We start from the raw sequence: 57,671 nt of genomic DNA on the forward strand, positions 1-57,671 counted from the left end.
CGACTACCCGACTCCCAACGGCCTGGCAACGTACATGCGGGCCGAACTTGTTGGTCCCGGGCAGCAAGGCGCTCCGACCGCGGCACTCGGGGAAGCCGAAATACGGCGAGTGGTGGCGTCCATTCCGGTCAAGCGTCTTCGGCAGGCGGGAGTGTTGAATTTGTTGCTCGGGTTGGCCAATTACACCAGTGGCAACGGGCAGGTCGCGGTAGGCGAGCAGACCACGGAAAAAGACATTGCGGATATGGACCTCGATGACCTGGTCAACGCCGCATTCACGAACGACGACGATTAAGGCGCAGGCAGTGAGGATCGTGGTCACCGGAGCAACCGGAGTACTTGGCCGTGGCATCGCAGCTAGACTACTCAGTCAGGGCCACGATGTCGTCGGAATAGCCCGTCATCGGTCTGAAAGCTGGCCGAATGCAGCAGATTTCGTTGCAGCAGACATCCGGGATACTACTGCGGTCCGCCGCGCTGTCATGGGCGCGGAGGTCGTCGTGCACTGCGCCTGGGTGCGGTGCCCACAGAACCAGGTCAATATCGAGGGTGCACGTAACATCCTGGACGCGATGGCCAAGACAGGCGTCAGACGCATCGTTTTTGCTTCCTCTGCGCACGTTTACGGTGCGGCAACGGTGCCGGCAACCGAGGACGACGCGATGACGTCGGTCAGTACTGACGGCCTTCACAAGGCCCGTGTCGAGGAAATGCTGGCGGCCTCCGGCGCGCAGTGGGTCGCGATCCGCTCAGCGCTTATCGTCGGCAGGGGCGTCGACAACTGGGTACGCCGGGCACTGGCATCGCTGGCGTTTCCCGACATCGACGCCGACCACACACTACAAGTTATCCATACCGACGACGCGCTTAGGTTGTTCGTTTGCGCGATTTCAGCCACCGAAGTCGCTAGCGGACCAGTTAATCTCGCAGCACCGGGCGAGATTACATTTCGTCGGATCGCCACTAGATTCGGACGCCCGATCGTGCCGCTAGGCTCGTGCTTGGCGATGCTACAACGCCTCAGCTCTTTGGCTGAACTGAAATTCCTGCAGAGCGCGTCATTGATGGATACCTCACGGCTTTGCGATGAATGGGGATTTGTGCCGGCCTGGAACGCCGATGAATGCATCGACGACTTCGCACTCGCCGTCCGTGGCCGGGTTTCGTTGGGTGAGCGGTTGGTGTCAGTGCCCTGGCGACTGGCCAATGTCCAAAACCTGCCTGCTGTCGATGTGCCGTCTGAAGACGGAGTAGTGCCCAGATTTGCTGGCCCAGAAGGAGGTAACGGCGAATTCGACACTCCAATCGACCCGCGTTTCCCTACCTTCCTGGCTACCAATTTATCGGAGGCACTACCCGGCCCGTTCTCACCATCATCGTCATCAGTGACTGTGCGAGGCCTACGCGCCGGCGGTGTGAGCATCGCCGAGCGATTGCGGCCCGGCGGGGCGGTTCAGCGCGAAATCGCCATGCGCACCGTCGCGGTGTTCGCTCACCGATTGTATGGTGGTATCACGTCAGGGTATTTCATGGCCGAAACCGTTCCATTCGCGAAACCCGCAAATATCTTCAGCGACAGTGGATTCTTTGGGCCCAGTATGAGCTCCCTGCCGATCTTTGGTGAGCAGCGACCACCGTCGGAATCTACCCGCGTCCATAGGCTACTGCGTATCCTCCGTAACATTGGAGTGTTCAGCGTCAACCTTGTTGGCTTGAGCGCTGGTTCACCCCGAGACACCCGCTCCTATATAGATGATGTCGATCGTCTGGAATATCTTGCCGGTGTTGATGCCACCCAACTCGACGATCGCCGGCTGCTGAGTCTGATCTTGTTGGCGCGTGACCATGTCGTACACGGCTGGGTGTTGGCGTCGGGATCATTCATGTTGTGCGCCGCGTTCAACGTGTTATTGCGCGGCCTGTGTGGGCGAGAGGCCGTACCACTGGCTGGACCGAAACTGGTCAGCGCGCGTGCGGTGGAGGCGGTGCAACGACTGGTCCGCGCGGCGCGGCTCGACCCGAACGTAACACGTCTGCTGGCTGAACCGGGGGAGCGCCTTGACAAGCTGGCAATCGAGACACCGGAGTTTTATTCGGCCGTGCGAGCCGAACTAGCACTGATCGGGCATCGAGGTCCAGCAGAAGTCGAGATGCTATCAACCAGCTATGCTGACAATCCTGAGCTGCTGGTCAGCATGGTTACCAAAGCGCTGAACGTTACTTTTGCATCGCCGCCCCAACATCTGCGGGTTCAGTGGTGGGCCAGGCCCATTGCGCTACTAGCCGCCCGCCAACTACGTGACCGCGAAGTCCGCCGCGATAGAATGGTGCGTGCCATCTGGCTGCTACGCGGTCTACTGCGTGAGTATGGGCGCCGGTTGACCGACGCCAGTGTTTTCGACACCGCCGACGACGTGTTCTACCTGTTGGTCGACGAGCTCGATGAACTTGACCGACTCCCGGCGGACGTTTCGGGACTGGTAGCCCGACGCCGAGCCGAACAACAAAGGTTGGCAGCCATCGTTCCGCCGACAGTCTTCAGCGGCAGTTGGCAGCCGGCGACTACGTCTTCAATGGCACTGGGCACCGGAGACACTCTGCGCGGTGTCGGAGTTTGCGGCGGACAGGTCCGCGGCCGGGTGCGGATTGTGCAGCCCGACACCATCGACGATCTGCAACCCGGCGAGGTTCTTGTCGCGGAGGTCACCGATGTCGGCTATACTGCGGCCTTTTGCTACGCCGCAGCTGTAGTAACTGAGCTCGGTGGTCCAATGTCACACGCTGCTGTGGTGGCCCGCGAGTTCGGGTTCCCGTGCGTGGTTGATGTCCAGGGTGCCACTCATCGTCTCCCACCCGGTGCGCTTGTCGAAGTCGACGGCAGCGTGGGGGAGGTCCACATACTCGACATAGCTGCTGAAGACATTTTGTCACTTCCGGCCAGTGATCAGGGTTGGCGGGTCAACCGCCCATGAACATCGCGGTGTTGCCGAGTGGGGGAGTAGTTCACGCAGAACAGTCCGGATTCATTTGGTGCGGCAACGCTAGTCATAGGATGATTTCGTCGTGGCGCCGCCCCGACCTGCAAATTCGTTCCGTTGAAGTCGATCCGACCGGCTTTCCCGTCGCTGTCGGTTGTTTCGGGGGGCTGCGGATCCGATCAAGCCTATTGTGTGCCGCTCATCGTGGACAACAACCCCGAAGGGCCGGTTATTTGCCAGGTTTCTCAAGATATTGCCAATGAACGAAGCGGCGATCGATCAAGTTGCTCGTCGACACAGAACCGGCTGCGCATAAACGTATTAACACTTCCTACCCAGGCTACCCGGAGCGATCGGCCTGCATCCAGTTGCGAGCTATTGGCTGTATTCGATATCTATTGCACCGGGTTCGGTGTGTTGCTCACAGCAGTCACCGATTGCCACCGTAAGCTACAGGCCAGAAACGAGGTGCAACGACACTGGCGGTGCTCTAGCCGCACTAAGGTCTTCGGCGGCGACTAGCCCGCTTATACCCCCACCGACCGTACCGTCATGGTGTTCCACCACAGGTGCCGCGTTGAGCTTGATTTGCACTCACACCGGCGGATGGCATAGGAAGACTGCTTATTGGCACACTGGCCCCCATGTACCCATCGTGGTGATAAGCATCTCCGGATCAAGCAAGTGGATGGTCGGCGTGATGTTCGCGCAACGGATGCGGGGGCCTTTCCTGGACGCTGTAATACCCTGCGCCCGCCAGCCAACATCGCCAAAAGATAACCGCCGGCGAACCGCTCAACGACGACGATCGCTGTCCCTGACTGAAGGAGGATCGGTGAATGGCTGGCCAGCCGTTGCGACGACGTAGTAGTGAGTTGTTCGGCGCTCAAACGCACGTATTGCGGCCACCTGCGTACGCACTGCCCGCATATGAATCCTTTCCTGGCAGGCTCGGCGTGGAGGACTCCTTAAGCAGCGTAAAGATGTACGAAGACGTGGTTACGTTAATGGCCATGTTGCACTTCGTCTTCTTCGGTTACGTCATTATCGGCAGCTCCGTCACGGTGCACTGGTGGCGCACGATCTGGCTGTACGTGCCGGTAGTGATTGGGGGCATCGGCATCGCCACCAATTACGTTGACTTCCTGTTGATTTGGTTGGAGCGTTGGGCTCGGGTGGGGGTTACAATGGCGCTGCGCTACCGCAGGACGGATTCATTGCCCACTACATAACCGGGGTGATCCATCCGGTGAGTTAGCTGAACCGCGTGCAGATCGGCATCTTCGTGGTGGTCGCAATCTCCTAGGCGGTGTTTCGTCTCGATATTCAGAAGGCTCCGGCACAGCAGACCAAGTCGCTAGCTATAAGCCAATTGGCGATTATAAACGGTAATTTTGACGAGCACTGCTGACTCGTTAACCAAAACGGTCTAGCACAGTGTAGACTGGCTAACTTCGGTGCCGGTGGTCCAGCACCGTTGAAGACACCGCTTCCGAGATCCGCTCGACTGCCTGGCGGTCACGCCAACTTGCGGTATCAGTGGACGCGATCATCAATCTGCTCAAAAGGCTAAAGTCGGCCAGAAACTCCCTGCGCTGCTGCGCTTTCCGCGTTGGGTCGGATTTATTCCAGAACGTATGCACTCCCAGGTTGGCCGGTAACGCGATGCATGCCAGCGCGGCAGAGGCGAGCCGGGGCAGCTGGCCGATGGTAAGCAGCAGGCCGCCTTCGATTCTGAACAGCCGCATTGATTTGCGCGAACGTCTTGACGTCTCCGGGAACACTGATGCCAACGTAATCCGGCACTGTAAAATAAATGTTTCATGGCGATTTCCACGGTGGCTTGCATTGTCGACTTGGGGTTGAATAGCGATTCGATGTCATGGCCGATGAACACCGCCGACAACAAAGGCCGCGCAAATTTGCGGGTCAACATGGTCGGTGGGTTAGCCGGCTGACCGGTAAGCAAACCGCGCGCTATGTCGTCGCATTCAGTAACGACAATTTGTTGCGACGGTGGATAAGGTGGACTGGGTGCTAGCCGTTGATCACTGTTGACGTGCAGAACGATTTCTACACGAGTGACTCGGTGCCACTGGTCAGCGCGGATACGCTATCCGACGCGATCAGCGCTTACCTTGCCCGACATCCCAGCTATCAGCACATCGTGGCCACTAAGGATTAGCCACTTCAACCCTAGGAACATTTCTTTGACACAAAGGACTATGTGTCGTCCTGACCACCGCACTGCATGGTGGGCAACGTCGGCGCCGATTTTCACCCTGATCTCGGCACGAGCCTGGTAGAAGCGGTCTTCCGCAAGGGCGCTGACAGTGGTTTTGAGGGCGTCGACGAGACGGAGGGCACCGCTGCTAGAATGAGTTGCTGTTGCACGCAGATTGACGTGGATGGCGTCACCACCAAATTTTTTGCGTGTGCAAAACCACTCAAGATACAGCTAGGGCGAGCTTTGCGACATGGGTATTGCTAGGCCTGTCGGTGGGGTTCCGTGAGTCGTTGACCATGGAGACGCTCGACGAGATGTGCACTACTTGCGTGACCGTGGTCTTGAGCTCTTGATAGCGGCACCGAACCGCAACGAATTCCTGGCCGTGGTGGAACAGTATCCGTAGGCGGCTCCCTCGTATGATCGTGCTGGCTGGGCCTGGACGTATTCACCAGCGATGGCCGAATCCAAGATCCTGTGCGTGTGAGCTCGTAGCCGCATTTAAGACACGAGTATGCCAGTCATTTTTATCGTGCCACTCCATATCATATTCCATCGATATTCCATCGCGATTTGGATATCGTTGTTGGCCTGGTCGTCGTGCGCGATCTTGAACTTGAGATGACGACGTCTTAGGCCATGACGATGTACGTTCTTGCACTGCTACCCTCACGAGGGTAACGGCGAGTAGCGGATTACTGTGCGGCGGTTCTACTGGGAGCTGCCGGCGACGATGCTGTGGTTCTTGCTAGCAGTCTCGCTCACGTTGCAACTGTCCCGAGGGGGTAGTGGACAACTAGAGGTTGGGCGGTACCACAGGGGGCCATGAGGGGCTTTCGCAGGGCCGGCACACGCCACAAGAAGCTAGGTGGTGACCTTCTTGCACTCGGCTACATAACATGACAAGTCTGCAACCGGTGATAAGTCGTAACATACTGTCGCAATACCTTTGGGTGACAACTATCCCCTTAACGTTGTTGAACTCGTCGAGCAGCTTAACAGGGCTAGCTGAACCAAGATGAACAGCGCGGGATCTGCTGTTGAGATCTCGCTGGCCGTTCACGAGCCTGGCATAATGTTCGCCGACGTTTCCCGGTAAGGTAATGAGATCAAGCGGATTCGATATTTTCCGGGCTGACACAGTTTGTTTGAGTGGCACAACCATCAGCGCCAGTGCCACGGCTGACGGCGACAAGTAACCGCCCAGAAAAACGATATCGAATTTTCTAAGTGTCTTGTTAGTAGGACTCATCGGCGTGCTGCGCACCGGTAAGCCAGTGTAATCAAACTATAGTGGAGTTCGTGAGTACCGCGCGTGTTGACCTGGTCTGTGAAGGCGGTGGGGTCCGGGGGATTGGCCTGGTCGGAGCGGTGGACGCACTGGCTGCGGCCGGCTACCGCTTTCCCCGTGTGGCGGGGACCAGCGCGGGCGCAGTTGTTGCGTCGATGATCGCCGCCCTGCAGACCTCTGGTGAACCGCTGGCTCGGCTTGCGGAAGTGATGCGCGCTATAGACTATCGGAAATTCCTTGACCGCAATCTGATTGGGCGAGTTCCTATAATCGGAGGCGGGCTGTCGCTGCTGGTGTCAGGTGCGATCTACCAGGGAGCCTACCTCGAAGAACTGCTCACCGGCTTGCTCGGTGACTTGGGCGTGCATACCTTCGGTGACTTGCGCACCGGCGAAGAGCACGAACAATTTGCTTGGTCACTGGTTGTGACTGCTAGTGACTTGTCGCGACGTCGATTGGTTCGTATCCCGTGGGACCTCGACTCCTACGGCATCGACCCGGACGAGTTTTCGGTGGCACGGGCAGTGTACGCCTCGTCGGCGATTCCGTATGTGTTCAGACCGGTTCGAGTAGGTGGCGCGACCTGGGTCGACGGTGGATTGTTGTCAACTTTTCCGGTTGAGTTATTTGACCGGTCAGATGGTGATGCACGATGGCCGACATTCGGGATTCGGCTGTCGGCGCGTCCCGGCATTCCGCCTACCTATTCGGTACATGGACCGGTGTCTTTGGGAATCGCTGCGATAGAGACCCTGGTGAGTAACCAAGATAACGCATATACTGATGATCCATGTACCGTGCGACGCACAATCTTCGTGCCCACAGACGAGGTGAGTTCGATCGACTTCGAAGTCACTGCCGAACAGCGAGAAGCACTCTACCAACGTGGACTGCAGGCTGGTCAACAGTTTTTGGAGAGGTGGAATTACGCAGACTATCTGACGGCCTGTGGCGGCCCAGTTACGCAGTCGGCTGACCTGTACACAAGTCCCCCCAAAGACTAGCGGCGGTTCTGTGCGGAGCGCTGTCTCGACACAAAAATGCTTGCTTGCAAGGTTTCCTAGTATTGCCGGGTGGCTGGTCACTGTGGGACTCGCGTGCTTGCTGGGACTCGACATAGGTACCGCGCTGACCGGGGCCTGACCGTCGAAGAGGTCGCGACTGGCTATATCGGCGTTGTGATCCGAATCGGATATAGTCACGTCGACCTCGAAGGTCGGCATGGGTACGCCTATGGCTTTCTGTTGGAGGGCCGGAAAGCGTTTAGCGCGCTCACGCCAGTCAGATATATGTGGAGGGTCACCAAGACGCCGAACTCATCACATACACGTAAGTGTAGGGCGATGCTCTTCGGATCGAAGGCATTATTGTTGAATATCTCGGTGGCGTAGACGACCTAGTCAGTGTCGTGGCAGGATTCTGGCCCGGTTCGGGTCGCCGGTTTGATGGTCTCGTCGACCATCTAGTGGAGGGGTCGAAGGAAGCGTGGATCGTCGATGCGGTACACCGGAGACCAGGCGGCCCTGGCACCTTGATCGTCGGTCGCCTATATGTCAACATCTAGCAGGCTGTGAAGCCGCAGCGACTAGGCCTGGTGGCCTAGTCCAACGTGCCGTCACATATTGAATGGAAGCACGGCACGTGTCAGGACCTGGGCTGGCCGCACCATGACCAGGCAGACATCGCCAGCGCTTAGCGACAGATTCGTTCATGCGTGCGTGATTGGAACGATCTGGAGCCGGCACTGATCAGCCGGGTTAAAGAGCTTATCAACCTTGTTACACAGCCGATCTAACAGCCGGCTAAGAGGCTTCCCTAAGCATCACGATCGGGTTATCGGATTGTGTTGTAGGCACAAGCTGAAGGGCCTCTATCTGCGTGGTTGAGGACTAAAACCTCACGACGATGAATAGGTCAACTTATATCCTTGCTCATGGTGGAAAAGAACTAAATATTTGCTACTGTGACATGTCACAGCATTGTTGTTCTCGATCTTCATGATGGTAATGCACTACCTTAATAGTAACACTGTTTAGGTTTTCGATTTAGTTACCATGCTTCGGCTGCTGCACGTGACTGTGTCCGACGGCATGATTCCCACCTCGAACTAGCAATACCACGACATTTCCGCGACATAGGCTGAACTTATTGCTGTCCGCTATGTCGATAACGACGCATGGTAGGTACATCCCGACGTCGACGCTCTCACACTGTTACAAAACTCCCGATTCCTCGGGTAGCAGGATGTTTAATTCCTATTAGCTCAAAAGACAAAGAAAAACAAGCATAAAGTTAGTTATCACCGCTGCGGTGGCAATGAAGCAGAACTGTCTGGTGGCGGCCAACACTTTAAGTTAAGCCAAAGTTGTGATCGCTTTTGCCTAGGCATTATGTGGCTGACCTGGGTGATTGATACCGCAGCTGTATGATTGGCGCATATCCTATTGTTGGGTGCCAGACCTGTGTGCATTCATGTATCGAGTTGCGCTGGCGTCAACACCTGCTTGTTCGAGTGTCTGACGCATGCTTCTAACTGGGTGTGGGGGTCGGGGTCGACAGAAGTCGCATGGTAGACATCGTGTGACATTATGCCACCTAACACATTCGTATACGCCTGCCTGGAGTAGCGTGTGACAGTACGAACGCCACCGCAGCTTCTCTCATTGGAAATCCTCAGCTGCCCTTCTGGAAGGGCCGGCACGCATCTAACGGCTCGGTATTTGCCACGTCGACCTCCATCCGCGACGCCGCAATCCAGCCATATCTTGGCCGTGAGTATTCCGGCATTGCCGGAAGGACACATCGCCGACATATTCATCGCGGGGCGATAGAAACTGTATTCTTGCATCAGCAGCGACACCGGAGTGTAGGGCATCAGAGCGAAGTAGTCATGGACTCGCCGCTGCCCACCATCCTCGTAGTAGAAGAGACACCATGTCTCGCGCTCAGACACGACAACCGCCTGCACCACGCCCACCTGTCGGCCCGGATTTCCATCCGCGCTCCAACGCTAATCCTAGCCAACCACACGTCCTCGTGACGGTTCTGCCCCATATCCTTCGAGCAAGGTGGCGGCTGGTTTACCGCTCAACACACCTTCTCACAGATATTTTATGCCTCAGCCATGCCCGGTTACTGCTCCAATCCCGGTCATCGCCATAGCCGGCGCACGCATGCTCTGTTTCCCTTCGCGTTGCTGTTTTGTCATCTTGTGAAGATCCAAATAACACCCCACGTTGGCTACACTGCCCAATTTCGCTCGGCTCACGCACAAGAAGGACACCTAAATGAGGAGTGAAGAAGACCTGCGGTACCGCTGTCAGATCTGATTCAAAACTGCCTACGAGGCTGGTTAGTGCTACTGCGATGCACTAACTTGGCCAAAAGAAACAATGCCTTATACAATAGGAAGAATCAAGTTTGGAGACGGTGCGCAGCGTCATGATCCAGTCGACTGCCGACAACGAACATTGCCACCATGACCTTGTCGCGCAGCAGTATCAGCGGTTTGTCGACCACAGCCTCAACATGACCTGCGTGCACGAGAACGGCCGGGTGACCTATCTCAATCCGGCTGGGGTTAAGTGGATGGCCGCAGAGTCGCCCGAGCAGATCATCGGCCACCCGCTCACCGAGTTCGTCCACCCCGATTCCGTTCCGGCAATGATGTCCCGCATTGCGACCCTGCGCGAGGTTGGCGACGCGTCTCAGCCATCGGAGGCGGTGCTACTGCGCCTTGACGGCACTACGCTTGACGTTGAAGCGGTATCAGTGCTCGTTATATGGGAAGGAAAACCTGCCTACCAGGTCATCTTTCGAGACTTGACTACCCAGAAAGCCGCGGAAGAAACGCTGCGCTTCCAAGCGGCTTTGGTAAACCATGTCAGTGACGCCATCATCGCCACCACGTCGACCGGCATTGTAACCAGTTGGAACCCGGCCGCGGAGGCCATTTACCGTCGCTCCGCAGCAGACGCCCTAGGCATGTCGATTGGTGAAGCTGTTGGCGCACCGCTAGATCCGCCCGCCATTATAGCTGAGGGTGGGGTGCTATGCACTACCCAATACGCCTCGGATGGCTTGGCGCTGGCCGTGCGGGTATCTGCCGCTGCGATGGATAGCGGCTTCGTGCTGGTGTGCAGCGATCACACCGCATTGCTCCGCGTCGAGCGCCGCTTCCAAACTGTCGTTGCGTCATTGGAGGAAGGAGTCATCGTTCTGGGCGGCGACGGCTACGTCGAATCAGTGAATCCTGCAGCCCTGCGCATCCTTGGCGTCAGTGATCGAAGCGTTCTTGACGACCCCGTCCGACGCGCAGCAATGCTTCCGCTGTATGATGCCGAAGGCCAACCGATTGACAGCAATCGGGGGCCTGTCCGCGAGTTCTTGCGGACCGGTACACCCCAAACTGGCTTCATCGTCGGTATCAATCGTCCCAGCGACGGGACACGAATTTGGTTGTCGGCCAATAGCATACCGCTCAATCCCGTAGATCCCGAAGACGCGGCTTTGCTGATTTCCTTCACCGACGTCACAGCAGACCGTCAAGCCAGCCAATACCTAGCCCATCAAGCGGCCCACGACACGCTGACCGGACTGCCTAACCGGGCATCTATTCTTGCCCGCATCGATAAACAGCGTCGCTGTGGCACCCCTGACCAGTTGCTGGCAGCGGTGCTATTTATTGACCTGGATAATTTCAAGGCTATCAACGATTCACTGGGGCACGACATCGGCGACGTGGTGCTGCAGACTGCGGCGCAACGGTTACGGGCGGGACTGCGGCCGCGTGACGTGGTGGGTCGATTCGGAGGTGACGAGTTCGTCGCTCTGATCCTGGGGACGATCACCCATGCTGAATTGAGCAAAGTCGCAAATAGGATGCACGCAGCACTATCTGAATCAACCTGTGTCGCTGATGCCGTGCTCCATCTCCGCGCAAGTATCGGCATCGTTGTGATCGAAGGCGACGACCCGCGCGACATAGGTCAGATCCTACGCGACGCCGACACAGCGATGTATCGAGCGAAGCTCTCTGGTGAAGGGACCAGCTACTACACCGACGTGCTTCGTCAGTGACCTAGCTGAACGGCATCCGAAGACCGGCACTGTTGTTTGCAAGTTCCGAAGCCATTTTTCTGGGCTTGGTTAATTATGATCGACTATCGCACCGTGGTGTCGCAAATAGGGGCGAGGCTCTGGGAGTGGGGCGGAGCTTCCTGCAAAAGCAAATAGATGAGGAGAGTAAAGGGTGGTCGACTGCAGCCCGTCCGTACCGACTAACCAGGATGGGCTGCTTAAGCTTTCACCTAACGCAAACCATTCATTAAGCACGACAGATGCAGCGTTGGATTCCGTGCTTAGCTATCTAGTAGTGGCCCTGTTGGACGGCGCTTGAATCGGTCTATTGCTAAGAAACACAGGTACTTTCATCAATTCTGGTAATGCCGTCCTGCTAGTCGCATTGCTCTGCAACCGAGCAAAAACTCTCCGGTTTGACGGTGTACAAATATAAAGAAATAGGGTGTATTTGTTGGTGTACATGGCTTTTACGCCCGGCGAACTGACCTCGCCATGAATCGCACCCTGATGATAACGTGTCCATATGGAAGCGGAACATGTAGCATGAAAGCCGGGTTAATTCCTCAACCATGTCTGTGACCGCCCGGAGCCTGGCTGACTATCAACTCAACGCGTTGTATCAATAACCCTCTTTTTGTAGTGTGACCACAAGTAAATTCGTCATAGTGACGTATCTCTATGGGTAACTTTAATAAGGCGCCAAAGAAGGCGGATGAGCGGCTGATTGCCGGCTATAAGCTAGCGTACTGGGACATTCTCAAGGTTTCACGTAACATCTGAACCATTTATTAAGTGATTAAACTGTATAACAACCTCACCGTATTGATAACCGACACGAACAGTCCATTCGAAGAGTGGGTACCTGAAATCGGCGATGTAACATGCTCAAACTGACTAATCATCAATGTTGGCAAACTCTTTCAGTCGATACAACTTACATTTCTCCTCTACCGATAACCTATATTATGTCAGGTAACCTACTCTGCTTTCACCTTGACCAGGTCAATGGCTCGGAGTTCTCGATAAAGGACGGACATCTAGGCTTGTGGATTAGCAACGGCGACTAGTGACCTGGAACGGTGCCCAAAATCATTACATCTGCGGGCATGTTCTGCACACTGCTCAGGAACAGACTACGCTCGTCTGGCCTGAGCCGTTCACCGAACAGAACAAGGTCGATCTTCGGTTTGTTTTGGTTCCCAGCGGCACTGACTCTCACATCTTCCACTTCTATTTGTGGAGATCGAAGCAGAACAGGACGTTTAAGAACCTGAGCCCCTCCTGCAAGGAACTCTTTGTACCATGCATCTCCCACACGGCTAGACCAACTGAGCAGCACCATCGGAGCGCAGTCATTATGACTCGTTCAATGCGATCTGCACTAAGAGACCGGGCGCATCTCTAAATACCACAGGCATTGCAATTCAAGATCTGCATACTTCGCAAACAACATCTGCAGCACCAATACACTCACCAAATCCCCATCCGCAGCATATTCATGAGCCTAAAAGTGTTGCCGAACAGCTAACGTTACCATTTGTCACCTTACAACACCGACACAATCTAGAGTCACCGCGCCCGTATCTGAATTCCGCTGTACTTTTACCTCGTGGAGGTCGAGTTCGCATGAAGTTACGTGTCGATAGTCAGCAGCCACCTGTGCTAGGAAAAGCTGTGATGTCACCACCAGCTTTAGCTTGCTCTTAAGTCGGGGTGCCGGATGGCAGGAGTGGACGTGAACATGAGAAACGATCGACCCGGCCTACCTGACCGCCCCAGGTTAGGAATGCAGCTGACACGCCACAAACCATTTCCGATTTCCCGTGGACCACGCGTCGAAGGCACAGGCCCGACGATGCTGGCACGCAATCTACGCACCGCATTATCGAGTATACGCGGTTTCCATTTCGGAGTCATTAGATCGCTAGTTATAGCAGCTATCACAACAGTCAGCTCAGTCAAACCCGTTCTCAAAAAGTCGGGTTGATCCAGATCGCTTTGATCCAACTTCTTACTTAAGGATTTTGCTGCAACGCGTAAGACAAGTACATGCTCACACAAGCCCATCCGCGCGCATCATTGTTGGATAACGTATGTATAAACTACCTGGCGAGATCTTGATTACCTGGTTGGTTGCCAGAACATGGGCGTCGGAAAAGTCGTCCCCATGCAGAGCCTAGAGCACCTGCTGACCAGGTTCACATCTCAAATCGCGTCAAGTGAAGCTTGTTCGTTGGGCTGCGTATAGACGATCCATTTGTTCTGCGGCTTAACGACTTCACCGCCGGCCGAATTGGCCCTCTAGTGCTTTCTTCAGCTTTGTCAGCGTCCAGACCGTTATTTCGAACACCGGTCGGTCGATATATTAGGCTGTGTTAGCAACTCCGTTATGGCGGTCACTTCGTTCCTGGTGAACGTAAATATCGTCGCTGTAATATCCGCCACGACAACATCGTAAACTCATGAGACACGCGGGTAAGCATTTGCCAGTATGCGATCGCCGAAAATTCACTCGGGGATCTTGGCGAGCAGTTAAAGTGCCTTGTGACATAAACTGCATACGCTTGAGTACTAGTGCCCTGTTGATACAGTTCGGCGAGTGGCCTCACCTGAGCATTGTGAGTGCACTGCATGCACGCAGAAAACCGAGATAAGTCAGCGCCTTGTCTGGTGTTGTCACGTGACGCTGCGATCCCCCAGCTTCGATGTATACTTCCTGCTCCAGGCGCTGCGACGCAAGTGAAGGGTTATCGTCAAAAGCTACTATGCTTCACTGAGTTTGGCATAGATCAACGGAATCTCCAAAGCTATGGCTTTGCAAGGTCGACGTGATCGCCATGTTGTCGGTGTTGTTGGCAATGATGCCCTTACCAGTGGAGTGGCTTGGGAGGGCCTGAACAATCTAGGTGGCTCCGGTAGCCCGGCTATCATTGTGCTCAACGATAATGGCCGTTCCTATGACCTCGTGACCGGTGCTGTTGCTACTTATCTACGAGGAGTTCCGCCGTAGCGTTAGCACCGGACCTAATCTATTAGAGGTTTTGAGTTTTCCTATATCAACCCAATAGAAGGACACGACATCGAGTTGACCTGTTCAGCGTTGCAGTGAACAGCCGCGCTAATTAGACCGGTAGTTGTCCATGTTGTTACTGCCAAGGTGTGCGGATATCCGCCGGCCGAGGCCGATGAAGATGACCGCATGCATACCTGCGACGTGATCAACATAGCGGCCAGCCGTCCGACCAAAACCAGTCCGCTAGGCTGAATCGACATTTTCGAGCAAGATGTTGTCGGCATGACCGCGACGATGCCCTTGCCAGTAAGCGTTAGCATTCTATTATATAAATATCGCGATCAGCTATTCGACTCACGTATTGCCAGTATTGCCGCACAATACTTATTAGCCTGTGGCACAGGTCTGGCGAACGAGGGGGCGCATTCGGTAGTTGCACTGTATTACAATTGAGTGCTCCATGAGGGTGAGTCGCCCACTGACCTGAAATACGGTGAAGACCTGGACGAGGTCGTTAGCGAGTTGTTTCACGCTATAGGCACTCATCGGCTTCTGGCCCGACTTGCCGTGTCCGCGGGATCGTAACGAATCACCCGGACGGTTCCGGCCTAGCGCCGCAACAAGTAATCGATTTAGTGCGTCCACGACGTTTGACTTACACAAAGCCCATGTAAGAAAACGGCGGTGTGACCAGCGTATCGGAAGCCACGGTTGTGCACGCTGAGCTGCACACCATCGCACGTTGTGAGCTCTAATTTATCTTGACGCTAATCGCGCTCGATTAGACTGCGACCAGCTGGCCAATGCTTGCCGATGACTGAAGGCTGGTCATGCAAAGTAGCAGTAGCGCAACACTTCTCACACATGTGACCCCTGGTTCAGATGTACTGGATCGTTAGTAACACTGCTGGTATCGACGGTGGTGGCAACGGTCCACGTGTGCGCCGTACGGCACTCCTTTTCCCGAAATCTCGCGATGATCGCGGTTATCCGTCAATGGTCGCGTGGGTTGACTCGTCGGGATCAGTCAGATAGCTCAATGACCTGTTACCCAGTGTCGAAGGCGTCTAGACCATCATGCGATTCAGCACGGTTGGTGGCCCTCAAGTTCGGGGACAACCATGTGTGCAAGCTTCTTCACCAAGCAGGCGATTTCGGAAACCGAGTGGTGACTGACGAGACCACCAAAGGTCGCAAGCCAGGTCAGACTCGATGGGATCCACGAACATGAGGCCTTTTCGAGCTCAAGGTGTGCTGTGTACATCCTGGTTAATCGTGTCTGGATTGCTTCAGCCTCTTTTCCGGTTACTGTGCCGAATAGCAATTTTGGAGGAAGGCCAGCGTTGTGGGGGCTACTCTGACGGATATGTCCATCAAGTCCACCATGCTCGCCCTCGGCACTCCAGCACCCTCGTTTATGCTGCTCGAGCCGGCGTCCGGCACTATGATCAGCCTTGACGAGCTCACGGGTCCAGCGCTTGTCGTCACGTTTCTCTGTAACCATTGCCCATACGTCCAGCACGTCGCGGCCGGACTCGCCACACTCGGTCGGGACCTTGCCGAGCAAGGTGCCGCGATGGTCGGTATATCCAGCAATGACGTGATTGCTTACCCGCAGGACGGACCCGATCAGATGGTCCTGGAGGCCGATCACCACGGCTGGACGTTTCCGTATCTCTTCGACGAGACCCAGGACGTGGCTCGCGCCTTTTCCGCGGCCTGTACGCCTGATACGTTCGTCTTCGATGGCGAACGTCGGCTTGTCTATCGGGGTCAGCTCGACGATTCCCGCCCGGGAAACGACCTCCCGGTGACAGCAGCCGATGTCCGGGCGGCGGTCGATGCTGTGCTCGTCGGGCGGCCGGTGAACCCCGACCAGCGGCCGTCGATAGGGTGTGGTATCAAATGGCGTTGAGCAGGCACCCTGGTTAGGTGTCGGCGCCGAATAGGTTTGTGCGACGGTCTCTTTGCCTGTCGCTTTCACCCCAGCCCCCTCGCGTGGTAACCGAATGGTATCGCTCGATCAGCTCCTGACGATGGAACAGTTGTGGTCCTGAAGCTCCTCGGCTGCGATGGGTCGGTCTTTAGTTCCCTCGGCCACTAGCAACAAGAATTGGTCCGGTGCAATGTTTGCAATCGCAACCGACGCGTGATCTATCGTATTGCCGTCAGTGGTTACCTTCGCGTAGACGTCTTGGAACAGATTCCTGGACTCGAACGTATTCCTGTTAACCTCTCGTGCTTGGTAAGTGTGATCCTGTAGATTGGCAGGAAGTGACTTCCAGTCAACATACTCAACCAAATTAACATGCTTAAGGCTCTCCGCTGTTGCCGGTGACGCACACGATATGTGGATGTGCAGTTGCTCCTGAGTACGTGCGTTCTTTGGGTTAACTGCAAGTAATATTCCGGGCTCGGGCAGTGAGTTATTTAGGCGCGAGCTGACGAAAGCTCTAGCAGCCCACGCGTCGTAAAGGTAGTTGGGGCTGGCGGGCTCCTGCAAGGCCGGGTCTTCAATTCCCGTGACACGAGCAAGCGGGACTAAAAGGTACTGGTTCGGATCGTAGCTTGCTTTAAATAAAGCCGTTCCAGCCTTTTCATCGACCAGTGTGCAAGGAGCATAAGCACCAGTACGTTGATAGCCGAGTTCGCAACGTTCGTGCACAATTTTCCACAATGCATCGCGGCTGGCTGCAAGCGGATTATTGGGCGGCATCGGCTCGGCCGTAGCAGTTGATGCACCAGTCAACGTGGCGATGGCAACGCATGTTAAGATGTTTTGACATAACAGTCGACCGCTATTCTCCAGTTTGGTGCCGAAAGCGCTCAGCGCTAACCAACGGGGGCCGAATGTAGTGCGAGTCGTTTGTTTCACTATGTCGTGTCGCTCCATTCGCAGTAACGCCGCTAAGCTGCCTGGGCAAAATCAGTTGTCTGCCTTGGCCATCTTGTATAACGACGCTACCCTTGCCGATCCTCACGAACGAGGACACGGGGCGGCTCGTGGACCGATAGAAGGGCTGCATCCCCCATGGCGGTCAACGCGCTTACCCACCACGTCGCCGCGAAGCTGAGTGAAGTCATCGCATGTGGCAAGACTCCCATTCGCCATCTACGGTGTAATTCCTATCGCTGGCGTCCAACTGTGCTATTACACAACGCTGTCTTACATTTGTCAGTCGACGTTGCGTTGCTACTTGAGTATCTGTCACCGGTGCTGGTCGTCGGACAGGTGTGGACTTCCACCCGTAAACGGCTCAAAACGACCACTCTCGTTGGTGCCACATTGCGCGCTCGCAGGTGCGAGTATCGTGCTCAACATCTCCTCCGAAGCCAAGGCTGACATCGTCCACGTGGTGTGGGCACTTGGCGCCACGATACGTGGAGTTTGTTATTTCCTAATTCTCCTACCAGGTGTCAGCTGGCGATGACGATCTCGATTCCTTGACGTTAGACGTCGGCGGATTGGTCATCGGTGCTATTACTGTTGCCCTGCTTGGTATGTGCGGCGTCTTCTCAGTGACTTTTACCACCAACGACACTTTCGCCGCCGACCACACCACATCCCTTGTGGTGCCCTGTCGTGGCATTCGGCATAGTCACCACCGCAAAGGCTAAAGCTTTGAGAAATAGCATAGGCTTTTTATGGAGTAGCTTATCACGCTGACCAACCCTCACTGGCTTGTCAGTCGCGAAATGACCTCCTGGACAGCCCGGATGCGCAGCTCTAGGCGGTTAGCTGGGGTATCAATAAGCTTGTAACCGAATCTGCTGTAACTTTGCTCGTAGATTCGCTCGAACTCCAGTGCGTCGGTCGGCGTCGATATGCTCGAGCTTCGCCGATAAAGCCTTAAAGATCAGCATGCCAAGGTAGACAGTAAATGTATAGGTACATGCCGGCGATTGGTCGAGGACCTGCACACTACCGATGGTTGCGTTGGCGTCGCGCTTGCATTGACACTGTAAGCCGACGATGCCGTGGATGAACGACGCTTGGGTCCACGGCCCTATATCCGCATGCCGGCCTAGCTATGATCTCTAGTCGTCTTCTCACCAGCAATCGTGTAGCCTATTTGCCCTAAACTCCGCAGGATCGACGTCTTGCCCGAACCAGGTTCACGTGTAAAAGTTATACTGTTATGTGTTCTGGGTTCTGGCTGTCGTGAGAAGCTACCTCACTGTGGGGCATTGGTGGGAGTGAGTAGAAGAGTCCTATGGAGGATCCGCGGCGCAGATCGTTCAATCCATCGATCCTGCGTGAAGCGGTGGCCAGGCGGCTTTATCACTGAACCGAACATAAGGCGCTGGCATGGTCCCGACGAAGCCATCTGGTTAACACCGTCGAGATCGACCCCGAAGTTCGCCGACATCATTCGTTTGGAAGCTGAACAATATGCATTGGACGCGCGCGTTATTCAAGATGGCGTCTTTACAGCGATGGAAGGTGTTTGCGACGAGTATCAACTGGATGGTGATGTCTGAGATGATACCGGACTTTCGGAAGGTATCCCAGCTGCGCGGCATCTTTGAACTTGTTGCCGAGTACCGGGCCTCGGTCGGACACTTGGTGCTCCATAACCTTCTTAGCGCGTTACGGATACGCCCTCGAACGCGTTGCCGATGGTTCAGCTCATGAGTACGAGAAAACCAACTTGCCCGGAGGCGCTTAGCCACCTACAGGCTGATTTTGATGTGTGCACTAACGGCCTCAATATGTTCGATGTTGAGCGCGACGAATGTCCGATCAAGTTACGCTAGCGCATCTACCAGAAAACCAACCTACCGCCAGAGCCAAGGCTAGAGCGCCTAGCTGCGGCGCCGGGGTCGTTGAAGTGAACTATCTCCTTGTGGTACCGATTGCCATCGGTTGCATGCCACTGGGAGATCAATGCAAATCATGCCTGCCGGAAATGTACTACAATAGATAGCGCGCGCTAGCTGCAGGGTTGAGCATCAAAATCAGCCGTCGTGTTATTCGGCAAAGGGAAGCCAATAGGTGGTTCCGATTACGAATTTCAGCCCGATCCACAACGACAGGACCACCAAGTTATGCCACGGCACCGATCCTGTCTGCAACCTGGCTGACCCCCACACCTGGGAGGACAATTGACTATAACACCTCCCGAATGCGTACACTCAGCCGGTTCTAGCCAGCTACGATGTTGGCTTCGTGGCAAGCAAGCTCTAGTCTACTCACCGCATGTTGCGTATGGCAGCACTGCAGCAACACTATGTGTCGCTGCGCTCTGTGTCTTGCATGGGCGAGCACTAGTTGGTCAATGCGATGGTAGTTTCATATGTGAACCTCTAGGCGGTTGGTTCCGCTCTTTCTCGCCTGAGGACACCTGTCAATGTCTGAACCGGGCAACTCTTAGGCCAGTGTATTTTCGATCCGGCGCACACCCTGAAGTTTCGGACGGGATCGGTGTCGACACCTCGTGCGACAGCACGCTGCCAGACTAGGGAAGCAAGGATGGTAGCGCATTGCTGCGCTGCGTTGACGTGCATGCTGCTAAGCAAGTGGCACCAGCTGGATACGATTGCAGGAAAAACCGCCGTTGTGCTTGACGCATTCGCTACGATTGTCACACTCCTCCCAGACCAACGAACTTAACTGTAATTGTTGCTACCCACACCACATGGTCTCAGGTTATCGTTAGCCTAAGATGCCTGATAAACTTGTGATAAAATATTTTGTCATGTTTGAGCATTAGCCGTGAATTCAAGATTTACCTGCGCCTCGTTCGCCGGACAACACGGCGTATTCGAGGAGGGAATGCTATCAGTTGGCTATGGAAGATGCGACAGCGCAAGAGATTTCTAGTCGCAAATAGTAGTCACATCTTCGACATCGACATGGTTGAATGCACATACGGTGGACGGTCTAGTCTCAACGGACAAGGAGGACAACCGCACTCCATACCCTACTACCAAGGTGACGTAGATCGGGTTGGGATAACCCGACAAGCAGGCACATAAATGTCGGCAATCGATGGAATCGGTGAGCCGCTATAAAGAGCGATTCCACTTCGATTACGTGTCAGCCGAGGTTTTCGAAATAGGGTGATTCGTTCTTGGACGCTAACTTGAACGACGCATTCTGCAACATGCCGACCATCTTCTTATTCACCATTTTCTTGAGGCCTGGATCGGTGAAGTCGCGCATACGCCACGGCGACTTCGGGTCGTGTGATCACCTCTTATAGCGCGACGACATCAAGGTCATCGAGGTACATCACCAGGCCCTCGGTGAGCACCAGCGCTTTCGCATCGCTGTCCAGCGCTTCGTTGAAGAACTCATCGCGTGCGTACGAGTCGGGCCAGGTCGACCGCAGGCCAGATCACTTGGCATAGCGGTTTCTGGTCGGCAAACAGATGGGCCTTCTCCGTGAGCAACTTCGATAGATCCACCTCGACCCAGGTGAAGCAAGCTGGAAAGCTCAAATTATGCGGTCGTGTATCCAAGCTAGCGGCCAAGTTTAACATTCAGTCACAGTCGTCGGCGATCGTTTCGGCAATGGCGTTATCGATGATCTTCATGCGCGCAACGAGCCACCAGCCGTTGCGACGCATCCGTGTAACTCTGGCGACGATGGCACTTCCCTGTTCACTGGTAAGGCGTTTAGCAAGCGGATCATTGAACAACGCATCTTGACATTCCGAATCGGCTGATCGATACAACGCCGTCCAGCGAACCAATCCAACTCGAGGTCGACGATCCTGTATGCATCGAATGTCAGGAAAGAGCGAATCGCATTCCAACAAAGGCTAATCCAGAAGGAACTTGAATCTCGAGGTGTCAAACATGCGCGTCAACAAAACATATACATATATAAAAACATATACATATATAAAAACATATACATATATAGAAGTAGCCACATATAGAAGTAGCCACCAGATCCAGTGTTATGAATCTACTCAATACCAGTATGTGGTAGATATATTGAAGAGGTTTGTCGGGCGGGCGACACAATTTAGAATTGGTAGAGTCCCAATAACGCCTCAGGCTAAGAAAACGATCAAGTGGTTCAACGATGCAACCGTGCTTGCGTTAGTGGTTGGGTCGCACGCTGGCGTAGGCAGCGTGATTAACACGTAGAGCGACAACACCGCTGTCCAGTGTCATGATCGTGGTCACACAAACGACCGGTCTCGCCACTAAAGTGCCTACTACGGACAACATTATGCTCCCCAGCTGCTATTGGTGAGGCTGAATGCTACACCACGACGATCAATTGCGGTGGGTCACCGTTCAAGGTGCCACGCTCTCGGGTTCAATGTAATGTGTCCTGGGCTGCTATCGTCCTTTGCTTATGCCTAATATAGATCGTCGCTGTATGATGTTGACGACAGGGATCGGTATCCTGGCCGCAGTCACTGTCCCTGTCTCGGAGGCGTGGGCTCGCCCATCCGGACAGGAAACGCCGGCGGGTCGACTCCCCTCGCCAACCGCCCCGTTCGGTCAAACCGGGACCTATCTTTTCCAGGATGAATTCGATGGCCCGGCCGGCTCCGCGCCCAATCCGTCTAAATGGGCCGTTGCGCAAGCCCGCGAGCAAATTAAGGACCCGACGTATTGGGAAAGACCAGAGAACATCGGACAGTACCGCGATGATCGCCGAAACGTGTTCCTCGACGGTAAGTCCAACTTAGTACTCCGTGCTACGAAAGATGGGCCCACGTATTACAGCGGCAAGATTCAAAGTCTTTGGCGGGGTGGCGTCGACCATACTTGGGAAGCTCGGATCAAACTTGATTGCCTGACTGCCGGCAGCTGGCCCGCCTTCTGGCTAGGTAATCAGGATCAGGGCGAAATCGACATACTCGAGTGGTACGGCAACGGTAGCTGGCCCTCCGCCACTACCGTCCACGCAAAAGCAAACGGCAGTGAATGGAAAACTCGCAACATCGCAGTGGACAGCGGCTGGCATACCTGGCGATGCCAGTGGAATGAGGTGGGCATCCACTTCTGGAAAGACTATGTTGACGGCGCACAACCATACTTCGATGTACCAGCGAGCTCCCTACCGAATTGGCCGTTTAGTGCCTCCGGCTATACCACTTTCCCGGTGTTGAATCTTGCGATTGCTGGTTCAGGTGGCGGTGACCCTGGACCGGGAACCTACCCCGCGGACATGCTCGTCGACTGGGTGCATGTCTGGTAATAGCCGCAGCCTACAAGGCCTGAATTGCCATGTACGTGATGGGCTTGTCAACGTGACCCGGTGTCTCTAGCGCAGACCATGTTGACGTCGGTTGCGTCGAGAATGCGGACATTCACTGTGTCGACCTGCACGACGGTCGACGCATCCCGTTCCATTCTGCACAGTCACCGTCAACAGAGCAGAATCGACTGAGACAAGTCATGATCAAGTGCCATCTCGGTCAAGCCGTTGTCAAGCAACCACGTACTGGAAGATAAAGTGGTCGACCTACCTCGGTCTTGTCGTCGCTCAGAGACTCTTAGCAAGGGAATCTTGGCATATTCGAGGTTTGGATGCTAGGCCCTTGTGCGATGGTCGATTTGCGGGCAAGGAGGATACACGATTAGCAAGCTTGGTTTCTGGAGCGTTGTCATGCTTGGCGTCAACTCGATAATCGGGGCAGGTATTTTCTTGACTCCCGGTGCGGTGATCAAACTCGCTGGGCCGTTCGCCCCGATTGCATATATCCTGGCAGGAATTTTTGCGGCCGTGATGGCGATCGTCTTTGCTACAGCGGCCAAGTATGTCAAGACGAACGGCGCTTCCTATGCCTACACCACGGCTGCATTTGGCCACCGAGTTGGCATCTACGTCGGTGTTACTCATGCGATTACCGCCTCTATCGCGTGGGGAGTCCTGGCTTCTCTGTTTGTCTCTACGTTTTTGAGAGTGGCTTTTCCCGAACATGTTTGGGCAGACACCAACGAGCTTATCAGTGTGAAGACGTTAACTTTCCTGATCTTCATCGGATTATTATGGGCTATAAATGTATTTGGTAACCGTGTTATCAGGTGGGCTAACGGAATCTCAACTTTGGGAAAAATTTTCGCGTTATCGGCTTTTATCGTCGGCGGGCTATGGATAGTCGTCACACATCACGTGAACAACTACGCGACATCCTGGTCAGCGTATCAGCCTACAGCGTACTCATTACTCGGTGTTGTCGAAATAGGAAAGAGTACCGCTGCAAGTATGGCACTCGCCACGATCGTCGCGTTGTACGCATTCACTGGTTTCGAATCGATAGCTAATGCCGCCGAAGAGATGGACACACCGAACTGCACCCTTCCTAGAGCCATACCACTAGCAATCCTCACCGTCAGTGCCATCTATATGCTTGCCTTAGTCGTAGCAATGCTGCTGGGATCGGACAAGATTGTCGCGACTAACCACACCGTGAAACTAGCCGCGGCCGTCGAAAACGATATTTTCCGCACTATCATCGTTGTTGGAGCCTTAGTCTCGATGTTCGGCATCAACGTGGCGGCCTCGTTCGGTGCTCCCCGGCTCTGGACTGCGTTGTCGGAAAGGAGAATTCTTCCGATAAGGTTGTCGAGCAAGAACCGATTCGGAGTTCCTATGGTCGCCTTTGGACTCACAGCATTCCTAGCACTCGCCTTCCTACTGTCACTTCGATTTGACAGCCTGAACCTCACCGGTCTGGCAGTGATCGCTCGATTCATCCAATTCATAACTGTACCGATCGCGCTCTTCGTGTTGGCACGTTCTCGGACACCAGAGTATGTGGCTGTAAAGCGAAATACGTTTACCGACAAGGTGTTGCCGATCGCTGCGGTCGTGCTTTCAGTCGGTCTAGCGGTGTCTTTCGACTACCGTTCCATCTTTCTCACGCGTGAAGGCCCCAATTACTTTTCGACTGCTTTGATTGTGATCACCTTTATTGGCATACCGGCAATTGCCTACCTCCACTACTACAGAACCAGTGGTCTGAAGTGGGCCAAGAGTGTATTGGCGCTTCGAAGCGTGGGTAGTCCAAACTCGGGCTCAGATGCTATCGTTAAAAGTGACCCGACGTCGGTCGAGCACCGATGAGCGGAGGTTTTGCTCGGAACCAGGTTCAATTTGAGCGCATCGGTTGGGTCTCGCACTGTGGTTGTTTGCTGACTTCGCCTAGCTTAAACACGGCGTTCGGCTATTACCGATAGCTCTCCCCTAACAACTTGTTTTACCCACCTGATCGCTGAAAGCGCGGATAACCATGCCGGTGTTCGTGTTTGCCAGGCCTCGGTGATCCAATTGCCTGCCGAGCCTGCAGACTACCTGGGTGCCGCTCGGGTGTTCGAGAACGAGTACATCGTCGAGGAAGTCCAAGGTGGGCATTTCATGCATCGGAAGCATTCTGGGACATTCACTAAGCGGCTTTTGGATCGTCTGTGAGAACATTATTTTGGTATTGCACCCCTTCACCGTCAGCCGAAATCACCGTGGACATCGCCACAATGGTGCAGCTGCCCGGGTGTCTCGTGTGACGACCACTAGGCGGGGAACAGCGTAACGACCCACCATGCTGCAATGGCAGGCGCTGCGATCATTTGGATTTGCTACGAATGTTGCAATCGATCCGGAGCACCGAGTCATTCCCGGGTTCTTCACAGATTGCGTACTTTTCCTGTCGGACCTTTCGCATTGGTTCGACTAGAATAGGTTCCATCGTCCAGCCAAGCTGGACCTAAAGTCCTTGACGGTAAATGCGCCACGGTGCAGTTACCATAGGTCCGGTGGCGGTCCCAACACACATTTTGTGTCCACTTACAAGTACCACAGGAGCAGTACACAAATGGAATCCATGTCACACGATCCAGCCGCTGGTGACATTGGCTCACAACTAGTAGACATCGCTGGTCAGGGCCTGGCCTCCGGTGCGTCGGCGTTGCCGTCATTGACATCGCTAATACCCGCCGGCAGTGAGGAAGTTTCGATGCAGGCGGCACTGGCGTTTATGCAAGATGCCACTCAGTTATTGGCCTCCAACAGTTCGGCACAACAAGAGCTTTTGCAAGCCGGCATGGCGTTGATGAATATCTCGCGCACGTATTCGCAGGTTGATGATACTGCTGCGGATACTTTAGGGTTCGGGGCGATCGCCCATGCAGTCTCGAATGAGTTGGCGGGTGGATCAGGCGTAAACACGGGTACGGGAGTGATGCGCACAGAGGCGCTAAGCGTGGCTCGCATGCCACTGATAAGCCAATTCGTCGACAACCCAGTTATCGGAGGGACAACTGCCCCAATGGTCGCCAATGCTGCATCATCGGCGCTTGGCACCGGTGCTGCCCCACTGAGCTCAACAGGCCGAGGCAGGCAAGCCGGCGCTAGCTCCAAACCAGGGCTAGTGTCGTCGGTCGCCCAGGATCAGGACGACTACGACAGCGACGAGACCGAAGAGGAGGAAACCGCTTACGGTCACACGCTGTGATCAAGGCACCAATCCTGCCCGGCGGGTTCTATCCTCTGGTCAGTGCCATATCCTTAACTTGACAGCATAGCGGGGTTCCGACTCGCTACACAATGTCTCTGCTTAAAGAATAATGCCGTAGGTCATTGTTGCTACAGTGACCATTGGTGGCGAGCACTCACTGAGAAATCGTAACCGGTATGCTCATCCCCGGACCTGAACGCGTCTCCTACGCTTGTGCTGTCACTCGAATGGTGAAGGAGGTGCCGTGACCAACCCCGAACTGGCCACCGTGTTGCACAACATGAAGGTCCCAGAGCGTATGACCGGTAGTCGGGCGCTCCGTGCCTTCTTACTCGAGCACGCAGAGGATGCACCAAAGAGCCCGGAAGAACTCCAACAGTTGAACGGGTTGATCCTCGTTTCGCACCTGGAGGTGGTTAATGCCCTCGGCGCGCTGGAGGAACGCTTCGCCTTGGCGCGGTTCCGGAAGCGCAGAAGATGCTTCTAGTGCCGATCGAGAATCCGTCTCGGTTTGTAGCCCGTGCGATACCTGCCAACCGTGAGTTGGCTAACCACTGCGTACTGGCTGGGGGTGCGTATGCGGACGAGCGAGCCTCCCCTATTCGAGATTATCGGTGGCTTAACAACAGCGAACTCGACTATGCGTGGAGTGTAGCCAGCGCTGCTGCACAATCGGCTCCTCGAGGATTTCCGGTACCAGTTGCACGTGTGTGACCTTGCCGTCGGCATCAATTATCACGATGGCCCGTGCCAGGAGACCGGCCATCGGACCATCGGCGATGGTGACGACATAGTCCCCACCAAAACTGTCACAGAATGCCAAAGTCGTTGTGACGTTATTGGTTGTCTCTGCGCGGCAGAATTTTTTTTCTGCACGAACGGTAGATCTTTTGAGATGCGTGCCACGGTCAGACCAGTAGTGACAGCACGCTCGTCGAAGATCCGCACGCTAGTCGCACATACCGGAGGGTGTCCACGGACGGAAAAATGCTCATGATAGCCGGGTTGATGCCAAGTTCATGATTTGCAGGGTGGTTATCGCCGGCGTGCAGTCGCTTGATGTGGTGGAGTCGAATGAAGCGTTTAGCGACGCAACGTTGCCGACCAGAGATGGATATGACGTAGCTATGGCCTCAATGACAGGTAGGCGCATTGCTGTGCCTCCAAGGGACGGTCACACCTGACCAAGGCCATGACCATAGAGTTCGCGCCGCATAAGATCCGGGTCATTCACGTCAGTCCGGGCTATGCTCTCACCGAGCTCGTCGAGCCTTACTACCCAACTTCACCCCTCTGTGAGAACCAAAGGCTCCGATGAGCCGATAGGACCGACCTGAAGAACTCACCGAACTCATACCTCTACTTGGTCAGTGAGGCATCCAGATCATATGACGTTCTTCTACATTGTAATTCACACTGCCTGTGAAACCATCAGGCACAGTTGACGAGCGAGACAAGAATGACTAGAGCGCGTCAGCATAACTAATAGGATGCAGAGCGTACAGTTTCAGCATTACTTATCTTGCCGGTGATCTTACGCTCGATACTGGTTTGTGTAGCGGTTGGCAACACGATAGGACCATCGAGTTCCTTACCGGCTACATCATAACCATTTTGGTGCTTGCAGCACGCAGCAGAGTTCGAAGCCACTCGAAACAGACTCCGAAAAGCGGCAATTCGCTGCTGTCCTTCTCGTGAGAAATCGTTACTGCGTCTGCGTTCTACCTCCACCTCAACGAGGTTGAAAGCTGTCATATAGTTCTCAATGGTGACCCGATACTACATCGCACCTTTGCGGTTAATAGAGCAGGTCTTCTGCTTTTACCATACGCAAGAAGTCCAAACAGAGCCTGGCTTTGTGGAAATCGATCGTGAACTGATCTCACATATAGATTATGAGCGGGAAGTCGAGAAGCTTGGCGACATCGAGTTAATAATCTAACTATCGTGTGTCGGTATGGCGGTACTCGTCCATTTTATCTGAGCGACTGCCACTGCGCGGTTTGATTATTTCTGGCGTACCGGCGCGACGCAGTGGCAGCATCTCGCATTCGTTCCCGATCCCAACCTTGTGGTTCCTCGTCTAGCAGCTTATTTGCGGTCAAGCGCTCTCATAGTAGCGACCCACATCCGCCAGTGGTAGTATCGCAATTAGCAATTTCGTTAACCGGAACAGCAAAACCACATAGCTAGGGCGTTACCTCGGTGATCGCCGTAGTGGACGTTAGCCGCATAGTGCAACGGCCGGCTCGCGGATTGACAATTACATTGGCCGGTGTGAGTTCGTCACAGTGCTGGAACCAACTAGTCACATGCGCGATAGCCGTTGTGCCGCTGACTGGATTCATGCCGGCCAGGCCGAGCGCAATCGATCCGGCATGCGCTAACGGGCTTCTCGGTGCCATGCAGGTAGGTAAGTATCAGCTGACTACTTCAAAGGCTGGTAACAACCAGGACTACGTCATCGCGTGAGGCTATCTGGGGCGGACGATGCGCGCGACGTATGGGGCGACATCCCCCGATCAAGACGCGGACTGCTTGTCAGAGTTCTCATCAATCATACGTTAATAGGTAAAGCGCGTGCTAGTCACTGGGATAGCCAACACTTTCCGTGCCGACACGGATATGTTAGCGTCGCTCGGAATTCATTGGTATCAGTTGATACTCGACGTGGAGTACATCACTCCGTTCGGACCAGGAGCAAACACGCTACCTCCATTCTACAAGATGCATGCCGACCCACACGAGCCAGGAGCGCCCTCTCCATTCATCGTTGATCAAGCGACGATCCCCTGAAGAAGCCCCGCTGTGGACGGTACATAGCTCACGCCCAATTCGCCGCTTAGGTATTGCTCGCCGCAAGCCCAGCTTGCCATTGGTGATGGGTGCAACAGCACCGGGCGGCAGCAGGCGTATGTCAGCGACACACAACCCGTGACGATACACTAGCGTTGCTGCTATGGCCTTGATCACTGGCTGCTAGTCGGCTCTGCCGATGTCCGCCGCGCAATTTGGCAATGATCACCAGTTGTGGACTCGTGTTATCGCTCGTCGCTCGGAGAACTGCGTTGGCTGGTACGGAGAATGCCGTCACATATCCGCGTCGCACCATCGGTGATGCATCCGCAGCAGTCACTTCTACGTCCTGGGGATAATGATTACGGTTACCGATGGTCATCAGGTTCGCGATTGAGCCGGTGACATAGAGTTCGCCGTCGAGATACACGCCAAAGTCTCCGATGCATAGCCATACGCCCTTGACGGCCGAGCTATCAGCGCGGCTTCCTAGTCCAAACCAGGATCGCAGTGTGGTGCCAAAGGTCACCCGATGTTCGTCCGGCCGTTGCCAGTAGCTGGATCCAATGTTGTTACTCTGCAATCATATTTCGCCTAACTCGCCGTCAGATAGTTCCGTTTAAGTTTCAGGGTCTACGGTCACACCCTATTATCTACGAACCATCCGATCGCACGACACCTACGCCACCGCATTAGCGGCATCGGTCGCGATGCGTATTTCCTTGTCAGCTCGATCAACAGCAAGACCGCAGTGGCGGTGAACTTCTTGGATACCGAGGCAATATCAAACACGGTGTCGGTGGTGATCGGGTCGCCGGTTGACATGTTGGCAATGCCGCGTACCCCAGTCCAAACGATTCTTCCTTTAAATCCAACTGCCGCTGAGCACCCTGGTGTACCAACCTTGATAGCACACGTTTGCTGCAAGCCCTGATAGCGGCGTCATTTATGATAGGAGCGGCGGGCTTCTTGCCCGAACTGTCGCAGGCGGTAAGCAACAATACAACCGCGAACAACAACAGTAACTCTTCGCTTCGCCATGCCTGGAATGATTGCATCCGAGTGCAGCTACTGCACGACAGTGACGTTTTGAATTGTAGCTATGCACGTGACGTAGCCTCATTGGGTGCGCACACAATTTCCGGGGTAGAGTACGTGGGAATGCTATTTAGCTTTCTCACCAAGGAATGAGCATGTCGGATCGGCGATTTTCGTTCGAGGTCACCCGGACTAGTAGCGCATCGGCCACAATTTCGTCCCGGTTTGTGACGGATGACGTCAACTGGGCGAAGTGAGTTAAGCCGATCGTTCTTCAATCAAGTTAGGCACGCCTTGGTGATCCGGAGCTGGGCGGCATCGGGGCAGTCCGCAAGATGGGGATGTGGTCTATGCTGGTGCGCGAGGAGACCGCCGAGTACAAGCAGAATCGTCGGCACCTCTACAAGATGATCGAACCCCCGAGCCCAACCAAAGACTACTTTGGTGAAGTGTTTTTAACGCTGAGTGCAGCAGGTGGTATTGACATACGCTGGAGTGGTTGGTTTATCGAAAAAAATTCCTGGAACGGGTCCAGTGATGCGGGCAGCGCTAGAGCGGATGGTTCGGTACTTCGCGGGTCGTTTGGTAAAGGCGGCCGAGCGCGAGTTAGGCAGCGGGCGGTAATGTTTATCTTAGGATTCAAAAATTTTCGTTTTGTTAGTCTTGGTTGGCTTGGTAAGTGGCGCTGTTGTTGAGCGTGATATTTTCACCATTGTTGGGGAGCTACGTAGAGCCGACCTCGTACTGAATATTTATCGGTCATGTGCTCGATGGTCTGTAGCTGCCACTACACTGGGTCATCCCGTACTAGGCTGGCTCGTGCGGCAACGTCGAGCGTCGGTTGAGCTTGGCCCTGAAAGAGAAGTATAATTTCGGCGGCACACAATTCGGCGCAACCTTTAATTGCTGCATGATTGGCCCACCCGTGACCCATCTGCAGCATGCAACCGAATTCACTGGGCTTGTCCCACAACTGCTGCACCTGTGTACGTACCCGTTCCAGGGTGTCAATCACACCGGTGCCCACGTTATTGATGATGTCAATCATTCCGTAGAATTAGTCACTCGACATAATCATCTGTGGGAATGCAGTTACCTTCTGAAAATATCGGAACCACGCCTCGACACCGAATTTCACATCGGCTCGCGCCTGCTCATCCGTCCCGGCAATATAGAAAAGCCCGCCTAGAGACCAGTTCGCGCGGTCAATTTTCGTCCCGAAAGCCGCGACGCGCTCCTCGGCGATGCCTCTACGGTTAGGTGAGTTCGTCGAAACCTTCAATCGTCAGCGCTGCTCCGATGGACAGCAGACCGCGATAGCCGTGTTTGCCCGCCAACCGCGCACCGGTCGGCAAGGCCGACTGCAGTGACCGCCAACGGGATGCCTCCGTCCAGAGTACGGGGCAAGCTGGGGTCTGGCATCGAATAACTGGTGTGTGACGATTTTAGCGATCGCAGTTTCCCGGCCAGTAGACGCACAAAGATGTAGAGATTTGACTTTGAGAAGTCTACACGTGTTAGTGAGAGTTAATCCAATCATTACGGAATTGGTAGACAGCGAAACCTGGCCCGACGCTATCGATGATTCAACCATAAGTGAGATTACCAAGCGGCATCAGCCGGTCGGCGACTCAGAGCGGGTTGTGATACGCGAGCGAGATAGAACCCATTACCACACCGAACCCACTTGTCTGCGTTGCGCAGCGACGGCGGTGAAGATATTCGGCGCGCTAATGGTCTCACTGCCGGCCAAGTGGTGCTCATTCAACCAGACTTCGTCGAACCTAAAGGCGTCAAGGTGTTCAATGAATCCTACATCCCATTGTAGTACGAAAGTAGAATTCGTGCCTGCGCGGTGGAATAGGTCGATGAAATATCCAAACCTGAACTTGACCACTGTGGTCCCCTTACAGTCGAGGTGACCGAGCCATACCCTCAATTGCGGCGCCATGCCAGACGAAGGTGTTGTTAGCGTTGTGGTGCTGTTCGATGCCTTATTGCTGCCACCATCGCATCCCAACCGCTACCACATAGCGTGGCTACGCCGTCGAGAAGTGCGAACGCCGTCCTAGGTTGAGTTCTAATCCAGCCCACTTCCGTTCCGCCCACTTTTTCTAACCCTATATTGGATGAGTAAACGGATTCTCGCTGCTGCAGAAAACAAGTAAGTACTATAGACGCTTTGCAGGTTCGAGTCATCCCCAAAATCATCTGCTTAGCAGCGCTATCACCAGTTTTAATACTCCGTATGCCGCCTAACCCGACCGGCAGGTCAGCAATAATTCTTACCTTTCCTTGGTAATCAACCACCGCAGTGCGACATGATCGGAGGTAAGCAGCTCGGCAATCCGGGGGTGGTTCACCTCGGCGACGATGACCTCGCCCACCTCCTGATAGACTTTGCTGAAGATGCCGTGAGACTTCATCTTGGAAGTTTGATAGAGGTTGTCCTCAGTCGGCGCCACGTAAATCACCGCATCGACCTTGAAGCGGTGTACTAACCAAAGATGGATCAAGGTCATCAGTCGCTTCTGTCGAAGCTTCTCAGCGAAGGTGTTCTGGTCGCGTACCTGAAGGATGCTGCGGCCGTGGCGGTCCTTGATCGGATCGACGATGACGTTGGCCAGCTGCTCGTCACCATTGCCGTAGATCCCAAGTTCAAGCACATCGGAACCGGCACGGCGTGGCCACAGTTGCACACGGAGTTTCTCGTCAAGCTGGTAATGCTCGCTCCACAGTGCCAACCATTCCTCTAGCAGCTTCTTCGGCACTTCGGTTTGTACGAGATGCTGATGTTGGGTCGAGCCTTTGCCCATGGCCTTGGTTGTCGCTGTACGTCCGGAGGAGGCGGCCAGCGCGGCGTCGCTGCGCTGGCCGCCGACCAGGGTCTGCGGTGTACAGTAGGGTGATTCGACCAGACGCATCTTGCGCTGTAACCGAGCCAACGCCAGCATGCCGTCCTGCTGCAACGCAGTAGCGAACTCTTCGGCGGCAACGCCGTCGATCTGATGCCCACCATAGGTAATGAAGTTGAAGACAAAACCCATTTTCCCGAGCTCTTCGGGGAAGCGCCTCATTTCCTCGTCGGTCATGCCGGTGGTATCCCAGTTGAACGACGGCGAGAGATTGTAAGCCAGCATTTTTTCCGGGAACTCGGCGTGAATTGCCTCGGCGAACTGCCGGGCATCGGTTAAATCCGCTGTCTTGGTCTCCATCCAAAGAATGTCGGCGAACGGAGCCGTCGCTAGCGACTTGGCTATCGCATACGGGATACCGCCGCGGATTTGATAGTAGCCTTCCGGAGTCTTCGCGAGCTCGCAGTCCCAGCCGGGGTTCACACCCAACTCTTTAGCCTTTTCGCGTGCGGCGTACAGAGAAGCTGATGCGGCGAATCGTCGCCATTCCTCGGGGCTCATGTCGATCTGCTCACCCTCGCTCTCGCCGAATTCGAGCACCTCCGCTACGGCTTCACCGTAGGTCAGCAGCCCGGCGTCACTAGCCCAATCGGCCACCAACCGCGACTCAACTTGGTCGAAGAGATCGTCGATCGATTGCTTTCCGTTCTCCTGCCACGCACTGACGGCGTCGGAGACTGGGCCGAAAATTCCTTGGCGATCAAGCCACGCGCTCGCGGCGGCGTACTCGCCATCGTCTAGCGCATAGAGGAGGTGGCCATTGAGTTCCTTAACTCCCAGCTCGTAGAAACGCCGCACCAATGCGAGGAAACAAGCCTTGTACGAAGGAATCTTCAGGTTGGTGGCGCCCAGCAGGAACGGCTGGTCGCGCTCGTCGGCACGGCTGTCGATCAGGCTTGCCGCTTCGGCATCTGTGCGCGCGACGATGATGCCGGGCACCCGCATGACGTCAAGCTGGAATCGGGCAGCGTTAAGACGCTTGATTTGTTCGTCCGAAGGCACCAAAACCTTGCCGCCCTGATGACCACACTTCTTGGTACCAGGACGCTGATCTTCGATATGATATCCCGGAACCCCGACCTCAACAAATCGGCGGATCAGGTTGCGCACGTGCGGGTCACCACCGTGCCCCGTGTCGGCGTCGGCGATTATGAATGGGCGGTAGTCATACACCGGAGTGGCGGTGCGCTGCTGTTCAGTCATGTGTAGCCGCAGGTACTGCTGATTACGGTCGGCGGCCAGCAGGGCGCGTACCAGTACCGAGGCATCGTCTGGCACCTGACTCAGGGGGTAGCTGGCAAGGTCAGGCCCGGGATCTTCGGTAGTGGAGCCCTTAGCTGAAGTGGCCCAGCCGCCGATATAGATCGCTTCGATGCCCATCCGCTTAAGACCGACTGCCTGCCCTGGTGAGTACGGGCCGAACGTCGTAATACCCTTGCCGACCGCGAATAGCTCACGCAAGCGAGCGTAGAAAGCGGTTGCGGCGTCTCGTGCCACGGTGTAGTCGGTGGGGATAGTACCGCGCTGTTCCACCACCTGACAGGCTCTATAAAGGCGAATGATCCCAGCAAAGCGTGAGTCGTCAAAGTATTGCTGTGTTGCGGCAACGTCCTGCGCGAACGGTATGTGGACCTCGGTGTCCGTGTCCATGATGGCCATAGGGATTACGCTCCTCCTTAGCCTGGTTCCTCTAACGAATAGAGTGTAGGCGACACGAGCTGATTTCCCGCCGCGTAATGCCGCTGGATGATGGTTGGTGCGATGCGTCCTATCCGTGGATGCAAATAGCGAAGAAGCTGAATGTTGGTCAGCGAGCCCCCGCAAGTCGTAGTTCTCGAACTGTCATGGTCCAGTACGAAATACGTAGTCTACGAGCGATTGTAGATGAAGTTAGACGGCTGCCTAAGGATCGACTTCAAGGGCGCAGGGCGATCACTACGCTAACTCGGCGTAGTCTTCGTGGTTGATTGCCCGCAGTAGATCATCGCGGGCGCGCGCCACTCGGGAACGAATGGTGCCGACCGGACACCCACAGACCCCGGCCGCTTCGGCGTAAGACAGACCCAGCAGCTGGGTGAGAATCAGCGCTTCGCGGCGCTGCGGCCCCAGCCCGTCAAGCAAAATGCGGATTTCCGCAGTGTTCTCGATCCGACCGCCGCGACGATCCCGTCCGAGCGCGTCGTCGAAATCGGCTATGTGCGTGATTCGTGGCCTGCTTGCGTTGTGGCGGATCTGGTCGACGACTACGCGGCGGGCGATTGACAACAGCCACGTCCGGGCCGTCGATCGGCCTGCGAAACGGGGCAGGGCACTGATTGCCCGCAGAAACGTTTCCTGGGTTAGGTCATCGACGCTGTCGGAATCAGCAAGATAGGCGACCATCCGCCACACATCGCGCTGTGTAGCCTTGATGAACTGCGTCAACGCGGCCCGGTCACCCTGTCCGGCAGATTTGGCGAGTTGAGTAATTTGGTCGTCGTCACATATCGGCACGCATAGCGAGCGTAGGCCATGATTCCCGGGAACTTGTGGCCAGGCCGTGACGACCCTATTTCTCCAGAACTGCTTTGCAGGAGGTGAATACAGCCAAATGTCAGTGACGGCCGCTGTGAACGAACAGCCCCCTTTGGCTGTTCCGCGGGTACAACTTGACGTCACTGGGATGTCTTGTGTTACGTGCGCCAAACGGGTGGAAAGGGTGCTCAACAAGCTGCCGGGCGTACAGGCGTCTGTTAATTTCGCTACCCGAGTGGCAACTATCGACGCCAGCCAGGGCACCCAACTCGCTGAGCTATGCGAGGCAGTTCATCGAGCCGGCTATCAGGCCACGCCGCGCGCAGACGGTGGTGCGGCCTCACAGCGCGGGCAAGCCGATACTGACGCCGCTAACGCGCAGTATCTACTGATCCGGTTAGCGGTCGCTGCCGCGCTTTTTGTACCCCTGGCCCACTTGTCGGTGATGTTCGCTGTGCTGCCCAACACCCGCTTCCCTGGCTGGGAGTGGGTGCTGACTATGTTGACCATCCCGGTCGTGACGTGGGCGGCGTGGCCGTTTCATCGAGTCGCGATACGCAACGTGCGCTATCACGGCGCTTCCATGGAGACACTCATCTCGGCCGGAATCACCGCTGCCACAATCTGGTCGTTCTACACCGTATTCGACCACCACCAGTTCGCGAAGCGCAGCGACGTCTGGCAGGCGCTACTTGGCAGCGACACCATCTACTTCGAGGTTGCCGCAGGCGTAACGGTATTCGTGCTGGCAGGCAGGTATTTCGAGGCTCGCGCCAAGTCACATGCGGGCGGCGCGCTGCGGGCCCTGGCCGCGTTGAGCGCCAAGGGTGTCACTGTCTTGCAGCAGGACGGTGCGGAAATGGTCATTCCGGCCGACGAACTTGATGAGCAACAGCGCTTCGTGGTGCGCCCAGGACAGATGATTGCCGCAGACGGGCTCGTCGTCGACGGATCCGCCGCCGTTGACATGAGCCCAATGACCGGCGAAGCTAAGCCGATCCGGGTGGACCCGGGCGCACAAGTCATCGGCGGCACCGTGGTACTGAACGGGAGGCTGATCGTGGAGGCCGCTGCGGTGGGTGACGAGACACAGCTTGCCGGCATGGTCCGCCTGGTCGAGCAGGCGCAGCAACAGAATGCCAACGCTCTACGACTGGCTGACCGCATCGCTTCGATATTTGTACCTTGCGTGTTCACGGTCGCAGCACTGACCGCCGTTGGATGGCTGGTCGCCGGGAGCGGACCCGACCGGGTGTTCTCGGCCACAATTGCCGTTCTCATCATCGCCTGCCCGTGTGCACTAGGATTGGCGATTCCTACCGCCATGATGGTGGCTTCAGGCCGCGGCGCCCAACTGGGGATCTTCCTAAAGGGCCATGAGTCGTTGGAGACCACCCGCGCTGTGGACACTGTCGTATTCGACAAGACCGGCACGCTGACAACGGGCCAATTGAAGGTCAGCGCTGTGACAGCCGCGCCGGGCTGGCAGGCTAGCCAGATCCTCCAAATGGCGGCTACGCTGGAATCAGCGTCCGAGCATGCAGTTGCGCTCGCGATCGCCGCGTCAACGACTCACCGAGAACCGGTCGCCGACTTCCGTGCAGTGCCAGGCCACGGTGTTAGGGGCATAGTGGCCGATCGAGTGGTTCGAGTTGGCAAACCGTCATGGATCGCTTCCCGGTGCGACTCACCCACATTGGTCACGGCTCGCCGCAACGCTGAATCACGCGGTGAAACAGCGGTCTTCGTCGAGATCGACGATGAACCATGCGGCGTCATCGCGGTCGCCGACGCGGTGAAAGCCTCGGCAGCCGACGCGGTGGCCGCACTCCAAGATCGTGGTTTTCGCATCATGCTGCTGACCGGCGACAACCCGGCATCGGCGGCCGCTGTGGCGGCCCGTGTTGGTATCGACGAAGCGATCGCTGACATCCTGCCTGAAGGCAAGGTCGATGTCATCGAACAGCTACGGGACCGCGGTTACGTGGTCGCTATGGTCGGTGATGGGATTAATGACGGGCCTGCACTCGCACGGGCTGACCTCGGTATGGCCATCGGGCGTGGAACCGACGTAGCGATCGGCGCTGCTGACATCATATTGGTCCGCGACGATCTCGCCATTATACCCCTAGCACTCGAACTGGCCACGGCAACAATGCGCACGATTAAGTTTAACATGATGTGGGCGTTCGGGTATAACATCGCCGCTATCCCCATTGCCGCCGCGGGATTGCTCAACCCGCTAGTAGCCAGTGCAGCCATGGCCTTTTCGTCATTTTTTGTCGTCTCCAACAGCCTGCGGTTGCGGAGTTTTGGAGCTAACCGCGGCGATATCGAGTTGCGGCACGACTCGGTATCAGACAGTCAAATAACCACGTTGTCCGTGGCCCATTGAGCTCAGGTCAACTATGTGTAGTTTTGCGGCCAGCTTCCCACCATTGGGCATTGAGGCCCGTCTCACATAAACTTCATCATAAGACGGTTAGGCCGCCGACCCATCAGTAGGCCATAGATGACCGCGTAGTCGTCCACGAGAGGCGTTCGGGGGCAACACGATATCGGGATCGGCACCGACCTCATCATCGAATGTCTGCCTCGGAGCCAAACTGTGTCGCCACGCCGCGATCGCAAGGACCACACCGATTACCACAAGCAGATACGTCAGAATTCGCAGCGTGGTGGTGGCGTCGGCGAGTACATCCACGGCGACATAGGCCACCAACAAACCGACGAACATCGTCAACACAACCGCAAGCCTGGCAGCGGTGCTCGACCACAACGCCGCTGCCACCATGACCACACCAAGTGCCGCTAACCACGCGGTAGACTCACTGAGCAGATGGCTCCCGAAACTCGTAGTATGACCCTTTGTCAGTCCAACGTTTACGCTGAGCCACTGCACTGTTGCCAAGATGATCTGTACGATGCCTATGCAAAGCAACGTCCAGCGTTGCCAAGCCATTAATGGGCGTCTCCGCTGCGCCGCAGCCACGATCCCGAGGGCATCAACAGCTGTGATAACCGACCGAGAGTCGATCAGCTGACGCAGGTCGCGTGCTTGGTCAGCCACCTGATCAAACCATGCACGGCACGCGCTACACTCACCAAGGTGCTCATCGACACGCGCCGACGGTACAGCCTCTCGCTCACCATCGAGTCGAGCCGACAACGCTTCGCGGGCCACCTCGCAATCCATGTCTCTATAGTTGCGCAATGCCGGTAGAATGTCCCGTTAGCACCTATGTCGACGCGCAAGAGCCTGCGACCACTGAGTAAGTAACGTTAGCAACTATAGCTCTTGGCCTTTGTCCATTGGTCGGCAAGTTTGCCGAATTCCTTAGCTTCGTCCAGCAAGTCCATGGCTGCCAATCGTTGAGCGATAAAATCGTCGAATGGGCTTTTATCGGTGGTTTTCGCTGACCAGACCAAACTGGGCCTGATCGCTTGTTGAAGCAGTGGATTGCAGTCTCGTCCTGATGACCAGCGTAACAGGACAGGATCAGGATAGAGTCGCGAATCTCGAACGACGGTGCGATGAAGGATGAAGTTATGTACTGGCACTCAAATTACCCGCCGGGTTTCCGTGTGTTAGATTGCACGCTCTCCGGGCAGACAGTTGTCAGATCGCGCCATAGCGGCAACAATCTGCGGCGCTGATGGGAGCATTTATTAAGACGCAGTTGCTCGAGTAGTCATGTGCATGCCGGGACCACTAGAATTCTTACTTCTGTGATAGCGTAAAACGCCATGCTGCATTGGTTGATAAATCCGACAGTGTCAATAAAAGCCTTATGTAGTCCAGCTACTGTAATCAGTCATGGAAGTTACTACGGTCTACGCAAGAATTTCGATGCGGCGTAGACGTCATGTGACTCCAACATGATCAGAGATGCAAAAAAGCTCCGCCTGGCTTTTCTGCTCAGTGTCATACGACGGGCCATTGAGCACGTGGATAACGGTAGTCGGATCGATATCAGGTACCAGCTCCTGGATCAACAAAATCTCATTAGAGTGCGAACCGCTATATTGCTTGAGTAGCCGGTGCCTAAGTTCGTGCAGAAGGATTTGTTCCATGTAATGGCCCGAAGTGATGTCACCGTAAACGATGATGTCGTCCGCATGTCGGCCGATCCAGACTCCACAAGGCCCCGGGCCGGATAACTCAGAATGAAAGACTAACCGTATCAGTTGGCCACGCGCACACCTTAGCAGCGATTCAGTCGCCAGGATCCCAGTGTGCAGAAACATCCAGTACTCCTGCCAGCTGTTACACTCGCTCTACTCCGATACCCATCCGGTCCTGTAGATGCATCGTGAACCCAACTGCATTATGCACGCTACGCAATCGTCGAAGTTTGTTAGCCGGATTCACGGGAGTTACTCTGATTCACGGGAGTTACTCTATTGGTTACCTTGGTCAATATAGCCCGATCCGCGACATCACACCCTACCCTGCAGCACGAGACGCTTGACGCCAGCGTCACCCGCGGCGGCCAATAGTCGAAGCTGCTTCTCCACATGCTCTGCTTGAGGCGAGATACCCGACGGGCACCCCGAAATAGGCGGTCAACTCACTAAATGATATCTGCATAACACTGGATTGAGCGCTCATGCCTGAGGGCATGGATTTAGCTGCCACTAACCCACTAATGGGGAGACCGATGAGCTAACTCACCGATCTGGCAACGCCGTCGACGGACTGCTCCACGTGATCCCGTGACCGATAAACGTCGAACAACCAGTTAAGTTGGGCCGAAAACGTCACGGCACTGTCACTGCCACCAGTCATCCACCGACCCTTTCGGGTAAGCACGAGTGCCGCGCATCACATACGTCATTACTGGGCTCGGGGAACTTTCTGCGTACTCTTGCCGACCAATATCGGAAGAAGCGGCGGCGTAAGGCGAATGAAGTGCTTTAAGTGCATACAGTCGAGCGCTTTACACCCAGGGAAGGAGATGTAGCCTGACAGTCCCGATATGGATGGCTATTCCTCCGGAGGTGCATTCGGTTCTGTTGAGCGCTGGCCAAGGGGCGGGATCATTGCTTGCTGCCGCCGCGCAGTGGAAGGAGCTGAGCAACCAGTACACTCACGCAGCTGCCGAGTTGAGGCAACTACTGGCCCAGCTTTACGCCACCAGCTGGCAAGGAGTCAGCGCAACGCAGTATGTGGCTGCCCATGGCCACTACGTGGCTTGGCTCGACCAAGCCTCAATCCGTAGTGCAGTCACCGCTGCCAAGCAAGAAACCGTGGCCGCCGCCTACAACAGTGCTGTAGCAACCATGCCCACGCTGACCGAATTGATCTCTAACCACACAACCCATGGTGTCTTGGCCGCCACCAACTTCTTCGGTGTAAATGCCATTCCGATTGCCCACAACGAAGCCGACTACGCCCGGATGTGGGTGCAAGCCGCCGACACTATGGCCGCCTACCAGGCCGTCAGTGAAGCAATGGCAACAACACTACTGCCAACTGAACCGGCACCGCCCATTCTTGCGCCGGGCCGCGCAGCCCAAAACGTCCAGCAGTTCATAACGGGTTGGATTGTTCAACTCTTGACAGGCATCCTGGATTTTCTCGCTGATCCATACACGTATTTTCTAGAATTTTTCCAACGATTCGGATTCAGCCCCGCCGTTGCTGTTGTCCTTGCCGTTATTGCTTTGCAGTTGTATGACTTTCTATGGTACCCTTACTATGCCTCATACGGTCTACTTCTGCTTCCCTTTTTTGCTCCTGCATTGAGTGTGCTGAGCGCCCTGGGTGCGCTGGCAGTTTTGCGGAACGGAGAACCGTCAGCCGGATTGCTTCCCGACCCGGTAAAGTCCGGCCCCAACGATCACGTTGGCTCACACATCCGCGTTGGGGTTGCGCCAGCCGCTTCAGTCACCCCCGGAGAAAGCTCGCAGACCGGCAACCCCGCGCTCAGCACACCGGCTTCAGCTACAGCTAGCAACCCTCCACCTTCACTCAGCATCAGCCACGCCGTGCCCGGCCTGTCACCACCAGGAATCAGCTCTGGACCCAAAGCCGGCGCGGAATCGCCTGACACTGCTAATAACACGATTAGTGCCGCTGTAACAAGCACAAGCTCGCCCTCCGCCCGGATGCACCGTAAACAACGCAACAAGACCAGAACCGGCGCACGCGGTTACCGTGATGAATTCCTTGAAATAACCGGAACCATGGCCGATGCAAACGATGCCCCCGCTAACTCCGCACCCATGTCGAACACCGCAAGTAGCACAGACACCGGCCTCCTCGGCTTTGCCGGCACCGTATCGACAACCGCCAGCGCTCCCGCCGGAATGGCAGCCCATACAAGCAACACCGTCCCTCTGCTCCCCACTAGTTGGACAACTGGCACCAACGAAACGGCGGTGCATGAATAGAGAAGATTTTTTCCCACTTGTCCAACTAACTCACTACTAGCATGGGCCAAATACGACCAAGATTTCATCAAGGAGGTGTGAACTGCCACGGCTAGAGATGCCCGAGGACGTGGACTGAAACAACAAAGAAGTGAATGAGGAGAAGAAAGAGCCGATGACTCTCAATGTGAAGGGCCAGGGACTTGGTGCACAAGTGACAGATATAGATCCCAAAAACCTTGACAATATATCCACCGATGAGATTCGCGAAATAGTTTACACCAATAAACTCGTCGTTTTAAAAAATGTTCATCCGTCTCTCGACGAATTTATAAAACTTGGCAGGATACTCGGAGAAATCGTCCCCTATTATGAACCTATTTATCATCATAAAGATTATCCTGAAATCTTTGTTTCTTCCACTGAAGAAGGACAAGGAGTTCCGAGAACCGGCGCTTTCTGGCACATTGATTACATGTTTATGCCGGAACCGTTTGCATTTTCCATGGTTCTGCCTGTAACGATGCCTAAGTCCGACCGGAGCACCTGTTTTATCGACCTCAGCAAGGTTTGGGAATCGCTGCCCGATACTATGAAAGACTCAGTGCGAGGAACGTACAGTACTCATTCTCCTCGACGCTATATTAAAATCCGTCCAAGCGATGTTTACCGGCCTATCGGAGAGGTCTTAGCCGAGATCGAGAAGATCACTCCTCCACAGAAGTGGCCTACAGTAATTAAGCATCCAAAAACCGGGCAGGACATCCTTTACATTTGCGAGGCAGCCACCATTTCGGTCGAGGACAAAGACGGAAATCTTCTTGACCCGACGGTGCTGCAAGAGCTCCTAACCGCATCGGGACAACTCGATCCCAACTGCAAATCGCCGCTTGTACACAATCAACACTATGAGGTCGGTGACGTCGTCTTGTGGGATAACCGGGTTCTTGTGCATCGAGCGAAACACGGGACGGCCGCAGGCGCCTTAACCACATACCGTCTGACCGTGCTGGATGGCCTCAAAACGCCGGGATACGCCGCGTGAATGCCAACTTGACCTCTTTCTTGCAGAGCGCAGCGGAATCCACAGATGCTTTTCCGATAGCAGAGAACTTACTCGGCAGAGTACTGGAGCCCTACTCCTACAAGAGATGCCGCTATCTCATTGATGCAATGTACAGAGCTACCGCCGATTCGGTCCTTGCGTATGGCAATTTCAGGATTGATGAGTCCGCCTACATTCGAGGCACGGGGCACTTCAATGCAGTGGAACTGGTGCTGTGTTTCAATCAGCTAGGTTACAGCACGTACGCCCAAGGGGTCGTCAGCAATGACATTTCTGCACTCCGCAACTGGTCGATCACTGATTATTGCAGAAATCAGCTTTCCAGCATATTGATTAAGAGCACATCATCGCAATTTAAAAAGCTGATCAACCCTCAAAAATTTTCCGCACGTCTGCATGTCCATAATCTCCGCATCGTCGATCGAACATGGCGCTATCTTCAATTATCTAACACTATCGAATTTTGGGATGATAATGGCGGATCTGCGACGGGAGAATTCGAGGTTGCGATACTTAACATTCCGTAGTTTTCTTGTAGGATACTCACTTTAACAATTATGTCGCACTTACCGCCTACCGTGCTAGAACGGATACTGAAGCAAGCACGCGAACATCCGGAGGCAATCGCTTTGCGTCGCAGTGACGGCACGAGCGAGCTACGGTACGGTCAGCTTGTTACTGAAGTCAATGGGCTTGCCGCGAATCTTCGTGCTCAGTCGATTTCGCAAGGATCCCGGGTGCTCATACTGTCGGACAGCGGGCCCGAAACATACCTGTCGGTGCTGGCCTGCGCGAAGCTCGGAGCCATCGCAGTCATGGTGGACAGCAACCTTCCGCCAGCAACCATCGTTCGGTTCCGTGAGATCGCCGACCCTGGTGCAATTCTGATCGCATCGAGCAGCAGAATCCGATCTTCACCTCTGCCTGAAGCTCTCCACTCGGTACCGGCAATAATGGTCACTCTGACCACTGGTGCAAGCGATTCCGCTCAACCTCTAGACTCGAATACAGATTGCCCAGTGGGGAATCTAGATCAGGGCGCTGATGATCCGCTGGCGATGATCTTCACCAGCGGTACGACCGGCGAGCCAAAGGCCGTGCTGCTGCCCAATCGCACCTTCTTTGCTATTCCAGACATTTTACGAGAAGAGGGTCTGACCTGGATCGATTGGGTCGTCGGCGAAACTACCTACTCTCCTTTGTCGGCGACGCATATCGGCGGCCTTTGGTGGATATTCAACTGTTTGATGCATGGAGGGCTATGTATCACCGGTGGTGGGGACACGTCGTCGTTAACGGAGGTTCTCAACGCGAATGTAGTCGCGACAACATGCCTAGTTCCAACGCTTCTTTCGAAATTGATTTCCGAACTGAAGTACGGTGATGTGGTTACTCTGCCGCTGCGACTAATTGTTTACGGTGGTTCGCGGGTAATTGCAGCTGATGTGCAATTTATTGAAGCTGCTGGTGTCCGCACCGCACAGTTCTACGGTTTAAGCGAGACGGGCTGCACTGCCTTATGTTTGCCGACCGATGACGGCTCAATCTCCAAAATCGAGGCAGGTGCTGTCGGACGTCCGTACCCTGGTGTGGAGGTTTATCTGGCAGATACAGACGGCGGTGTAGCCACCAGCGCAGACGTTGCCTCTTCCGTCTCGTTCGGTACGCTGTGGATTAAATCACCGGCAAACATGCTAGGATACTGGAATAATCCAGAACGCACCCGCGAGATTCTGGTCGACGGGTGGGTGAACACCGGGGACCTTGTGGAGCGACGCGAGGACGGTTTCTTTTACTTCAAAGGAAGATCCTCGGAGATGATCATCTCCGGTGGCGTCAACGTTGTCCCTGACGAGGTGGATCGCATCGCCGAAAGCGTTTCGGGTGTTCGTGAGGCCGCATGTTACGAAATACCCGATGCACAGTTCGGAGCGCTAGTCGGTTTGGCCGTAGTCCCGTCGACAGAGCTGGACGAGTCGACAGCGATCGAGCTCAAACGAAGGATTGCAGCATGTTATCGGCGTGAGTCGGAATCGATGGCGCGTCCATCGAAAATTGTTATAGTCACGGATATTCCCCGAACACAGTCCGGCAAAGTCACGCGCACGTCACTGGCAGCAGCGCTGAACGGAGATCCACTCGGAATGGCCGTTCGTGACTGAGATAGCAAGGGAAAAAGTGCTCGCGGCTGTCTGCGAGGTGTTGTACATCGCAGAATCGGATCTGGTTGACGGCGACGAAACCGATCTCCGCGATCTCGGGCTCGACTCTGTTCGGTTCGCTCTCTTAATGAAACAGCTCGGCCTGAGTCATGAGGTCGAGCTACAATCCAGATTAGTGGACAACCTGTCGATTGCGGGTTGGGTTCGCCAACTAGAGAATTCCACGTGACAGCGTCAAAAGAAGGTCGCGTCGATCGAGTTCCCTTGGGTCGATCTCAGCAGAGCATTTACAACGGGATAATGCAGGATAACGACCCTGCTTTGTATTTGATCGGCAAAAGCTACCGGTTCCACCAGTTGGAGCTGTCAAGATTCCTGGCGGCGCTGGAAGCGACGATCCTCAAAAACCCTGTGCAACTTTGCGTTCTCGAGGCATCCCCGACAGAGGGAGACTATCCAGATCTGGTACCGCGGCTGCAGTTTAACGACATCGTGCGCGTGCAGTCCGACGAACAGCCTCAAATAGGCCATCGTGACTACGACCTGAAGCGTACCTGGCATCCTGATATTCTTGCCAAGCCACTCGTGCGGTATACTGTGCGGACCAATGAGAGCGGCTTTGTGTCACATCTTGATGTCTTTACCCATCACATTCTGTTTGATGGCGCCGCGATGGGGATCATTGAAGCCGACCTGGCACATTACCTTGACACCGGTCATAAGTCTAAGAACCTTGATGTTAGCCAAGGTCTGTCCAAACTGGCGGAGGCACACCGCCGTGAGATGACCAGGGTGGAGGAATCGCTTCAGCGTCTAGCCGATGTCGTACAGCGTGAACTGGCCGACGAGGCCCACGACGGTGGATACGGTCAAGGCTCAAACGATGCCCCCGGGACCACTACTCTAGGAGTCCTCTATGAATCAATGCTCATCTACGGCAAGAACTTTGATGCGATCTTCGCTCTGTCAGAGTCCAAGAAGGTCCCACTTAACGTATTAGTGGCTGTTGCGGCAGTAGCGGTAGATGCGAGCCTTAGACAAAGCACCGAGAGCCTGCTGGTTCACGCTGTAGACAACCGGTTCGGAGATCCCGATCTGAATGTTGCGACATGTCTGGTCAACTCAGTTGCGCACTCCATCCGATTTCCTGCATTTGCGTCGGTACGAGATGTCGTCCGCACGCTTGACCGAGCCTATGTAAAGGCGCTCAAACGCCGCTGGCTACGCGAGGAAAAGTACCGCCGAATGTACTTGGTGGTTAACCGGATATCTAGCTTTGAAGCGTTGACGCTCAATTTTATACGCGAGCCATGTGCACCTGCTCTTCGCCCCTTCTTGTCGGAAGTACCGATAGTGACGGATATCGGTCCGGTCGAGGGTATGACCGTTGCCTGTGTTCTAGACGAATACGAGCACACACTGAACTTGGCCATCTGGAATAGAGCAGATCTGCCCCAGAAAAGGTCACACCCTCGGGTCGCAGAACGGATTGCTGCGGCGTTGGAATTGATGACGGCAGCGTGGGATCAGCCGATCGCCATGATCGTTAACGAGTGGTTTGGGATCAGCTCGGACGGTGCCTGTTGCCTCGGCAACGAAGCCCCTCAGACAACCCCGCTGCTGGCACCGGCGTGGTTTCTGGACCCCGCAGGAACCGTCCACCAGGCTGTTAACCGGCGCCGCTACGTCCACCCATGGGTAACCTGGCTGGTGCGAAACGGCGTCGCGCCAGGTGACGTTCTGGTTTTTACCGACGACAACACAGACAAAACAATCGATCTCTTGATCGCGTGCCATCTCGCAGGCTGCGGCTACAGTGTATGCGACACCGCCGACGAGGTTCCCTTGCGGGCGAAGGCAATTGCCGATCATGGTGCTGGTGTCTCGGCACACGTGGTTGACGTGGCCGCTGCCCAGCTCATGATAACCTTAGACGACGAGCAACACGAGCTTGCTAACCAGCGCATTGCTCAGACGGCACAAGACATTTCGCTCGCCGCCAAGACCGCATACATCATGCCAACCTCGGGTTCAACCGGGCAACCCAAGCTCGTCCAAGTTTCACACGGATCGCTTGCGTTTTTTTGTGATGCGGTGAGAAAAGCTTACAGGTGGGAACCGGACGACACCATCCTACAGTGCGCTCCACTGACATCGGATATCAGCGTTGAAGAGATCTTTGGTGGCGCTGTCTGTGGATCGGAACTGGTGCGATCTACCGTCATGAGAACAGGTGATTTAGCTGAGCTCGCACGAGATATCGTCGCGCAGCGGGCAACAATCGTCGACCTGCCGACTGCAGTGTGGCATCTGCTGTGCGACGACGGCAACGTGATTGATACGATCCACCGCTCTTACCTTCGACAGATCGTCATCGGCGGTGAAGCCGTTCGCGCCAGCGCGGTGGATAAGTGGATTGATTCCGGTGCTTCACAACGTATTTCGCTTGTGTCGACCTATGGCCCGACAGAGACGACGGTCGTCGCCACATATTTGCCGATCGTCAGCGCTCAGACCACTGTCAAGGGTGGCGCTCGACTCAGACTGGGCCGGCCGATGGTACCCAATACGGTGTTCATCGCCTTCGGTGAAGTCGTCATCATCGGCGATTTGGTCTCTTCTGGCTATCTCGGGATCGATAGCAGCAGCTTCGGCACGGTGACCACCACTGACGGATCGCGCCGTCGCGCGTTTGCTACTGCCGACCGAGTGACCCTTGATCACGATGGTTTTCCGATATTCTCCGGACGCAAAGACGCCATCGTCAAGATCTCCGGCAAGCGTGTCGACACAGCAGAGATCATTCGGCACATCTCTGCGGACCCCGCCGTTTCCGATGTCGTCGTCGAGCTTTACCACGGTCTCCTCGGAGTGTGGTTGGAGACGCAACGGACCCGCGAAGGCGTCAGCGATGCTGCGGCAGAGGAACGGAGCAGGCTCATTCTCGCGAGCTTGGGGGTGCCCTCGTTTTTCGTTGCCAGTGTGCCGTGGATTCCACGGAAGCCCAACGGGAAAATTGACCACCACAACCTGCTGACGATGCCGCAGCTTGTCGACACTGCGCAAAACCACATCGGGCCAGGTGAGGGAGCGGCCGGCCTCGCAAAAATCTGGAGTCGGCATCTAGGAAGGACCATCCGGCCAGACGCATCGCTACTCGATGAGGGAATCGGCTCAATGGATCTCATCAGGATCCTTCCCGACACCCGCAGACATCTAGGTCGGCACCTCTCGCTTTTGGATCTGATCAGCGCTAATACCGCCGCCAACCTGACTGCCGCGCAGACAGCTGATAGATGGATGGACGTCAGCACCAATGCCGATATAGAACGCGATCTTGCTACACTATGCAGGCAACGGCACGCTACGGAGTTCAGTGTCAAACAGCGCCGGAATGACCGCCAACAGCAAGCGATCGTCGTGCTGGGTGCGTCGGGAATTTTGGGCACCGGCTTTGCCCAAGCGGTCCTCGACCTGAGACGGTCCGGAGTGTCGTGTCCTGAGGTGATATTCGCTACGAGGGCGCAGCTTCCCGACAGTGATCCATGGGGGCCGCTGCAGGGCGTTGATGGGGTACGGATCGAACGTCTCTCTTCCAAGCTTGGCTCTGGAGAGCTGGAGGCGCTAATAGTCGAGACCGACGCCGGGACCCTGGTGAACAGTGTCGGCAATACCAACATGCTGGTGCCATACCGTGAACTGCGGTTGGCCAATATAGAGCTGGTTTCCACGATGGTCGAGGCATGCGCCAGTCGTAGCACCAGGTTGGTGCATTTGTCGTCATTCGTCGTCAATACGGATGTAACTACGCCACGGGTCACCGACCCCCGTGACACACCTTATCCGTACGCGGCATCCAAGTCACTCGCAGAACTAATCGTGGCCGGATCACCACCGCTACTCGATTTCACCATCGTGCGCCTACCCCGGGTACTTGGCGAGAACTATCAATTGCGCGACTCCGCTGACATTCTGCTCTCAGTTGTTGACGCCTGTATTGCGTTGCGCGTCTATCCCTCCGTGACAGTGACAGAAGAGGTCACTACCGGCAGAGCCGCGGCGAAGGCGATCTTGGACAGGTTGCCAGCATTAGGCGGATTAGATGAGCTGGGGCGCGGAATTTCCGTGATACGTGGTACAACAATAGCATACACGGACTTCCTCAGTGAGTTCGCTAGCGACGAAATCGATATCTCGGAATGGAAGTATCGACTGGATCGAAGCGACTGGGCCACGAGAAATCCGCGAAAATGGTCCGTTATCGATGCGTGGGTCACCTTGATTATGAGGCTCAAGATGCGTTCCTACGAACAATACCCGACCATGGCTCTCGGCATCGAGTCCGTCGCCGAGCTTGTCGCGCCACCACAGTCAATTCGGGCCCTAATAGGGCACGGATGTTCACAGTCACTGAAACATACTGACTAGATAACGGCTGCTAAACTTGAAACAGCAGCGCACCAAAAATAGTAGCGATCCCGGTCGACATCATCGCCCGACCTGCGCGGTGAAGCGAACGGCACCGAACTGAGTGCTGCGCCGCTTCACAGCGTCGTGAAAGAGCGGTACACCGATGCAGACCGTTGAGAGCCAGAAAAACGCGAACCAGAGCCAGTTGAATGTACTGATCTATCCGGATGCGTCACTTGCCAGCGCTACTGCTGTAGTCATGTCCATGCCCGGCATCGGCGTATAAGGCGAGGCGTGATGGCCAGTACCCCAACGGCCACGCAGATGACTGTCCATGACCACGTACATCCAGACACCCCTCGCCACCATCATGGGAGCCGGACACACACATACTGCCCGTTCGGTCATCCTTCGGGCTGAAACAGTGGCCAGGGTCACGAACCACACACCAGTTAGCACGAAGAGCACCGCTGACCTCGTCGTTGGTAGGGCGGGCACCCAGCGGCCAAGCCATCGCCGCATACAGACCGTTGCTCGGAACCAACGTCCTGGTTCGGCGGCGAGCCAGACTCGCGAAGCCGCATTCGGCAGCGCTCAGCACGAACAGCCTGGTGACGACCTAACCGCAGCAGCAAGGCATCAACTATGTGATAGCGTCGCCACTTGGGTAAGACATCCGGCTTGTAGGTCGACGTTGACCCACCGACGCTTGGCCGACCATCTACATGGTCTGCGACTCGCATACATAAGCTCAAGCAATGCAGACTGACGGGTCGACTGGAACGACGAAGTCGGCTCTGCGGGCTCCTCGGCTAATCTCCTTGGGTACCGCACTGATGATGGCTGGCCTACTGGGCAGTGCAGTCGCCATCACCATCTACGGGCTGTTCTCGCGAGCAGACCGCTACGGCGCTGCCGACAATCCGGATCCCGGCAGCTTCATCAGCGTCGCCGAACCCATCGGGTACTTCGGTGGGTCGCTGTCGGGTGCGTTATGTCTTGGGGCATTGGTTTACTTCGTGATGACGGTTCAGCCGCAGGTAGACGGCTTGATCGATGTACAGGCGTTTCGAATTCACCTTGCTGCAGAGCGTGTTTCCATTGCCTGGCTGGCGTTTGCTCTGGCGACAGTGGTGGTTCAGGCCGCTAACGACTCCGGTGTAACGCCGACTGAGCTTCGGACTGGCACAGCAATATTCAATGCCATTGCCGCTTCGGAGACCTCACAGGCGTGGATCGTGGTGGCCATCTGCGCGTTGCTCATCGCGTCGACGCTGCGCGTCATCATTCGATGGCCGGGCCACGTTGTGCTGCTTATTCCCGCAGTGATTGGTGCCGTAGCGACCGCGGTAACCGGTAACGCAGGGCAGGGGCCAGACCACGACTACGCCACAAGCGCTGTGATTGTCTTCACGCTCGCCGTTGCCGCATTGAGTGGGCTCAAGATCATCGCGGCGATGACGGAAGTGACGCCAAGCCGCGCCGTGCTAATTGTGCAGGTTGTGAGTGGAGTGCTCGCGCTAGCATATGGCGCTAAGCTAGCCGATCTACTGAGCCCGGGCACGGCAATGACCCATTCGGATTTCGGTCGCCTCAGCCTGATGGCCGGAGTTCTACTGATGCTGGTATGCCTATCCGATTTTTGGGCATTGTTCGTGCGTCAGCCGCAATCCGATCGCCGGACACACCTTACCGCGCTGGCCATGATGGTTATCATGGCAGCGACAGCGGCGATGTCTGTTCAGACTGCACCGCGATTCCTCACCCACAGGTTCACGACTTGGGACGTTTTTCTGGGTTACGAGCTGCCACAACCGCCTAACATTATCCGGTTTCTCACTATGTGGCGGTTCGACAGCTTCATTGGAGCTTCTGCCATCGCCCTTGGGATCGGATATTTAGCGGGCTTCGTCCGAATACGACGTGCCGGCAACGCCTGGCCGGTGGGCAGACTGGTGGCATGGTTGACCGGGTGTCTGGCACTAGTATTTACCAGCAGCTCTGGCGTACGTGTGTACGGTTCGGCGATGTTCAGTGTGCACATGGCCGAACATATGACATTGAATATGTTCATCCCGATCCTGCTTGTTCTGGGCGGGCCGGTCACCTTGGCGCTTCGTGCGTTGCCCGCGGCCGGTGATGGCCAGCGTCCTGGACCGCGTGAATGGCTGACCTGGCTGATGCACTCCTCCGTAACGGCCTTCCTTTCCCACCCGGCTACGACCTTAATTCTGTTCGTGGGGTCGCCGTACATCGTTTACTTCACACCGCTGTTCGATATCCTAGTTCGCTATCACTGGGGCCACGAATTCATGGCCGTCCACTTCTTGCTGGTCGGATATCTCTTCTACTGGACAATCATTGGTATCGATCCGGGGCCACGCAGACTCCCCTACCCAGTGCGGATTGGACTACTGTTTGCTGTAATGCCATTTCACGCGTTTTTCGGGATCGTGCTTATGACCATGGCATCGGCAGTCGGTGCCAGGTTCTACCGCTCCGTCAATCTACCGTGGCTGGCGAACATTAACACGGACCAGCACGTGGGCGGCGCAATCGCTTGGGGCACAACAGAATTGCCTGTCATCATCGTCATAGTGGCGCTAGTGGCCCAGTGGGTGCGCCAGGACCGCCGCATCGCCGTCCGCGAGGACCGGCATGCCGATAGTGGCTATGCCGATGACGACCTCGATGCATACAACGCGATGCTGCGCGAGCTGTCCCGCATACGCAGATAACAAGACTGTTCGTCGTCGATAAAGCCCTGCGCACTCAAGTACATATCTAGGCCACGCATAACCGTAGAACGCAACTGTGACAGACTTCGTTTTGTGTTGGCACTGGGTTGGCCGATGAATGGGGGGCTGCGGTACTGACGGTCGCATTGCTGGTAGAAGGCTACAAGTACTCAACCCTCGGAGAGTCCAACGTCCGTGGTGAGGTGTCAGGCCAGGCAGTATGTCATTGTTGATCCATCGTTTGTCGAACTGACCGTGGTCCATAGAGAAGCATTCAGTACTCCCCTACAGCTACACGAAAAGTCGATGCTATCACGAAGTGACTACCACCGAGTTCAGTTCACTGACAAAAGAAATCGGCACCATGATAAACACCATCGAGCCAACTCCAGGAGTGTTCGACTTCCACGAAGCAGACTTCATAATGAAGCACTATGCAAGTAAAAGCAGCACCATAACCGTCGTTGACAATACCTCCAATCAGATGGGCCGGCCGCAACCGACTATGTGATGAGACACCGCCCGTAGCGACCAATACATTTTCGACACGTTCCGTTCTGCGCGTCTGGTAAACTGGAAAGTCCTATTGTCCTGTAACAAACACAGCGCTAAGAAGTCCACAGCGACAAATCCAAAGCCATCTAGGACCTAGTAAAACACTTGCACGACACCAAGATAAGTGTTCTCATCGATAGTATGGTAGTTAACAAATCTCTCATCGATAGGTATCGGCTTCCAAGACCACATGCTCGGCGGTAAAGACCAACAGTCCTCGACCGCCAACAGAATCTCCAACTTGCAAATCTGAGATTACAGAGTCCAGTTCACCGAATTGGACGTGCGCATTACAGTGACCAACGGCGCAGCCGACCTAGTCGACCTGGACCGTCAACGCCAGGTCTACAAAACCATGACGGAACTGCTTCAACCAATTTCAACTGTACGAGTATCACACTATGGAGATTCATCGGCAAACGATCCTGGATCACGGACTAGCCTGATATCGTCTCTGAATACGGTGCAGCTACCCCACTGCAACCACTTATGTCCGGAACCCGCCTGACCGGGGATTACTGACGCCCTCACTTGATAACTACAGTGGTTATTGTGATTATTCTAGCCTCCACAGTGATCGTAAAGTGAGGTAGCTTGATGCAGCCTTGCACCATAGTTCGGCTCGTATGCTATTTCAGCCGTCGAGCAAAATCTTGTGTCGTGTGGCTGTCGCCGACACAAGCTATCTCGACGGTATCAAGAGCCGGAAAAATGTGCGGGCATTCCCAATCCCCTTCGGGCCGTACACGGTGAAGGCTCCGCACCGGAATTCTAACTTGACGGGTGGGAAGGTCCAAAATTGCGTAGCCGCAAGCTGTTTGACACCACGAAAAACGACGAAAACGCCATGGCGGCACCGGCGATCAGAGGATTGAGTAGACCGCTGGCAGCGATAGGGATTGCCGCGACGTTGTAGCCGAATGCCCAGATCATGTTGGTCCGAATTACCCGTATGGTGGCACGCGCCAGGTCCAAGGCACACGGAACAGCATCCAGACTGTCGCGGACTAGGATGATATCGGCGGCGCCGATCGCGACATCGGTGCCGCGTCCCATCGCCAAGCCTAGATCGGCACATACCAAGGCGGGACCGTCATTAATACCGTCTCCGACCATCGCAACCGTATGCCCCTGATCACGCAGTCGTTGGATAACGTCGGCCTTGGCTTCGGGTAGCACATCGGCGATAACGGTGTCAATCCCCACCTGTGCTGCAACCGCACACGCGGCGGCCTGGTTATCACCGGTGAGCAGAATTGTACGCAGCCCACGACTGCGCAGTGCTGCGACGGCGTCAGCTGCTGAATCCTTGACTGCATCGGAAATCGCTACAGCTCCACAAACAACACCATCGACCGCCACAAAAACTACTGTCTCACCGCGGGATTCGCCTTCACGCCGTGCAGAGTCGATGGCGACATCACATGGCGTACTCCTGGTAACCCAGGACGGCTTACCAATCTCGACATGGTGCTCAGCGACAACTCCCGACACGCCGCACCCGGCAAACGCGACGAAGTCGGCGACCGGAAGCAGATCTGCAGATGCGGCCACAATAGCCGTTGCCACCGCATGCTCAGAGGCCGCTTCTACTGCGGAGGCGAGCGCCAGAACATCACCGGAACCCCACCCAGCAGTTGACGTTACCGTGCTCACACTCAGCTGCCCGCGTGTCAACGTACCGGTCTTGTCGAATACCACGATATCGATTGCACGGATGGTTTCCAACGCTTGGTAGCTCTTGATGAGGATTCCCAATTGGGCACCCCTCCCTGAAGCGACCATCATGGCAGTGGGGGTAGCAAGCCCAAGCGCGCAAGGACATGCGATCACCAAGACCCCGAGCATCACGGAGAAAGCATGATCTGGACTGGTTCCAGCCACAAGCCACACCGCGCCCGCTAATCCGGCGATGACGAATACTGTCGGTACAAACACGGCCGCGATACGATCGGCGAGGCGTTGCACGCGAGCTTTTCGCGCTTGTGCATCCTGAACGAGACGGACTATCGCCGCAAATTGAGTATCACCACCGACTGCGGTGGCTTCGACCACCAGGCGGCCGTCGAGCACGGTGGTACCGCCCACCACGGTGGACGCTGGAGACGCCCGTACCGGTCTGGCTTCACCAGTAACCGCGCTCATATCGATTGCTGCGGTGCCATCGATCACCACACCGTCTGCGGCAATGATCTCGCCGGGCCGTACCACAAAGTGTTGTTGCTGTTTCAGCTCTCCGGCCGGTATAATCAGCTCTGCTCCATTGGGCAACAAGACCGTTACATTTTTAGCGCCAAGTGCAGCAAGTGCGCGTAGTGCACCGCCAGCCTTGGATTTGGCGCGAGCCTCGAAGAACCGGCCCGCAAGAACAAAGACGGTGACTCCAGCAGCAACCTCAAGATAGATCGAGTCGCTGCACAGGATCGCCTGCCAAATTCCATGGGTGTCCCGGGGTGGTCTGGCCACGAAGATCGTCGACAGCGACCAACCAGTGGCCGCCACGATGCCGACCGAAATCAACACTTCCATGGATGCTGTCCGGTGGCGCATGTTGCGCAGCGCAACACGATAGAAAGGCCACGCGGCCCATGTCACGATCGGGGCTGCTAACGCGGTTAGCAGACAACCCCAACCGGGGAATCTGTTCGTCGGTACGATCGCGAACATGGCCGACAGATCGGCCAATGGCACGAACAGCAGCGCCGCGACGATGAGCCGTCGCAGCAGGCTGCGAGCATAGTCGTCGTCAGGATCCGTTTTTTCGGCAGCGGACTCCGCGTGTGCAGCCGCACCATATCCGGCCTGTTTAATCACCTGGCACAGCTCATCGGCCGTCACGTCGGCGGCATCGATAGTCGCAACTCGGGTGGCGAAGTTGACTGATGCACGAACACCAGGAATCTTGTTGAGCTTCGTTTCGACCCGACTCGCGCAGGCCGTGCACGACATGCCCACAACATCCAGCTGGATACGTTGCACAGACACACGGTTAGTGTCCTGCACAAGCGGAGCCGTCACGACCCTCCTCACATCGACTGATTGCGCACCGTCAGACTACTAGTGCAACCGCAGACGTTTTAACAAAGCAGCCGCGGTCAGCCGAGCACGCGGTCCGCGGGTTTTAGCAACCACTCCCGCTGGCGAAGGTATAAATGCCGTACCAACGACGTTCCCATGACCCGTGTACGTAGATGGCGCCAGAGCCGCCGATTACGACGAGCCTCTCCTGCGTTGCAGGCCACGCAGCTACATCGGAATTCGGTTTCGATTGCGGGCTCAGTGAACTCCCCGAGCAGATCGCCAGTGAACACTACAACCACGCCGCCGTCCACGCCAGGTTCCATCACGACTAAAGCCGACGTGGTATGTCCACGGCCCAGATGGGCAATGGTCACACTCCGACCACCGAGATTATTATGGTCGAGGCCTAGCGGTCACACTAGTGCTCGATGCCAGCAGTATGCTGGTAACGTCACAAACTCGGTAGCAAACTATCCAGGCCAGCGAAAAAGACACTGCCCGAGCCCGGGGCTAGAAGATTGTACGACAACAAGATTTAGTCCGATGTTTACGACGCGCGGCTGGCGCCTAACCGGCTGATCCAGGCATGGCAACAAGAACAAACTGCTGGTGTACCTACCGGAGACGGTGAATGCCTTCAAGAAGCGGCCGTCGGGCAAGGCTTCGATGCCGCCACCTCACTCATTGTCGAGGCGATAGGACTCATGCACGAAGTTCGCCCCGCCGCTAACATCGTGTACAGTATGGCTCGCGATGCCACCCGAACCGCTGAACCGGCTATCAATACAACGGTGACTCACTAAACCCCTTAATGCAGAGGTAGACCACTCGGTGGTTCGCCACAGCCAGCAAGTGACCTACTAATCGCACAGGTCCAGAACATCGTGCACCTGTCTCCAGGAGTGCGGTACTCGGTGGGAATCTAGGGTCCGAAGCAGACCGAGCAGCGCCTCTGGCCTGCTAATGCGCTACCTCAATACCACCCTACCACGCACATGGCTGCCGAAGGCAAGCTGGAATACTAACGTGCGTTGTCAGCATGGACGTTGGCTATTCGAGACTACAAGCGTACACATCGTCGTATCTGATACTAAAAATATTCTTCTATGTCTTCGAACTTGTCCTCATAGGGCCAGACGGTTCCTTCCGTGTAAAGGCTCAATCTCGTACTCTCGTCCATCGACCAGCACCTCATCTAACGACATCTCGAGCAGTGGCAACCACGGAAACGCTATCAGCAGCTCCGCCTCGATCTCATGGCGAAACGTGCTCAGGTTGCGCATCCACTCTCGGAGATCGCCCTTCTAGACCTCACCGGGTTACACGCTCCCATGCCGTTCCATCGCGAACCAGGGTTACCGTGATCACAGCGTAGGCGGGGCCACTGCCGTGCGCTTGGTGTGGTGGACTAGAGTAGTAGTAGATCTCGTCACTCTCGGCTAGCATAAGCATCCCGCCCTCTTGACTTGAAATGAGGCCTGGAACTCCATCTTCCGCGCGCTCACACATCTTGATCTTGTGGTGGAACCACAGAACACCCTACGTTCGAGCAGACGATAGGCTCCCACCACTTTTGGCGTCAACCACTGGGTCGACATGTGCGCAATAACGTATAGTGGCAGCCTTAACTATAATCCTACACGGTGCAATTCCACATCGATGCGCTTAAAGCTGTAGTGCTATATGGCGGTTGGCACGCCGTGGGTTCCGTGCCGAGCCCTATCGCCAGTTGCCCGACGACGCCACGGGTACTCACCTTCCCCGCTTACAAACCCGGCGCTGCGCTTCTTCACTCGAACACCACATAGCTGTCAAGGCCGCGCGCCGTCTTGGTGTCCCTGGCCTCGTAACAGGTTTCGTCACGCACCAGTACGGGTACGCAACTACCGCCGTTGTCGGTGACATGTCAGACCCTACATGCAAGGTGGCGTCAGCACGATGACCGCCGCATGAAAGGGACAACGATGTGCTGGATATGTGACTGCCCGGGCAGCGCCAAAGACGATTACCTCGACCATCTGCGAGCGACGATTCGCCGGCGTGGTTGGACAGTGCAATATGTG

34 protein-coding genes and 10 pseudogenes (1 of these 44 running past the window's edge) are annotated in these 57,671 nt (G+C 55.6%); 29 read left to right on the plus strand and 15 right to left on the minus strand.

Annotated elements, in window-relative coordinates; all coding sequences use genetic code 11:
* The 3 genes and pseudogenes from MUBE_RS12980 to MUBE_RS12995 all read left to right on the plus strand — a co-directional run.
* Positions 1-295: pseudogene (locus MUBE_RS12980) on the plus strand (hypothetical protein); the annotation flags it as partial.
* A 10-nt stretch (positions 296-305) separates the two neighbouring features.
* Positions 306-2,972: a sugar epimerase family protein gene (locus tag MUBE_RS12985; protein WP_116540853.1), complete on the plus strand. Its 2,667-nt coding sequence runs from the start codon at positions 306-308 to the stop codon at positions 2,970-2,972.
* A gap of 845 nt (positions 2,973-3,817) precedes the next feature.
* Complete coding sequence (locus MUBE_RS12995) at positions 3,818-4,210, plus strand: hypothetical protein (RefSeq protein ID WP_116540855.1); 393 nt, start codon at positions 3,818-3,820, stop codon at positions 4,208-4,210.
* Positions 4,211-4,426: 216 nt separating this feature from the next.
* Here the strand turns inward: MUBE_RS12995 and MUBE_RS13000 are convergent, their stop codons facing one another.
* Positions 4,427-4,726 (minus strand): DoxX family protein, encoded by a 300-nt coding sequence (locus MUBE_RS13000; RefSeq protein WP_116540856.1) that lies wholly within the window; start codon positions 4,724-4,726, stop codon positions 4,427-4,429.
* A gap of 75 nt (positions 4,727-4,801) precedes the next feature.
* On the opposite strand from MUBE_RS13000, the gene MUBE_RS19155 reads away from it, so the two are divergent.
* From MUBE_RS19155 to MUBE_RS13045, 7 genes and pseudogenes are all read left to right on the plus strand, one after another.
* The gene (locus MUBE_RS19155; RefSeq protein ID WP_279386741.1) at positions 4,802-4,936 is read left to right on the plus strand and encodes a hypothetical protein; all 135 of its coding nucleotides are present in this window, start codon (positions 4,802-4,804) and stop codon (positions 4,934-4,936) included.
* A gap of 86 nt (positions 4,937-5,022) precedes the next feature.
* The gene (locus tag MUBE_RS16075) at positions 5,023-5,163 is read left to right on the plus strand and encodes a cysteine hydrolase family protein (RefSeq protein ID WP_165849864.1); all 141 of its coding nucleotides are present in this window, start codon (positions 5,023-5,025) and stop codon (positions 5,161-5,163) included.
* Positions 5,164-6,498: 1,335 nt separating this feature from the next.
* On the plus strand, positions 6,499-7,500 hold the full coding sequence (locus tag MUBE_RS13015; RefSeq protein WP_116540858.1) for a patatin-like phospholipase family protein: 1,002 nt from the start codon (positions 6,499-6,501) through the stop codon (positions 7,498-7,500).
* 69 nt (positions 7,501-7,569) lie between these two features.
* Positions 7,570-8,291 (plus strand): annotated as a pseudogene (locus MUBE_RS13020) (DUF3097 family protein).
* Positions 8,292-9,925: 1,634 nt separating this feature from the next.
* The gene (locus MUBE_RS13030) at positions 9,926-11,575 is read left to right on the plus strand and encodes a diguanylate cyclase (protein WP_243633054.1); all 1,650 of its coding nucleotides are present in this window, start codon (positions 9,926-9,928) and stop codon (positions 11,573-11,575) included.
* A gap of 2,800 nt (positions 11,576-14,375) precedes the next feature.
* A complete protein-coding gene (locus MUBE_RS18450) occupies positions 14,376-14,588 on the plus strand; it encodes a 1-deoxy-D-xylulose-5-phosphate synthase N-terminal domain-containing protein (RefSeq protein WP_279386740.1) in 213 nt (70 codons plus the stop codon).
* A 1,369-nt stretch (positions 14,589-15,957) separates the two neighbouring features.
* The gene (locus MUBE_RS13045; RefSeq protein WP_116540909.1) at positions 15,958-16,506 is read left to right on the plus strand and encodes a thioredoxin family protein; all 549 of its coding nucleotides are present in this window, start codon (positions 15,958-15,960) and stop codon (positions 16,504-16,506) included.
* A 108-nt stretch (positions 16,507-16,614) separates the two neighbouring features.
* On the opposite strand, the gene MUBE_RS13050 is transcribed toward MUBE_RS13045, so the two are convergent.
* Entirely contained in the window at positions 16,615-17,400 is a 786-nt protein-coding gene (locus MUBE_RS13050; protein WP_424399101.1) for a CDP-diacylglycerol diphosphatase, read from the minus strand.
* 605 nt (positions 17,401-18,005) lie between these two features.
* Between MUBE_RS13050 and MUBE_RS13060 the strand changes: the two genes are divergently transcribed.
* Positions 18,006-18,209 (plus strand): hypothetical protein, encoded by a 204-nt coding sequence (locus tag MUBE_RS13060; RefSeq protein ID WP_116540864.1) that lies wholly within the window; start codon positions 18,006-18,008, stop codon positions 18,207-18,209.
* Positions 18,210-19,550: 1,341 nt separating this feature from the next.
* Positions 19,551-19,698 (plus strand): annotated as a pseudogene (locus MUBE_RS18455) (cutinase family protein); the annotation flags it as partial.
* 783 nt (positions 19,699-20,481) lie between these two features.
* Here the strand turns inward: MUBE_RS18455 and MUBE_RS13075 are convergent.
* Positions 20,482-21,272: pseudogene (locus MUBE_RS13075) on the minus strand (class I SAM-dependent methyltransferase).
* Between the two features lie 635 nt (positions 21,273-21,907).
* On the opposite strand from MUBE_RS13075, the gene MUBE_RS13080 reads away from it, so the two are divergent.
* The 5 genes and pseudogenes from MUBE_RS13080 to MUBE_RS13100 all read left to right on the plus strand — a co-directional run bounded on the left by MUBE_RS13080 (position 21,908) and on the right by MUBE_RS13100 (position 26,505).
* Positions 21,908-22,759 carry a glycoside hydrolase family 16 protein gene (locus tag MUBE_RS13080; RefSeq protein WP_116540866.1) on the plus strand — a complete coding sequence of 284 codons (852 nt, stop codon included), beginning with the start codon at positions 21,908-21,910 and terminating at the stop codon, positions 22,757-22,759.
* A gap of 411 nt (positions 22,760-23,170) precedes the next feature.
* Positions 23,171-24,517, plus strand: a pseudogene (locus MUBE_RS13085) (APC family permease); the annotation flags it as partial.
* Positions 24,518-24,826: 309 nt separating this feature from the next.
* Positions 24,827-24,976: a hypothetical protein gene (locus MUBE_RS16080; protein ID WP_165849865.1), complete on the plus strand. Its 150-nt coding sequence runs from the start codon at positions 24,827-24,829 to the stop codon at positions 24,974-24,976.
* 409 nt (positions 24,977-25,385) lie between these two features.
* A complete protein-coding gene (locus tag MUBE_RS20535) occupies positions 25,386-26,015 on the plus strand; it encodes a PE family protein (RefSeq protein WP_279386739.1) in 630 nt (209 codons plus the stop codon).
* Between the two features lie 247 nt (positions 26,016-26,262).
* On the plus strand, positions 26,263-26,505 hold the full coding sequence (locus MUBE_RS13100) for a hypothetical protein (RefSeq protein ID WP_243633056.1): 243 nt from the start codon (positions 26,263-26,265) through the stop codon (positions 26,503-26,505).
* Between the two features lie 151 nt (positions 26,506-26,656).
* Here MUBE_RS13100 and tpx read toward each other — a convergent pair.
* Positions 26,657-27,016 (minus strand): annotated as a pseudogene (tpx, locus tag MUBE_RS18465) (thiol peroxidase); the annotation flags it as partial.
* A 149-nt stretch (positions 27,017-27,165) separates the two neighbouring features.
* Between tpx and MUBE_RS20540 the strand changes: the two are divergent.
* A pseudogene (locus tag MUBE_RS20540) lies at positions 27,166-27,341 on the plus strand (short-chain dehydrogenase); the annotation flags it as partial.
* A gap of 882 nt (positions 27,342-28,223) precedes the next feature.
* Entirely contained in the window at positions 28,224-28,490 is a 267-nt protein-coding gene (locus MUBE_RS18475) for a hypothetical protein (protein ID WP_243633057.1), read from the plus strand.
* A 445-nt stretch (positions 28,491-28,935) separates the two neighbouring features.
* On the opposite strand, the gene MUBE_RS13125 is transcribed toward MUBE_RS18475, so the two are convergent.
* Positions 28,936-29,397: a hypothetical protein gene (locus MUBE_RS13125; RefSeq protein WP_116540872.1), complete on the minus strand. Its 462-nt coding sequence runs from the start codon at positions 29,395-29,397 to the stop codon at positions 28,936-28,938.
* A 146-nt stretch (positions 29,398-29,543) separates the two neighbouring features.
* Positions 29,544-29,726 (minus strand): annotated as a pseudogene (locus MUBE_RS18480) (serine hydrolase); the annotation flags it as partial.
* Positions 29,727-30,007: 281 nt separating this feature from the next.
* Between MUBE_RS18480 and MUBE_RS18485 the strand changes: the two are divergent.
* A pseudogene (locus tag MUBE_RS18485) lies at positions 30,008-30,476 on the plus strand (SRPBCC family protein).
* A 166-nt stretch (positions 30,477-30,642) separates the two neighbouring features.
* Here MUBE_RS18485 and MUBE_RS18490 read toward each other — a convergent pair.
* The 3 genes and pseudogenes from MUBE_RS18490 to sigC form a co-directional block, all read right to left on the minus strand.
* A pseudogene (locus tag MUBE_RS18490) lies at positions 30,643-31,749 on the minus strand (LLM class flavin-dependent oxidoreductase); the annotation flags it as partial.
* Between the two features lie 388 nt (positions 31,750-32,137).
* A complete protein-coding gene (gene aceA, locus MUBE_RS13160; protein ID WP_116540878.1) occupies positions 32,138-34,426 on the minus strand; it encodes an isocitrate lyase ICL2 in 2,289 nt (762 codons plus the stop codon).
* 276 nt (positions 34,427-34,702) lie between these two features.
* Positions 34,703-35,260, minus strand: a complete 558-nt coding sequence (gene sigC / locus MUBE_RS13165) for an RNA polymerase sigma factor SigC (RefSeq protein WP_116540879.1) — start codon at positions 35,258-35,260, stop codon at positions 34,703-34,705.
* Between the two features lie 97 nt (positions 35,261-35,357).
* Between sigC and MUBE_RS13170 the strand changes: the two genes are divergently transcribed.
* Positions 35,358-37,676: a heavy metal translocating P-type ATPase gene (locus MUBE_RS13170; RefSeq protein ID WP_116540880.1), complete on the plus strand. Its 2,319-nt coding sequence runs from the start codon at positions 35,358-35,360 to the stop codon at positions 37,674-37,676.
* A gap of 87 nt (positions 37,677-37,763) precedes the next feature.
* On the opposite strand, the gene MUBE_RS13175 is transcribed toward MUBE_RS13170, so the two are convergent.
* A complete protein-coding gene (locus tag MUBE_RS13175) occupies positions 37,764-38,495 on the minus strand; it encodes a zf-HC2 domain-containing protein (protein WP_424399098.1) in 732 nt (243 codons plus the stop codon).
* 650 nt (positions 38,496-39,145) lie between these two features.
* The gene (locus tag MUBE_RS13185; protein WP_116540883.1) at positions 39,146-39,529 is read right to left on the minus strand and encodes a hypothetical protein; all 384 of its coding nucleotides are present in this window, start codon (positions 39,527-39,529) and stop codon (positions 39,146-39,148) included.
* Between the two features lie 735 nt (positions 39,530-40,264).
* Between MUBE_RS13185 and MUBE_RS13190 the strand changes: the two genes are divergently transcribed.
* The 6 genes from MUBE_RS13190 to MUBE_RS13215 all read left to right on the plus strand — a co-directional run bounded on the left by MUBE_RS13190 (position 40,265) and on the right by MUBE_RS13215 (position 49,312).
* Positions 40,265-41,677 carry a PPE family protein gene (locus MUBE_RS13190; RefSeq protein ID WP_116540884.1) on the plus strand — a complete coding sequence of 471 codons (1,413 nt, stop codon included), beginning with the start codon at positions 40,265-40,267 and terminating at the stop codon, positions 41,675-41,677.
* A 154-nt stretch (positions 41,678-41,831) separates the two neighbouring features.
* Entirely contained in the window at positions 41,832-42,701 is an 870-nt protein-coding gene (scoE, locus tag MUBE_RS13195; RefSeq protein WP_116540911.1) for a (3R)-3-[(carboxymethyl)amino]fatty acid oxygenase/decarboxylase, read from the plus strand.
* A gap of 8 nt (positions 42,702-42,709) precedes the next feature.
* A complete protein-coding gene (locus tag MUBE_RS13200; protein ID WP_424399102.1) occupies positions 42,710-43,249 on the plus strand; it encodes an FcoT family thioesterase in 540 nt (179 codons plus the stop codon).
* 30 nt (positions 43,250-43,279) lie between these two features.
* Positions 43,280-44,884 carry a fatty acid--CoA ligase FadD10 gene (gene fadD10, locus MUBE_RS13205; protein ID WP_116540886.1) on the plus strand — a complete coding sequence of 535 codons (1,605 nt, stop codon included), beginning with the start codon at positions 43,280-43,282 and terminating at the stop codon, positions 44,882-44,884.
* A complete protein-coding gene (locus MUBE_RS13210; protein WP_116540887.1) occupies positions 44,877-45,113 on the plus strand; it encodes an acyl carrier protein in 237 nt (78 codons plus the stop codon). Before fadD10 ends, MUBE_RS13210 begins: the two co-directional genes overlap by 8 nt.
* Complete coding sequence (locus MUBE_RS13215; RefSeq protein ID WP_243633058.1) at positions 45,110-49,312, plus strand: AMP-binding protein; 4,203 nt, start codon at positions 45,110-45,112, stop codon at positions 49,310-49,312. The genes MUBE_RS13210 and MUBE_RS13215 overlap by 4 nt, the downstream gene beginning before the upstream one ends.
* Before the next feature lie 201 nt (positions 49,313-49,513).
* On the opposite strand, the gene MUBE_RS18495 is transcribed toward MUBE_RS13215, so the two are convergent.
* Entirely contained in the window at positions 49,514-49,816 is a 303-nt protein-coding gene (locus MUBE_RS18495) for a DUF5134 domain-containing protein (RefSeq protein ID WP_243633059.1), read from the minus strand.
* Positions 49,817-50,052: 236 nt separating this feature from the next.
* Between MUBE_RS18495 and MUBE_RS13225 the strand changes: the two genes are divergently transcribed.
* On the plus strand, positions 50,053-52,032 hold the full coding sequence (locus MUBE_RS13225) for a cytochrome c oxidase assembly protein (protein WP_116540889.1): 1,980 nt from the start codon (positions 50,053-50,055) through the stop codon (positions 52,030-52,032).
* A 1,326-nt stretch (positions 52,033-53,358) separates the two neighbouring features.
* On the opposite strand, the gene MUBE_RS13235 is transcribed toward MUBE_RS13225, so the two are convergent.
* The 3 genes from MUBE_RS13235 to MUBE_RS16090 form a co-directional block, all read right to left on the minus strand.
* A complete protein-coding gene (locus MUBE_RS13235) occupies positions 53,359-55,605 on the minus strand; it encodes a heavy metal translocating P-type ATPase (protein ID WP_116540891.1) in 2,247 nt (748 codons plus the stop codon).
* Between the two features lie 77 nt (positions 55,606-55,682).
* Positions 55,683-55,982 (minus strand): hypothetical protein, encoded by a 300-nt coding sequence (locus tag MUBE_RS13240; RefSeq protein WP_116540892.1) that lies wholly within the window; start codon positions 55,980-55,982, stop codon positions 55,683-55,685.
* 750 nt (positions 55,983-56,732) lie between these two features.
* Complete coding sequence (locus MUBE_RS16090; protein ID WP_165849867.1) at positions 56,733-56,891, minus strand: hypothetical protein; 159 nt, start codon at positions 56,889-56,891, stop codon at positions 56,733-56,735.
* Positions 56,892-57,557: 666 nt separating this feature from the next.
* On the opposite strand from MUBE_RS16090, the gene MUBE_RS18500 reads away from it, so the two are divergent.
* Positions 57,558-57,671, plus strand: the start of a protein-coding gene (locus tag MUBE_RS18500; RefSeq protein ID WP_243633060.1) for a DUF4262 domain-containing protein. The gene runs 156 nt beyond the window's last position; 114 of the gene's 270 nt are visible here — the first part of the coding sequence; it begins with the start codon at positions 57,558-57,560; its stop codon lies beyond the right edge, outside the window.

Origin of the sequence: Mycobacterium uberis, from assembly GCF_003408705.1 — a bacterium.
Taxonomy (GTDB): Bacteria; Actinomycetota; Actinomycetes; order Mycobacteriales; family Mycobacteriaceae; genus Mycobacterium; species Mycobacterium uberis.

Coding starts and splice junctions, on each gene's coding strand:
- MUBE_RS12995 (WP_116540855.1), top strand. CDS start 3,818: ATGGCTGGCCAGCCGTTGCGACGACGTAGTAGTGAGTTGTTCGGCGCT.
- MUBE_RS13000 (WP_116540856.1), bottom strand. CDS start 4,726: ATGCGGCTGTTCAGAATCGAAGGCGGCCTGCTGCTTACCATCGGCCAG.
- MUBE_RS19155 (WP_279386741.1), top strand. CDS start 4,802: ATGGCGATTTCCACGGTGGCTTGCATTGTCGACTTGGGGTTGAATAGC.
- MUBE_RS13045 (WP_116540909.1), top strand. CDS start 15,958: ATGTCCATCAAGTCCACCATGCTCGCCCTCGGCACTCCAGCACCCTCG.
- MUBE_RS13080 (WP_116540866.1), top strand. CDS start 21,908: ATGCCTAATATAGATCGTCGCTGTATGATGTTGACGACAGGGATCGGT.
- MUBE_RS20535 (WP_279386739.1), top strand. CDS start 25,386: ATGTCACACGATCCAGCCGCTGGTGACATTGGCTCACAACTAGTAGAC.
- aceA (WP_116540878.1), bottom strand. CDS start 34,426: ATGGCCATCATGGACACGGACACCGAGGTCCACATACCGTTCGCGCAG.
- MUBE_RS13170 (WP_116540880.1), top strand. CDS start 35,358: ATGTCAGTGACGGCCGCTGTGAACGAACAGCCCCCTTTGGCTGTTCCG.
- MUBE_RS13185 (WP_116540883.1), bottom strand. CDS start 39,529: ATGTTTCTGCACACTGGGATCCTGGCGACTGAATCGCTGCTAAGGTGT.
- MUBE_RS13190 (WP_116540884.1), top strand. CDS start 40,265: ATGGCTATTCCTCCGGAGGTGCATTCGGTTCTGTTGAGCGCTGGCCAA.
- scoE (WP_116540911.1), top strand. CDS start 41,832: ATGACTCTCAATGTGAAGGGCCAGGGACTTGGTGCACAAGTGACAGAT.
- fadD10 (WP_116540886.1), top strand. CDS start 43,280: ATGTCGCACTTACCGCCTACCGTGCTAGAACGGATACTGAAGCAAGCA.
- MUBE_RS18495 (WP_243633059.1), bottom strand. CDS start 49,816: ATGCGGCGATGGCTTGGCCGCTGGGTGCCCGCCCTACCAACGACGAGG.
- MUBE_RS13225 (WP_116540889.1), top strand. CDS start 50,053: ATGCAGACTGACGGGTCGACTGGAACGACGAAGTCGGCTCTGCGGGCT.
- MUBE_RS16090 (WP_165849867.1), bottom strand. CDS start 56,891: ATGCGCAACCTGAGCACGTTTCGCCATGAGATCGAGGCGGAGCTGCTG.